The organism is Longispora fulva, from assembly GCF_015751905.1.
Lineage (GTDB): Bacteria > Actinomycetota > Actinomycetes > Mycobacteriales > Micromonosporaceae > Longispora > Longispora fulva.
In genome coordinates, this window is sequence record NZ_JADOUF010000001.1 from 7,170,958 (window position 1) to 7,226,832 (window position 55,875).

The window sequence follows — 55,875 nt, forward strand, 5'->3', positions numbered from 1 at the left end:
AGGGGAATGAAGTCCTCGGGCGTGGTGAGCTGGTCGGCCTGCTCGGCGGCGTCGGTGGTGGTGGCCTGCGAGTGGAGGGTGACCCGGTGCGCCAGGCCGCCCCACGGCCGCATCGTCGCGTCGACGGCCAGGACCGGGCGGGGCGCGGCGGTGGCCAGCAGCCCGCCGAGTGCGGCGGTGAGGGTGGAACGGCCGGTGCCGCCATCGGTGCCCGACACGCAGATCAGCGCGCCGTTGGGCATCAGACCGGCGGCGCGGCCGAAGACGGTGTGCACGCCCGCCATGCGGCGCAGTGCGCGCGGGATCGGCCGGCTGGCCAGCGGCGGGAGAGCGGCGTCGGACCCGTGCTCGGGGGCGAGCACGTCCACCGGCGGGGTCGCCACGTCCCACAGCGGGCTGGCGGGGAGGTTCGCGCCGGCCGGGCCGGGCATCGTCTGAGGGACGCCCGACCCGGCCTTCTGGGTGATCGGTCCCCGGCTCATCGCAACCCACCTGCCACCACGCGGCGGCCCGCGGCCATCACTGGCTGCGGCCAGCCTGCGGCCGGACTCGCCCCCCGGCGTCCGGGCCGGTGGTGAACGAGATGGGTACGGGGTCTGCGCGCCGGATTGATCACCCGGTCGACGCTGCCCGCCCAAGATCGCCGCTGGTAGAGGTCACGGTGGGTCAGGGTGGGGCACGCGCCCCTGTGACCTGCGGATATGCATAGTTCCCGTTGGGGCTGGAGGTGGATACGACTTCGGCCCGCCGGAGGACCGGCGGGCCGAAGTCGAGGGTGTTGCTGCTGTCAGCCGGCGACCGGCACGTCACCAGGCTGCGGGGTTCCGACCGGCGGAGCGGGCGGAGTGGCCCCGGTGGTCGGCGCGGTCGGCGTCGGGCTCGGCGTGCCGGACGGGGCCGGGCTCGCCGTCGGCGAAGGGCTTCCGGTCGGTGACGGGGAGCCAGTGGGCTTGCCGGTCGGGGTCGGGCTGGGGCTGCCGGTCGGGTTCGGCGACGGGCTCCCGGTCGGGGAGCTGGTCGGCGTCGGTCCCGGGGTCGGCGCGGTGCCCGGCGCGCAGGTCGCCGAGGCGAGGCTGATGGTCTGCGCCTCGGTACCGGTCCCGGCCTTGATGGTGATCACCATCGCGGTGACCGTGCTCGACCCGTCCGCGTTCTTGCTGACCACGTTGTAGGCGACCGAGCCCTTCGTGCCCAGCTTCCCGGCCGGGGTACCCGAGACGGTGGAGGTCACCACGCCGTTGTCGCAGGACGCCGACGCCGACGACGCGGTGGCCAGGCCGCCGAGCGCGGAGAAACCGCTCACGGTGGCGCTGGACTTGCCGCCGCCGGCCTTCACCGTCGCCGAGGCGAGGGTGATCGTGCCGTCGGAGGAGCGCGCACCACCCGAGTTCGTCTTGACCGCCCCGTCGGTGCTCGACACCGCAGGCGTCGCCCCGATCGGGGCCGATCCGCTGGCGGAGACGCCGAACGCGGAGTCGTGGTAGCTGCCCGCGGCGGTCGCCGGGCCGCTGGCGAACAGGGCGGCCAGGCCGCCGGTGGCCACTGCGGCGGAGATACCGGCTGCGGCGAGGTTCTTCATGGTCTTGATCTGCACGGAATGTCCTCTGTGTCTAGTCGATGATGACGAGCGTGCCCAAGGGCGCGCTGAGTAGTGCTTTCATGGCGGCGTCGGGGATGCGCACGCAGCCGTGGCTGGCCCGGGTGCCCATCACGGACTCCGTCGGCCAGGTGTGCAGCGCCACGGTTGCGACGCCTCCGGCGAACTCGGTCAGCACGTCGCTGTGCGCGCCGAGCGGGAGGATGACGGGGCTGTAGCTCTGCTTCGGGTCCGTGATCGCCGCGAGCACGAAGGTTCGGCCGCGCGGGGTCGGGGTGGAGTCCTTACCGGGCGAGATCGGCCAGGTGCCGAACGGCTGGCCGTCGCGGATCACCTCGACGGTGAGCGCGTCCAGGTGCACGCGGACGAGGTACGGGGTGCGGGCGACCTGGACATCGGAGGCGGTAACCCAGCCGGTGGAGCCGTTGGGACGGCTGGGCAACAGCACCCGGATCCAGCCGAGTTGTTCGGTCACGATCGGCAGCCAGGTGTCGTTCGCGGCCTGCTTGTCTGGGAGCCGGCCGATGGGCGGCCCGCCCGGGGCGGCGTACACCGGGATCGGTTCCCGGTTGTGCACGACCCCGCCGCCGGTGACCGCCTGGCTGTCGGTGTCCGGCGGAGCGCCCGGCACGGTAGTCCAGGTCGTGATCTCCACCAGGGCCGCCAGCTCCTGTGCGGTGACCGGTCGGGCCGGTATCGGAGCCGGCCCGGACTCCGCCGCTGCCTGCGCGATGGCCGGGGCCGGGGCGACCTTCGCCGGCCGAGCCGGCGGGGTCACCTGGTCGAACACCAGCGCACCGGCGACGAACAGCACCGGGACGAGCCCGCAGGCGACGTACCCGACGATCTCGCGGATCCGGTGCATCTCTGTCTCCTGTGCGCTGGTGTCCACGTCGGCGGCTACTTCGTGATGTCGGTCAGGAACTTCGGGCCCGGGGTGCCGAGCCCGGTCACGTTGTCCCAGCCGGCCGCCGTCTTGAGGGTCTGCCCGCCGTTGTCGGCGTCGAGCAGGTAGTTGCCGGCGGGAACGTCGCTGGAGTACTGCGGCGTCCAGATCCCGGCCCCGACGTGCCCGACGTCGGCCGTCAGGCCCTTGCCGGCTCCGGCGTAGAGCACCGGGGCCAGGAAGCCGACCACGGTGTCCGGCCCGGCCTTGGCCTGGGCCACGGCGACGAGGCTCGCGATGATCGGGCTGGCCAGCGAGGTGCCGCCCATCGAGGTGACGATGTACTGGCCGTTGATGGTGACGCCCATCAGCGGACCGGTGTACGGGTCGGCGAGCGCAGCGATGTCGGGCACCTGCCTCTTGGTGCCGGGGATCGCGTTCTGCCAGGTGGGCTTGTCGAACCTCTGGGAAGAGCCGCCGCCAGCGCCCATCAGGAAGGACGGGCTCATGGGCTTCCACACGCCGCCGGACAGGCCGCGCACGCTGGTCTCCCAGCCGGTCTGGAACACCACCTTGTTGCCCGCGCCGATTCCGGCGGTGGTGCCGCCTACGGCCGTGACCCACGGGGAGCTGGCGGGGTAGGACGCGGTCGGGCCCTTCGTGTTGGGCAGCGCGGTCGTGTCTCCGTCGTCACCGGAGGAGAAGTACTGCCCGATGCCCAGCGCCGCGGAGCGGGCGAGGGTGTTGTTGAACGCGGTGATGAACTGGTCATCGCCCGGCTCGCCGTGCGTGGTCCAGCTGTTGGAGATGAGCGTGGTGGGGATGCTCGGGTCGGCGATGACCTTCGCGACGGTCGACTCCAGCGCGGTGCAGTCCGGTGCCGCCACGGTGACGATCGTGGCGTCCGGGGCGATCATGTGTGCCGACTGGATGTCCAGGGCCTGCTCCATCAGCCAGCCCTCGGGGTCGCAACCCTTGTCGCCCGTGCTGGGCTCGTAGATCTTCGAGACGAGCTGACCCGGCTTGAACGCCGGAGCCCCGGTCAGGGTCGCCGCCCGCTGCGCGTCGGCGACGAAGTTGGGATTGTGGAAGGCGCCGAGCACGACGATCGTCTGGCCCGCGCCCCGGTCGGCGTCGGTCAGGCCGTACAGCGCCCGGGTCTGCGCGTAGCTGTACCCGCAGATCGGGTTGCTCTGCATGCCCGCCGGGTACGCCTGCGGCACAGTGGTGTTGTTCGCCTGCGCCCAGTAGCCCGCGCAGGTCTGACCGGCGGCGGCAGCGGCAGGCAGTACGGCGGGGCGGCGGTTGAGCGGGTAGGACACCTGCTCGGACAGGCCGGTGACAGCCGTGATGTCGCGGGCGACCTGTGCCGGGATCTTCGGGCGGGCCGTCACCGCCCGGACCTGGGTGCCCCGGACCGTGGTCTTGACCACGGCGGTGGAAAACGCCGACCTCGCGGTACGGACGTTGCCGGTCACGGTGAGCCGGGTACCGGAGGCATCCAGCGTGCCGGAGGTGAATCCGTTCTTCGCGGCCCAGTCCTTGACCCGGGTCACGCGGTCGGCCGGCGCGGCGAAGCGCTGCCGGAGCTGGTCGCGGGTGAGGTGCTGGCCGTAGACGGGCGAGCCGGGCGTGGAGACGGCCGTGGCGTAGTCGGTCAGGGCCTGGTCGTCCGCGGAGGCCAGGGTCAGCGTGACCGACATCGGAGTGGAGTCGGCGAGAAGGTTGGTACCGACGGGAATCTTCGGGGTGGCAGCGGCCGGAGCCGCCAGGGCGAGCACCGCGATGGCGGCCAGGCCGCCGGCGAGCGCGGTCCGCTGGAACTTCATGGGCATGGTCGTCCTCGTGTCGAAGGGAAGGAAGGTCAGAACGGGAGCCGGGAACGCCCGGCATACGCACTCGGGCAGCTCGCGATCGGCGAGAGGAGAGTTGGCGTACGGCGTCGCGCGGGAGAGAGAAAGTCGAGTCGGCGCGGACGCCGCTGCCGATCAGCGCAGCGTGTGGTGGCGTGCTCCCCGTTCATCACGCCCACCACGCTGCGGTTTCCGATACCGCAGCCGGTAGAGGTCACAGTGGGTCAGACCGAGTCAGACCTGCCGGTGACCTGCGGGAATACGGCGACCTCGATCAGCTGACTCCGGCCGCCGGGTGCTTCAGGAACGCAGCGGCGCGAACGGCCGGTAGACGTACTCGTAGGCGGGCAGGTGCAGGTCCGCCACGTCGATGCACAGCGTCGCGCACAGCAGTCCGCGATTGAATCCGTCGGGGACGTGCAGGTCACGCTCCCATTTGGACACCATGCCGCGCAGGTTGCCGACCTCCGGGGCCGGGAAGCCGTTGGCCTGGGCCAACCGGGTCATCTCCTTGGCCAGGCGCCACTGGGACCAGCCCAGCCCGAGCCGGGTACGGCGTACCACCGCTCCGCACGTGACGGCGGTGTTGTCCGCCGAGCGGGTGGTCAGCGGTGTGGGGGCGTTCAACGAGTCCTCCTTCGTCGGTGGGGTGTTCGGGTGGGGCTACCGGACCAGGCGCAAGGCGGCAGGAGCCGGGGATCTGTGCCGTGGGCTGGTTGCTGGGAGCGCGCAGTCCGCGCAGTGCCCGGTGCCGTCGGGATCGCGGAATTGGTGCGTCGGGCCCTCGTAGGCCGCGGCGGCGCTGGCCTCGCGGATCCGGTGGCCGAAGCTCGCGACGTCGCCGTTGGCGATGATCGTCCGAACGAAGCCGAGCTCCGAGCGGGGCCGGCACTCCTCCCGGATCAGCTGGAGGACCCGGGAGGCTTCGTCCTCGGCGACGTCGAGGGCTCGGGCGATCAGCCCGACGGCCGTCGTCGGCTGGCTCGGGATCAGAGAGAGATTTTCTCTCTCTCTAAGAACTGGGGCGCGCTGTGCGCCACGAGTGGCGTTCTGTGCACCCTGAACGGTGCTCTGCGCACCGTGATTGGCGTCCTGTGCACCGTGAACAGGGTGCACAGGACCCCGCTCGTGGCGCATGGTGCGCCCCCAGCGGTGTTCTGTGCCCCGCTCGGCCGGGGGTTCCGGTACGTCTTCGCCAGCCCCCGCGCTGTCGAAGCCGGGCACGTCGGTCCCTTCGGGCACCTGCAGCACGTAGGCGATCACCAGGCCGCGCGCACGTGCGGCACGCCGGTCCGGGTGCTGCCGGGTCAGCCAGCCGTCGTCATCGAGGGCGGCCAGGTGCCTGCGGACCGTCGAGCGGTTCAGCCCGGTGTCCTCGGCGAGTTCCGTCACAGACGGGCTGTCCGCGGCGGCGAGCACCAACGTGTCGTCTTCGCAGTACGTCAGCAGGGTCAGCATCAGGTGCCGGGCAACAGCGGGCAGCTCGGAGCCGCGGAGGGCCGCTTTGAGGCGCTGGTGGGTCATGAGCGTGGTGCCTTCCGGGTGCTGTTCATCGAGACGCCGGGGCCATGTCTACGAACCGGGAGAACCCGAGTTGCGCGGCGACCGTGACGACGCCGCAGTTCCCGCCCCGGTGCTTGGCCAATATGAAGTCGGCCTCGCCGGGCCGGTGTGACTCCGGGTCGTAGTAGTCGGGCCGGTGCAGCAGGATCGCCGCGTCGCAGTCCTGCTCCAGGGCACCGCTCTCGCGGAGGTCGCCAAGCTGGGGAACGCGGTCGGTGCGCTGCTCCGGGCCGCGGTTGAGCTGAGCGGCGGCGACCACCGGGCACGCCATCTCCTTGGCCAGGAGCTTCAGCCCCCGGGAGATCTCGGCCACCTCGCGCTCGCGGGATTCCCGGCGAGGACCGGAGGTACCCATCAGCTGCAGATAGTCGATGACGATCAGCGCGAGACCGTGCCGGCGGGCCAGCCGCCTTGCGCGAGTGCGGATGTCCAGCAGCGTCAGGTCCGGGTCATCGATGACGAACATCGGCGCGTCATCCACCCGTCCGCCGACCTGCGTGATCCGGCTCCACTCGCCGTCGGTGAGCTTGCCGGTCAGGAGCCTGTCCGTCGGCACGCCGGACTCGGCCGACAGCAGCCGGGTCATGATCTCCTGCTTCGACATCTCCAGTGAGAAGACCAGCACCGGCTTGCGCTGGTTGATCGCGACCGAACGCGCCAGCGAGACGACCGCCACGCTCTTGCCCATCCCGGGCCTGCCCGCGATCAGCCACACGTGCCCGTCCTGCAGGCCATGAGTGAGACGGTCCAGATCCGCCAGCCCGGTGGACAGGCCGACCAGTCCGGTACGGCGCCCGGCCGCCTCGATCGCGTCGAACGTCGGGCCGATCAGCTCGCTGAGCCGCTGCGCGTCCGTGCTCACCCGCTGATCCACCGCACCGTAAAGTGCTTCGGTGGCCTGGTCAGCGAGCACGTCCGCTTCGACCTGCGGGTTGTAGCCGAGACCGACGATCCGCGTTCCGGCCTCGATGAGCCGACGCCGCTCGGCGAGCTCGGCGACCAGCCGCGCATACCAGGGTGCGTTCGCCGCAGTCGGCACCGACGCCACCAGCGTGTGCAGGTACGGAATCCCGCCGACGCGCTCCAACTCGCCCTGCGCCAGCAGGTGCGCGCCAACCGCGACGGGATCGGTCGGCTCGCCGAGAGCGGACCGGGTCAGGACAGCGGCGAAGATTGTGCTGTGCTTCGGGTTGTAGAAGTCGGCCGCGCTCACGATGTCGGTGACATCCAGAATCGCGTTAGGCGACAACAACAGCGCCCCCAGGACGATCTGCTCGGCGTCCTTGTTGTTCGGCGGCGTGCGGTCGAAGCCGTTGAATTCGTTGAACTCGCTCATCAGCTGATCACCGCCTGAGGGGATCGTGCTGACGAGCAGGTGCGGGGGCGCACGGTTTCCTCCTATATGGATGACGTTCGGGTAGATGGCTTCGCCACGTGTCGGCGGGCCGCCTCAGGCGAGATCCCCAGATGTCGAGTTCTTCGGGCAAACGACCTGGTGAGCGACGTGAACCGCAGTGCCATCCTTGGCTGCAGCGGCCAGGTCGCCGCCGGTCAATGCCCGTGCCCGGGGTACCTGACCAGCACGAGGTGAGATCGTGACGGTGCCCGCTGGATCGGGATTGACCTCCACCGCCAGGAGTTCACCAGCCGTGTTCTCCGCCCAGACAACCGGTGCCCGACAGCGCGGGCAGTATCCAGGCACGATGCCCGTCGCGCTCACGTCGGAACCTCGATCCGATCGGCTGCCTCGGTGCAGATCTTGATCCGCATTCCGAGCAGCCAGCCCTCGAAGTTCCTGTAGATCACACCGTCGGACTCGCCCGTCCACTCCTCGACAGCCACACCTGTGAGAGCGGCTACCAGTGGATGCGTCCTGCGCCGGACAACTCCCTGCATGAGAACCGAGACCGTGCGGTCGTCTCCGAACCGCAGCCGGCCTTGCTCGACCGCCCAGGCCAGGCATCGCAGCCCGGCGACCACGCCGCTCGGATCGCTGTTCACGATGCGTTCTCCGACGGCGCGCTGGCGCGATCGAGCGTGACGGGCACCCCGATGTCGTTCTGGTGACTGCACATCTCGCAGGTCACCTGCCCCTTCGACAGCACCACGGCGTGGGCGTCGCACAGGTCGAAGATCGGGTAGTGGCCGTTCGGGCAGTGTCCGGCGATCGTGGTCGTGGCGCGGACGCCGCAGTCGACGTCGGCGGCGGGGACAAGTTCGGCGCCTTCACATCGCAGGTGGCGAGGCTTGGTCATCAGTAGTTCTCCATCACGAGACAGGATTGAGAGGTTGGGGGCCGCGGACGCGTGGCGTTCCCGCAGGAGGTGAGCTAGGAGTTGCGGAGCAACACGTAGCCCGAGGCCGTGGGCCGGAAGCGCTCCAGTGCAATTCGGGTACGTCGGCCCCGTGAATCGCGTCGGCCCTCGCCGTCGAACTGGGGGTTTGTGGCGTTCGTCAGGACTGTGCAGATCGCCATGCCGTGCATGAGGTGGTCGACGCGGACGGTGCGACCGGCACTGCGCGGATCGTTGTCCGCCCAGACTTGCCCGACCCGCACTTCGATCGTTTCGTGCATCACTACTCCAATGTCGGCCAGAACGAGACCAATGTGGATGAAGCGCCCAAGGCAAGGCAGAAAGCGCCCCTTGAAACGCGGAGAATTGGTGCTGCGCGGTCGGCGGGCGGCATGCCCGCAGCTCGTCACGCGACAGCGCGAGGATCAGGTGCTGGACCGCCGTTGACGCTGAACCCGGGCCTTATCGGCTTCGCGCTTCGCCACTGCGGCCGGCACTACCGTTGAACGTGCCACCAGCGCGCGGGCCTGTTCCAGGGTGAAGCTGCGCTTACCGCCGAGGTGCACGTGCTCGACACGCTCGGCGCGACACTCGTCCGCCAGCCATCGAGCGGATACGCCGAGCTGCTTCGCGATTACCTCGACTGGCCATGTCTTGGGCATCTCGGGCGCGGTCACTGCGGACCTCCGTCGACGTGGAACAGGCTGTCGAAGCTGGCGTCGAGCGAACCGAGGATCGCGCCGATCGATTCGTTGCTGGGGCTCTTGCCCCGAAGGAGCCGGTGCAGGGTGACCCGGGAGACGCCGCACTGCTGCGCCTGCATGGTCACAGTTCGCCATCCGCGCGCCCTGCACGCTCCGCGGAATCGGTCGGAGTTGAGACGTACCCCCATCTAGTACCACCCCCGTGGTGAGCTTCAAGATTCACTCACGACACTAATCGGAGGTCACGACGTGCATCAACAGCAGTTTCAAGGTAGCTTCACCGGTGACACAAGATTGGTGTCGCAGGTGAAACAGTTTATGCACTCGAAACTACATAAAATGCACCACACATCAGTGATGCAGCTCACAAGAAAATGCCATTGACCACAAAGGACTGTGCCTCATGGGTTCGACCGACTCCGCAGAGGAATCTGCATTCTGGGTCTACTTCAGGGCCGAACTGGACAGGCGCAAGATGACGATGACCGAGCTTGCTCGGCTCGCGGGCGTCAAGGTCCAGGCGATATACAAGTGGCGGACAGCTAGACCGACTTCGGAGAGCTGTCGCAAGATAGCCGCAGCCCTCGGCGAGGACCCCGAGCATCTGCTGATGCTCGCGGGGCACCTGGACCAGCGGGACGAGGGCTCCGCTCCGTCTGAGATCGATGTGGAGGCCGCCATCTGGGCGTCGGATAGCTTCACTCGCGCCCAGAAGGAGGTGCTTGTGGCGACGGCCAAGGAATTCAGGCGCGCCAACGGCAGCGGCGCGAACTGATCGAGAAGCCACCCGACCGCTGCCGGCCCGTGTTGGTACACCAGGGCTGAGGCGCGACGGTGAACCCGAGAACTCGGGACGCAGGATCAGAACGTCAGGATCCCCGCGATGGCGGCGAGGCCGCCGCCGAGGATGGTTCCAGCGGCGACCTGCCAGACAGTGTGTTTGCCCAAGCGGACCCGGGACCAGCCGACGATCGGTGCCGCCAGGAGGATCACGGCCAGCCAGGGGCCTAAAGCTATGACGAGGCTGACCGTCACGCTGGCGGCGAGGCTTGTGTGAGACGAGATCGGCCACCACAGGTCGATGATCGCCATCGGCAAGACGGTGAGCGCCAGCGCGGTCTGGAGCACCAGGAGTTCTCTGGGCGCGCCGAGCCCGGCTAGGACAGCGCGGCCTGCGAGAACGGCGACGAACGCGACAAGCAGCGGCACTGCCCGCAGTGCCGCTGCCGGCAAGGGACGCGCGGTGAAGTGCCCGCGCACGAGTGCCAGGGCGAAGGCGGGCGGGCCGAGTGCCCCGAAGCACACCGCGATGACACCCCACAGCAGGCCCTGTCCGACGTCAGGGGCCGCCGCCGCGGCGAGCACGACTTGCCCGGCGGTCAGCACCACCGGCGGGGCGAGCAGCGTGCTGACGCGCGTGGCGGTGGGGTGCGGTGGGGCGGTGGTCGCACCCGTCATCCGAGGGTGCTTTCAAGGTTGGCGCGGACTCCGCCGAGAGTGTTGGACCCGGATCGGTACGCGCGGACAACCGGGTGGCGCCGGAAGTGCCGGGCGATGGCGAGGAGCCATTGGAGTTGTTCGTCGCCGGTCGCGCCGGTCCCGTAGGGGAAGTCGGCGGTCCGCTCCGGCGCGGTCCCGCTTTCGTGGGCGTGGAGTGCGGCAGCGACGCGCATTGCGGTTCCCAGCGCCTGCTGGCCACTGCTGCGGTCGATGCCGTGCAGGGTGCCGATTTCCTCGGCGACGTCGGCGGCGTAGTACGGAGTCAGGCGCTGCATCCCGTCAGGGATCTCGATGACGAGCCGGTCAAGCAGCCGGGCCAGATCGCGAGCGGGCCGGGCCGCGTACGGCGTCTTGGCGAGAAGGATCGAGGGGTTCGCCGCATACAGGTCACGCCACAGCGGATACAACGTCCGGTACTGACGGAAACAACGAATCGCAGGGCCCCAGGCGGGCAGGGTCAACCCGACGATCATGAGAAGCGCGCCGGGCGCGCAGATCGCGGGAGTGATGTATTCGTTGCGCGCGAGTGGTCCGGGCAGACCGTCGCCCATGACCTCGGCGGCGACGTAGGCCACCTTGTACAGGCAGTACGTCAACCCGAGGCAGGCGCCCGCGGCCACCATGCGCAGGCCACGCCGCAGCATCACGTCTTGCACGAAGCCGGCATAGCGGCGGGACTGCCAGGCGATCATGCCCAGTGCCGCAGCGAAGCCCGTGAGGAACGTCATCAGGTACTGCGCAGCCCAGGGTGCCGCAGCGTAGCGCTCGGACCAGTGGGACGTCTCGACGTCGGCGCCGATGAGCGCGTAGAAGACGCCCATCGTGATGAAGAGGACGGTATAGAAGGCGACCACGAGGAGGGCACGCTTGCGGGCAGCGGCACGCTCGTGCGCCCAGTAGGTGAGCATCAGACCGATGGACGCGGCGAACACGATGACGCACATGTGGCTAATCGGGCGCATCAGGTTGGGCACGCCGAGCGCCCTGTTGAGGGGCGTAGCCACCGCCGGGGTTGACGTGGCCAGACCCGCTCCAAGGAAGGCCAGACCAACCGCCAGGGCCTTGGTGGCAGCGGGGTTGGTCGCGGTGCGGACGCCACGGACCGTGTAGATGGCGGCGAACCACGACACGGCCGCGCAGAACAGGAAGAGGACGCTTTTCATCAGAACTGTTGCTTTCGATCGGGGCGGCCGAGTGAGCCGTGTAGGCGAGCGATGATGCCAGCTTGTTCGGGAGTCGTCGCGGGTTTTTCGGACTCAGCCTCTAGCTCCGTGACCAGGTCGCCGAGCACATGCGCCAGTGTCTCGGCCCGGCGCTCGATGGGCACGTCGTATCCGTGGCGGCCCAGGGCGAACTCGATGGTCTCGGGGTCGATGTCAAGAAATGCTTTGACCCATTCGAGAAGGTCCGGTTCGACTGCGGCGTGTTCGGCCTGGTCGAAGTCGAACCACCAGTGCCCGATCTCGTGGAACAGGACGTGGCGGCGCTGGTAGCCGCCTCCGATGTTGCTCGGCAGCAGCAGTCGGTCACCCTGCCCTGTGCCCAGGTACATGCCGCATGGGGCGCCGCCGGTGGGCGTGTAGAAGCCCAAGGTGATAGGCCGACCGCGCAGCCGGGACAGATTGGCGATGAAGGCTTCCTCGTCCCAGGGGACAGGGATGAGGTGCCGGAACTGCTTCGCGGCGTCCTCGCACAGGTCCCGGAATTCCTCGAAGGTCATGTTCTACTCCGGTGGTCGCCGCTCGGCTGCCTTGCCGAGACCGTCGACCACCCTAAGCACCGTCTCGGTGTCGGAGGGGTCGAGCTTGCTCATGCCCTGCAGTACCTTCAGGAACGCTTCGTAGCCCTCGCGGGTCGAGGATGCCCCCCGAGCGCCGATGCGCTCGATGCCCAGCCGCCGCATTTCCAACAGGATCTCCACCTGGACGGCTTGGTCTGGATGGGCTGCGGCGTAGGTGCGCAACGCCGTCTCCTTGTCCGGGGCTTTCGGGTCCAGCGGCGGTAGGTCATACAGCAAGAACCCGCGGGCGACGCCGAAGAAGTCCTCCAGCTGCTCGGCGCTGGCGACGGTCGGCGTTCCGCCCGCGAGGATCGTGGAAATGGTCGTATGGGAAATTTTCCCGCCTTGTCCGCGAATCTGAGTAGCCACGTAGTTCGCGGTCACTCGGGTGCCGTGACGGCGGGCATGCTGATCCATCAGCACCCTCAGCTTCTCGGCCGGCGTGGTCGGGCGAGCGGGGTCCTGCGGCATCTCAGCGGCGGTGCCGTTCGGGCTTGTCATGGAGCGGTCCTTGGCGGGGAGCGGGGACATCGGCCAGGTCGGGATCATCGTACTTGCAAGGGGCTTGGCAAGTTGCGCGGGATGAGTTTAAGCCCCCCTGGCAACTCCTGCAAGATCTCTTTAAGGGTTCTTGCAGGAGTTGAACGCGGCAACGCGAATCGGGGGTCAGGGAGAGGGGTGCGCACCCAGTTGCACCTCTCCCTGGGGGTCGACCGCAGCGCGATGCCGCGGCAGCCGCACGACGCGAATCTGGAACACAGGTGGCCAGATGGGCGCCGTTGCATCCAGGTGCGAGGCAGACGCTGCGCACCGGGCAGCCCTTGTCGGGGCACTCCAGTTCACGGAGCCCCGGTAGTCTGCCCGCACATGCGTACGAACATGGGGGAACTTTGATGGCTAGCGTCTTTCGCCGCCGCGCGCTGATCGCCGGCGGCCTGCTTCTGTGGAGTGCACTGCTCGCCGACTGTGTCTTGTCGATCGAAGGGATCATTCCATCCCTCCCAGTGGGCCTGCTGATCGTCCTGAGCGTGGCCGCAGCGATGATGTGCCTGGTGGGAGTGATCGCGGGCACCGGCATTCCTGCCCAGCACGCCTTCATCCTCGGGATGCGGTTCCGCGCCCAGCAGGACGAGGCCCAGGGGCAGCAGAAGCGAGAAGCTGACCCTCAGCCCTAGACGCCCCTGGATACCTGTGATCAACGGCACGCACTCGGCCGCCCCGCCCGCGAACGCGGGCGGGGCGGTTCTCATTCAGATGGAGCGGGGCTCGGGAGCCACCCTCGACCAGTTACAGAGAGTAGCTATCCCGGGGGTTTCGGCGGCGTTGGTCGAACGCGCAGCTTCTTCCTTGTGCTCGCGTTATGCCGCCCGTCCGAGTTCGCCATTCAAGGTATCCGGGTAAATTCTTGTCACGGACCCCATCGTTTCGTCGCGCGCATTCTTAGCGGCAGTTTTCTGCCGCTCTGCCGCCGCCATCTCGTCAAGCTCATCGAGTTTGTCGGTGTCTCCATCGGGCCTGCGGTGACCGTAGATGTTGAACGTAGTCTGGATCGAAGCATGACCAAGTCGCCGCATGATTGCGAAGAAGTCCCAGGCCGCTTCGATGAGCCATCCGACGTGACTATGCCGCAAGTCATGCGGGCGCGGGCGGCTGTGTAGGCGCGACTCGCACAGGCAAGTCGAAACCGCGAGGATGGGGATGGCTCCAGACTTGTCAGCCTTCGGTGGGTGCGAGGCGCACCGGCTCGCCTTGGCGATGGCGGGCCACCAAATGCGCCGCCGGAAGTTCCTGAGGTCCCACTTGTGTCCTCGCGCGGTCCCGAAAACGTATGCGTCCTTCCGCTTCCCCTTTACTCGTGCCGCCAGAATCTTGGCGAGCTTGCGGGAAATGAAGATCGTACGATCGGCATCGTCGGTCTTGGTGCCGCGGACGTGGATGTAGGGCTTGTTCCGTTCGAGGAACAGGTCCGAGACCTTCAGCTCCAGGATCTCCCCTGGGCGCATGCCCGTGCCGCAGCCCGTGTCCACGAAGTCTTCCCAGCTCGGAGGCATCGAAGCCCTGACCAGGTCGGCCTCAAAGTGGGTGAGGAAGATCGAGTCATACTTCTTGATCTTGGGAAGCTCCGTCTTGCCGCCGACCGGCTTGGCTGCTGGATTCACGGCCATGTACTTCTCTGTGACCGCGAAGCCAAAAAGTACGTGAGCTACCGCATGGGCCTTTCGGATGTAGGCCGGCTTGCAGCCCTTGTCGACCAGCGAGGTGATGAACGTGAGGTACCGGGGCCGGTCCACCTCTGCGCACCGCAAGCCATCGAATGCCGGAGCGATCATGTTCCGCCCCAGCCGGACATACTCTTTCCGAGTGCTGTCGGCGATATCCCGGCCCTTGAAGGCATCAACCACGATGTCCTTCACGAACGGGCTTATGACCCCCACAGTCTCGGGCTCTTCTTCGATGCCGAGGACGACCCGGTAGACCTCGTCCTTGGTGATTAGATGATTGCGCGCTTCGGCCAATTTCTTCGCCGCATCTGCGTCTGTCTCATTGCTGAAGGTGCACGTCTCCCAGTCTGCCTTTCGACTCGGACGCCAGCGCACTTGGAAGGAGTTCCCCCGCGGGGCCATGCTCGCCATGGCTTCGACGCTAGGACCTCCGGGGCTCCGTGTACACATGGGAACACCAACCCCGCACCCAGGCGGAACGACACGTAAAAACCCGCACTCTCACGTAGCCCCTGACCTCCCCATATTGAAGAAACCCCAGGTCGACGGAGAGTAGCTAACTGCACTGGCAGTGTGGGGGTCAGGGGTTCGAGTCCCCTCAGCTCCACCCCTTATTGAAGCTGGGGAAACGTATATCGTTTCCCCAGCTTTTTTGTGTCCGCCTTCGCGCGTGACCCGCTTCCCGCCTTTGTGGATGGTGTGCTCGCCCGCCGCCACGTTCGGCCCGTGTACGCAAGGGCCACGGCGCCACGTCCGTTTAGCCATATCGCGATCGTCTACCAGGCAGTAACGTGACCCCTCGCACATGCATCACGGGGAGTAATGCGCATGTCGGGTCCATGGGTGAACTCTGCCTGGCCATCGATCACTCCCCGTACGCGAAGCACCACGGTGGTGCCAGCGCAACGTGCCGGAACGAGTGAACGGGGATCCCGAATGCGTAGAAAAGTGCCATTAAGGGCTAGCCTGCTGGCGCGCGGACTGCTGACCGCGACCGCCTTGGCGACTGCGGCGTCGATGGCGATGTCGACAGCGGGATACGCCGCGCCGGCGCTGGCGTCAGCGGTGCCTCCTGTCGATCCGAGCCCGTCCGCGGCGCTCGTGCAGAAGGCGCGCTACGAGTTCGGGGCTACCCCGTCCGACGGCAAGCTCATGAACGACCTCGGCCAAACCTACGACGCCACCGTGCGCAACGGCGCGACCACGGACGTCGGCAGCGGTTCGGACAGCTGGGCCTCGCCCGGCGCGCCCTGGTACACCTTGGTCCTCGACGGGACCGACGACCACGTGTCCAGCACCGCGACCGTGGCCACCGACTCCTCGTTCACCGTCGCCGCGTGGGTGAAGGTCACCAAGATCGGCGCGAACTACGCCGTGGTCTCCCAGGACGGCACCCGGGTGTCGGGCTACTACCTCAAGGTGAACGCGTCCGGAAAGTGGCAGTTCAGTATTCCGAGGTCGGACTCCGAGACCGCCGCCTGGGACACCGTGACCGGCCCGGCGGCGGTCGTCAACGAGTGGACCCACCTGACCGGCGTGTACGACGCGGCCGGGCAACTCCGCCTCTACGTTAACGGCTTCCAGGCCGGCACCGCGGCGCACACCGCGACCTGGAAGGCCACCGGTGACACCCAGATCGGGCGCTCGCTCTGGGTCGGGGCTCCCGGCGACTACCTGCCGGGCAATGTGGACGAGGTACGGCTCTGGCAGGGCGTGCTGCCCGACATCGCCATCGCCCAGCTCGTCGTGTCCGCGGATACAGCGCGTGCCGACCGCTGCAAGGTCGGCCACTGGCTGCACGCGGGTGGCCCGCAGGTCAAGGCCGTCGCGGGCGCGGCGCTCGCCGGCACGGACGTCGACACCCGGCGGGTCCTCGCCGGCTTCGGCTGGGGATTCTCCCCGCTGGAGAAGGCCGCTGACGCCGACGACGTCGCGCTCCGTGCGGTCGACACCGCGCAGAACGACAGGTACACGGCGTGGCACAACACGCTGGCTTCGTACAAGCTCCCGGCCGGGTCGGACAGCACCGGGTTCGATGTGGCTCCCCAGTACGGCGCGGAGATGCGCAAGTTCCTCTTCGACCGCCAGGACCGGACCTTCCGCCACTACTTCGACGAGCCGCCGGCGCCGAAGCCGACCCCGGCGGCGCTCGACAGGGCGCTGGCGATCCGTGCGGCGCGCGAGGCGGCCGGCGACCAGACGATCTCGTGGCTGTACCCCGAGTGGCGCGTGCGGGCGTGGTCGGCGAACGACATCGCGAAGTTCATCCAGTTCGGCGGGCTGCCCTCGGTCGCGCCGGCGACGGACTCCGTCGAGTACCGGATGGAGGTCGAGGATCTCAAGATCAAGTGGGCCGGGTGCGACAGCACCGACCCGGCGGACCCCGCGGGCGTCCTCGCCAGCGTCACCGCGACCGGCCACGTCGAGTGGCAGGCCGAGTTGGCCGCCCAGGCCCCGCAGCGCGCGACCATCGTCGCCGCGGAGATCCAGGCCGCGAAGGACACCCGGACCGCCTCGGCCGCCATGGTCGAGGCCCAGGGGCAGGCCTGGATCGCCGGTCAGCTCCTGAAGTGGCAGAAGTACTGGCAGGGCGTATCGCAGACCAGCTTGCTCTACCCGAAGCCGGCGGAGTTCACGAAGGCGAACTCCGACCTGGCCGCGGCGCGCGCAGCCGTCGCCGCTCAGCTCACGATCGCGCAGAACGCCGCGGCGTCCGCGAAGACCCAGGCCGACAAGGTCGCCGCCGCGCAGGCCCAGGCGGCCACCGTGGCCACCACCAACGGCACCCCCGTCGGCCGGGGTCTGACCTACGCTCGGCAGACCGCGCAGGTCACCAAGGCTTCGGCGGCGGCAGCCCTGGCCGGTTCCAAGGCCGTCGAGGCCACCCTCAACGCGGTGAAGGCCACCAACGCCGACAGTGCGGCGTTGCAGGCTCTGGCGCAGACCCAGGCGCACGCGCTCCAGGCGGAGTACCAGCGGGCCGCGGCCGTCGAGGCCGCCAGCCAGGCGCACGCCGCAGCCGTGGCGGCCGCCGGTCAGGCCACCCAGGCAGCGGCGGCCGCGGCGAAGGCCAAGGCGGACCGGGCGACGGCCGAGCAGGCCGAACGTACCGCGACCACCGCTGCGGCCGACGCGAAGGCCAAGCGGGGTGTCGCGGAGGCGGAGCGGGCCACCGCGGCCGCGGCCAGGGCCAAGGCGGAGGCGGAGCGTACGAAGGCCGCCCAGTTCGAGGCCCAGGCGCAGACCCAGCAGGGAATCGCGGCGTCGGCGCGGGGGGCCGCGTCCACCGCCGCCGGGACCGCGGCGCAGAAGCGGAGCGAGGCCGAAGCGGCGGAGACCCGGGCCGGCGCGGCACGGGACGCCGCGGTGACCGCCGAGGAACGCCGGGACGCGCTGGAGTCGCGAGCCAGGGCGTACGAGGCAGCGGCGGCCGCAGCTGAGGGAACCTCCGCCGCCGGGGCCGCCCGGACCGCGGCCACCGAGGCGCGGACCGCCGCCACCGAGGCCGGCACGGCGGCGGACGCCGCGCGCTCCGCGGCGACGGCGGCCGGCAACGCCGCGGTCAGCGCGCGTGCGGCGGCGACCCAGGCGACGGGTGCTTCCGAGCGGGCACGTGCCGCGGCGAACGCGGCCGACGCCGATGCGGCGACCGCCTGGTCGGCGTCCTCCACCGCCCACGCGGCGGCCGCCGACGCGATCGTCGCCGCCGACCAGGCCGCGGCGAACGTCAAGGCGGCGCAGGCCCTGGCCGACGCGGCGCTGACCCAGGCCGCGAAGGCGAAGGCTGACGCGGCGACGGCGAGGGTCGAGGCGGACAAGGCGCTGGTGGACAGCGCCCGCGTGGCCGGCCAGGCGTTCGCGGCGACCCAGTCGGCGATCGCGGCGCGGGACGCCGCGATGCAGGCGACGGCACCGGCCAACGAGGCGATCGCGCTGGGTACCCCGTTCCGGACGGCGGACGCCTCGGCGGGCATGGCCGTGCTGGTCGGGCAGTCGGCGTTGACCGTGGCACAGCAGCAGGCGGCCGTGGGCCAGGTGCGGGCCGACGAGGCCGCACGAGCCGCTGCGGCGGCACAGTTGGCCGCGACCCAGGCGGTCGGCGACGCGAAGGTCGCGGCACAGGCGGCCGCGAGCGCTGCCGCCGACGCGGCCAGCGCGGCGACGTCCGTGGAACAGGCTCGCGGGTCGGCGACCCAGGCGGCGACCGACGCCGCCGCGACCCAGAGGGCTGCCGAGAACACGGCCAACCTGTGGGGCCAGACGCAACTGGACGCCTGGGCGGCCGGCAGCGCGGCGTACGCGGCGGCGAGTGACGCGAGCAGTGCTCGGAGTTCGGCGACGGCAGCCGAGCGGGACGCGGCCGGCGCACGTACGGCGGCGAACACCGCGGAAGGCGACGCGAGCGCGGCCAGGGCGTCGGCGACGGCGGCCGAGACCGACGCGACCGCGGCTGAGGCGGCCGCGGCCAACGCGCAGGCGCTCGCCCAGCAGGCGCAGGAGGCGGCCAGTCGGGCCGAGGCGGCACAGCGGGTGGCCTCGGACACGACGAAGCAGTCGGCGAGCGGCCCGTTGCACATGAAGGACGTGGTCACGGACTACTCGGACGTCCAGCACACGATCACGGGTGACGCGTACATGTGCTCGTTCACCGGGCCGATCGACGACCCCCGGTCGGCGTGTGACGTTCCGATCGTCCACCACTTCCACGGCGTCGCCCACTTCTACCTGATGACGTGCAACCTCAAAATCCCCGACCCCACTCCGCAGAACTGCTACAACCACTACTCCCGCACGTTCATCGCCGACCAGAGGATCGACCAGGACATCGCGGACACGATCCACATCACGGGTCGGGCGATGTTCGACCAGGCGCTGGAGAACGCGAAACAACTGTTCATCGGGGACCTGATCAAGTGCATCGACGGAAAGCTGCTCAACTGCGCGATCTTCGCCGCGCTGCTCGTGGTCCCGCCGGGGCTGAAGGCCGCGGCTGAGGCGCTCGAGGTTTTCCGGCTGGCCACGATCACCGGGGTGGGTCTGGACGACGCGTACGCGGTGCTCAAGCTCTCGCAGCTGTCGCCGGCGGCATTGGCCGAGTTGGACGCGCTCAGAGCCGCGTCCAAGGCTCGGATCATCGCGGCGCTGTTCGCCGAACTGACCGCGAACGGCGTGAAGTTCTCCGCGGAGAACATCGTCGCGATCGGGCGGAACCTCGAAGGGAAGATCGTGTTTCTGGAGACGGGGAGCTCGAGGGCCGGCCTCACGCACATTCTGGAGGAGCACGAGGCGGACTTCGCCCGGGTCGGCATTCCGCGCGACGAGGTCGCGAACTTCGTCCTCCGGGCGTGCACCGAAGGTAAACTCGTCGGATATCAGGACCCGAAGCAAACCCGAGGGATCTACGAGTACATGTACAAGGGACTGACCTACCGGGTCGCGGTCACGGTCGGGGACAACGGCTTCATTGTCGGAGCCAACCCGACGGGTTCCGGGGTATGACAGCCGAGCCGCGCTCCGTCCGCGTGATGGCGGACTACGACTGCGACCCGCTCTGGCTGATCGGCGAGGGTTTTTACGCGAACGTCTCGCCGGCCGATCCGCGCCTGAGTCTGACGGCTGACCTGGCCGAAAGCCTGCGGGTCTGGGCCGAGGAGTACACCGGAACTCTGAACCGGAGCGATCCGATTGCGTCCGGCTTCCCCACGCCGGAGGCCGAGCGCGAGTTCGCGGCCCGGGGCGAGGAACTCGCCCGTCGGGTCCGGGCGGAGCTGTCCGCCGAGTGGACGGTGTTCTACTTCGACGAGTCGGTGCGCGAGCACCGGGAGATCGGGTAGGCGCGTAGTGCCGGCGCGGCCCGACGTGACACTTTCACGTCGGGCCGCGCCGTGGGAGCACCGCCCTGCGGACCGAGGCCAGATCGCCGAGGTCGGGGAGCACCGCGTCCGCGCCCGCCGCCTCCAACAGTTCGACGCTGCTTCTCCCCGTCGCCACCCCCACCGCGCGGACTCCCACCTCCAGCGCCGCCGCCACGTCGTGCGGCGTGTCACCGACCACCACCACCTGTTCGGGCGCGAACTGCCGGCGGTGCTTGCGACCGGCCCGGTCCATGGCCGCGTGGATCAGGGGTGCGCGTTCGTAGCCGTCGGGGCCGTAGCCGCCGATCGTGAGGTCCAGGTCCGTGCCGAGGCCGAACACCTCGAGTTTGGCGCGGGCCATCGCCGGCACGTTGCCGGTGACGACGGACTGCAGGGTGCCGGCCTCGGCGAGTACCCGGAGAGTGTCCGCTGCGCCCGGCAGCGCACGGCCGTGGGCGGCCATCTCGTCCCGGTGGGTCTCCGCGGCCACGCTCAGTGCGGTGAAGAACAGTTCGCAGATTTCCTCGGTACCAGTGAGCCCGTGCATGTCGAGCGTGTCCAGGACGATCCGGCGTTCGGTGCGGCCGGCCATGTCGGCGACCTCGCGGAGGGGCTGGCCGGTGATCCGGAGGAAGACGTCGGCGTAGATGCGGTGGCTGACGCCGGGGATGCTGACGAGGGTGTGGTCGATGTCCCAGAGGACGAGCGTGGGCCCGGGTGCGGTCGTCACCCGGCCATCGTCGCACGGGGATCCTCCCCGGGAAACGGCCCGCGCCCCGGTCGCTCAGCGGATCAGGTGGCGTGGAAACGGGCCGCTCAGCCGGCCGGGAAGGGGCGGCGCGGTCACCCCGCGCACCGAAACGGGGCTGCCGGGAAGGGGTCCTGCTCGCTAGGCTTCCGTGCTGCCGCCCGGACGGGCGAAGAGCCGAACGCCGTCCCGCCATTCCGAACGAAGGTAAGCCCCCATGCAACCCACCCCGAGCGTTGACCCCGACGCGTCCGACCTCCGGCCGCCCGGCCCCGACGAATGCCGGTTCTGCGGGGCGCGGCCCGCGGCGAAGGTCACCTTCCGTGGCCACCAGGGCATGATCCTGATCATGCGGTTCCTGCACACCGACGGGCCGTTCTGTCGGGACTGCGGCCTGGCCGTGTTCCGCAGCATGACCGCCAAGACGTTGTACCAGGGCTGGTGGGGATACGCCTCGTTCCTGATCACCCCGGGGATCGTGCTGCTCAACCTGTTCCGCCGGTCCAGGGTGGCCCGGCTGGAGGAGCCGTACGCGACCCCCGGGCTGATCACACCCCAGTCGCGGCCGCTCGACCCGGGCAAGCCGCTGTACCAGCGGCCCGCGATCCTCGGGCTGCTGCTCCCGGTGGCGCTGGTCGCCGCGTTCGTCGCTGTGGTGGCGTCCGACAGCCAGACCGGGGAGTGCGTCCGGGTGTCCGGCAGCCGGGGGACGGTCGTGTCGTGTTCGCAGTCGCACCAGCAGAAGGTGATCGCGACCGTCGAGCGGGACAGCGACTGTCCGGCCGACGCCGAGGGCTACATGGAGTACAACGGCAAGGTGCTCTGCACCAGGGCGGACTAGAGCTTCCAGTAGCCCATGTCGCGGGCGCCCAGGGCGTCGTGCACGGCGATCCGGGCGCCCTTCGCGTAGCCCTTCGGCACATCGAACACGACAGTGCCGGAGGCCTGTTGCCCGGCCGTCAGGTCGACGGCCTCCAGCGCGGGGGCGAACATCGAGACGGTCGGGGTGCCCTTCGTGCCGTCCTGGGCCACGAACCCGAAGCTGAACGGGTTCGCGTGGTAGGTCCCCGTCGTGCACTCGATCAGGATGTCGGCGACGATGTACTCGCCCTTCGGGTTGTCGTACCCGGTGCTGCCGGTGGTCATGGTCTTCGCCGTGCGGACCGTGACCGTGATCGCCGACCGGTCGCCCAGCAGGGTCGAGTCCAGGGCCAGCGGCTGGGACACCGGCACGGTGGCGGTCTGGTCGGCGGTGGCGCGCGGGACCGGGGTCAACGAGGACCCGCCGGTGCAGGCGGGAGCGGCGAACAGGACGCAGGCGCCGAGCGCGCCGCTGGTGAGATTCCGGATGAGGGGCACACGCCATTGTGGATGAATCGCGTGCCGGAACGGAAATAGTGGATCGCCACTGACGAATTCCTAACGAAAGGGCCGCACATTTCCGCCTCCGAATGGTGTGCCCCTCGAACATGTCGAGGGGCACATTTCCGCCTCAGTTCAACAGGAACACATTGGGGCGCAGGCTCGACAACGGGATATCGGTGTTGCGCGCGATCACCTGGGCCAGACTCACGTGGTAGTCGAGGCCGAACACGTCGTGCAGGAACGGCAGTGACGGGTCGGTGTCGTAGAAGAACCTGTCGCCGTCGCGGAGCGCCGTGAACTGCTTCTTCCAGATCGCCAACTGCAACTCCCCGAATTCGGTGCCGGGGACGTGCGGCTCGGCGACCATGCCCACGAACGCGTCCACGTCGTTCACGCTGGAGTAGGACGCGCGCAGCCGGGCGGCCAGCGGGCAGCGCCGGACGGCGGAGGTCGCGCCGTTCTCCGAGCCCACCGGCACCGGGTTGCCGGCGTTGTCGAACAGTGCCGTGAAGTCCAGGCAGTTCGGGTCGTTGTTCTCGTTGCCGGGGGTCAGCAGCGGGTCGGCCGGGAACTGGTCGGACGCCTCGCCCGTGATGCCGGCGAACGTGGTCCGGGCCGGCAGACCGTAGGCCTTGCGGAGCTGGTTGTAACTCGGCATCCCGTGGTCGCGGCCACGCTCGGCGTCGATCGCGCCGAGGTCGACGACGCCCCGGAAGCACCGCGGCAGCGTCGGCCCGTCGAGGCACCCCTCATTGCCGGGCACGGGGACCTGGAACAGCACGCTGCGGAGCTGGTTGTCGATCTGCTCGTCGTTCTTGTACTCCGACTCCGCCCCGATGCCCTGCAGCAGCGGGCCGAGTTGCAGGGAACGCACCAGGTCGGGGTTGAAGAAGGCCACGTTCAGCGGGATCACGAGCTTGACGTTCGTGCCGTCGGGCTCCACCTCGACGCCCTGGGCCTCCATCGCAGCCAACTGCGCGGCCGTGTACCGGCTGGCCTCCGTGGCGACCTCCACCTCGCCGTGGATCTGGCTGTGCGCGCGGTACCCGACAGTCGCGAACTCGTTGCTCAGGTTGGCGTTCGCGAACGGGTTGTAGCCGTCGTAGGCGGGCAGCGCCACGCCCATGGCCGGCAGGAACTCGTTGTAGGTGATGTACTGCTGCTCGGCGATCACGATCCGCCGGGCGATCTGGAACCGGTCCTCCTGCGACAGGAACGACGGCAGCGAGGCCACGATCCGGTTGTGCTCCCGGGCGAACAGGGTCTGGGTGGCCGTCAGCGCGATGTTCTCGTTGGCCCGCACGTCACCGGCCACCACGGCCCGGTTGGGCTGGCCGAACAGCCGGCCGTCGATCGCCATCGTGGGCGCGGTGTTCGGGTCGCCGCGGCTGTCGCGGGTCGGCAGGAAGCCGCCGGGCAGCATGAGCTGGGCGCTGTTGTTGGTCGGGTTGCCGTCCACGGTGCCGGAGCGCAGCCAGTCGAGGCGGAGCGGGTCGTCGCCGTACACCGCCGAGAGGTCGATGTAGGAGCCGACGGTGTTCACCTGCTGGCGGACGCCGGTGCCGGGGGCGGCCTTCGACCGGGTGAACGGCACGACCCCCAGGTCGTTGGTGAACGACTCCAGCGGGTCGGAGGCGTTGAACAGGATGTTCGCCTGCTCGCCGTTGTCGGCGCGCAGCCCGATGGTGTGGTCGATGAACTGGCCCCAGACGAAGCCCCACTGGCTGACGCCGCGCTCGGAGAACACGTTCTGGTGCACGTCGTTGAAGACCCGGTTGCTCAGGTACCGGGTGTTCGGGCCGCTGACGGGCACGCCCTTGCCGTCGGCGTACCGGGCCGGGGCGACCCGGGAGTAGTTCGTGCCGGCCTTGCCCCAGGTGGGGAAGAACGGGTTGTTGCCCGAGCCGTCGAGGCTCTGCACCTCGAACAGGCCGAGGAAGGTGGGGGGCGAGGCGGCGGCCGGGGTCGCCGTCAGGCAGAGAACGATGGTGAGAACGGCGGCTGTGGCCGTACCGAATAGTGCTTTCCGGGGTTTCATCAATTTTCTCCCCTGGATTCGGGCGCAAGGGGTCCCCACAGAGGACCGCCATTTGATAGCGCACCGTGAATAAGTGATCACATGCTGTCACTGGCATTTATGGCTGTCAATAGGAAGTCATCAATGTCTGAATTACTGGTATGGCCTGGCGCTCCATGTGCTGAAAGAGCTTTTCCCCTGTGTTTGGGTTTGGCTCGGATCCATGCGAATTCTGCGAAAAAAGACTGTGCGGCGTGGCCTCGGCCTTGTCGTACCCGTTCACTAGGCTCGGCCCGGTGAACACGCTGTCCGCGCGCGCCCTCAACCGGGCACTCCTCACCCGCCAGCACCTCGTCGAGCGGGTCGCCATGCCGGTCGCGGACATGGTCGAGCACCTCGTCGGGCTCCAGGCACAGGCCCCGCTGCCGCCGTACTTCGGCCTGTGGTCCCGGCTGCAGGACTTCCGGCCGGCCGAGCTGTCCGACGGGATCGCCGACCGCAGCCTGGTCCGGGGCACCCTGATGCGCGGCACCCTGCACCTGGCGACCGCGCGCGACTACCTGGCCCTGCGGCCCGCCATGCAGGGCATGCTGGACAAGGCGCTGCTCGGCAACTTCGCCAAGCGGCTCGTCGGCCGCACCCGCGACGAGATCGTCGCCGCCGGGCGGGAGGCGGTCACCGGCCGGGCCGCCACCCCCGCGGAGATCGGCGAGGCGCTCCTCGACCGGTGGCCCGACGGGGACGCGCCGGCCCTGTCGACCGCGGCCCGGATGTACGTGCCGATGGTCCAGGTCCCGCCGCGCGGCCTGTGGGGCGCGTCCGGTCAGCCCCGGTTCAGCACGGTCGAGGACTGGCTGGGCCGGTCCGTCGACCCCGACCCGGCCCCGGACGAGTTCGTGCTCCGCTACCTCGCGGCGTTCGGCCCCGCGACCAGCAGGGACATCCAGACCTGGTCGTGGCTGACCGGCGTCAGGGCGATCGTGGACCGGGTGCGGCCCCGGCTGCGCACGTTCCGTTCGGAGTCCGGGGCCGAGTTGCTCGACGTGCTCGACGCGCCGCTGCCGGACGCGGACCTGCCGGTGCCTCCCCGGCTCGTCGCGGCCTTCGACAACCTGATCCTGTCGCACGCCGACCGGTCCCGGATCCTGCCCGACGCCCACCGCAAGCGGATCTTCTCCGTGAACGGTCAGATCCCCGCGACCGTCCTGATCGACGGGTTCGTCGCCGGCACCTGGAAGATCACGGACACCGCGCTGCTGATCGAGACCTTCGAGGAGCTGCGGCCGGCCGACAGGGAGGCGCTGGCGGAGGAGGGCGCGGGGCTGCTCGGGTTCGCGGAGGCCGGTACCACCAAGGTGGAATTTTCCCACAGTGCGTAGTCCCGTTCTCCTCTAAGATCGGACCAACGCACCATAAGGTGCGAATGACTCGATGGAAATGAGAATCACGGGGGAAGACATGAGACCTGTCGTGCTCACCGCGCTCGCCACCACCCTGGTCGGCGTCCTGCTGACCGGGTCCCCGGCGGGCGCGGCCGAGTCGCCCGGCGGGGCCGCGCGCGTCGGCGCCGCGTCCGTCGCCCGCGACGAGCCCTGCGACCTGAGCCTGGTCCGCAAGGAGACCCAGAAGCCGACGCCCGTCCCCGGCCACCCGAACCAGCGGGAGGCCAAGCACACGCTCACCGTCACCAACAACAGCCCCGACGAGTGCGTCTACACCGTGGGCGACACGCTGCAGATCCCGCCGACGGTGACCCTGGTGTTCGCCGGCGTGGTCGGCGACGGCGGCCGGGTGCAGAGCCCCGGCGGCTGGAACGGCACCACCCAGACCACGATCGCCCAGGACCAGCCGATCGACGCCGGAGCGAGCCACGTCTGGACGGTCACCTACCGCTACCAGCTCGCGAGGTAGCCGCCCTCAGCGCAGGATGTTGACCGCCCGCGCCACCACCAGCGCCGCCGTGATCAGGGAGACGGCCGACTGCCCCATCATCAGGAACTTGGCCCACCGGGACAGGGGCATCGTGTCCGTCGGACTGAACGCGGCGGCGTTGGTGAACGACACGTACAGGTAGTCGAGGAACTGCGGGTGCCAGCCCTTGCGGGCCACGTTCGGCGTGGCCATCTGCGGGAACAGGAAATCCGGGTCCGGGCACCTCGCCTTCGACCGCGCGGCCGGCCCGCCCCGGTCGAGCTCCCAGAACCACAGCGCGAACACCACCACGTTCGTCACCCACACGCCGGCGCCGTTCAGCAGCAGCACCGGCGGGTCGGCCGGCGCGTGCCCGGTCGCGATCATCCAGACCAGCCGGCCCGCCGCCCACGCCGTGATCAGGCTCGCCACCCCGATCAGCCCCAGGCTCGCCGTCCGGATCATCTTCGACTCGCGGGTGAACCGGGTCGGGTTCGCCGCGAACAACGCGACGAGCAGCACGCACTCCACCCCAGGCAGCAGCCACCACGGCTGGAACGTCAGCTCCTCGCTCAGCGCCACCTGCGCCGCGATCATCACGGCGACCGCCGCGCTCGCCGCCAACCGGTTCTCGCCCGGATGCGGGTCGGCGGTCCAGGTCGTCATGGGCTCCATTGTCACCCCGGATCCGTGGTCGTGTCGGTCCCCGCTGCTAATGTCCGCAGATCAGGAGGGACACGGACGTGACGGAGCTCGCCGAACGGCTGCGCTGGCTGCGGGGCGGGGCCGCGCCGGTGCGGTACACCGCACGGACCATCGCGGCGCTGACCGCCAATCCCGGCTGTGCGCGGCGCGGTCTGCTCGACGCCGCCGGGGTCGACAAGTCCGCCCTGGCGGCCCGGCTCGGGCACCCGGCGCGGTTCGGCCAGTCCCGGTTCGCCATCACCCGCACGCTCGGCTTCGAAAACCGACTGAAAGCAGACGGGTACGCGGAGCTGCTCGCCGCCGTCGGCCTCGCCGGAGCCGAGGTCGTGACCGTCGAGCTGACCCTCGACATCGCCGGCCTGCCCGCGGCCCTCGAACCCGACCTGGTCATCCTCCGCGCCGGGGGCCGGCTGCACGTCGTGCAGATCAAGTCGTTCGCCGTCATCGACGGGCAGGCGCCCGGCGACAAGGTGGCCGCCGCCGCCCGGCAGGCCGCGGTGCACGTCCTGGCCCTGCGCCGCCTCGGCCACGACACCGACCACGAGGTGTCCCTGGTCTGCCCGGAGAACTTCTCCAACGCCCCCGTCGCCCACCGGGTCGACGTGCGGCGCGAGCTGGGCGTCCTCGAACGCCAGCTCGCCCGGCTGGTGGGCGTCGCGGACATCGCTGCCGGACTGCCTGACGGGGCCACGGCCGACGACGCGGTGGCCACCGTCCCCGCGCGGTACGCGCCGGAGTGCCTCGCGGCCTGCGAGCTCGCCTTCTACTGCCGGCAGGAGGCCCGGTGCGCGGGGGAGACCGACACCCTGGGCCGGGCGGTCCGCGACGCGCTCGGCGGGATCGCCTCCGTGGGCGAGGTGACGGCGATCGCCGGCGGCGCTCCGTCGACCGAGCATCCGGAGATCGCGGAGCTGCTGGTGGCGGCCCGGGAGCTTCGCGCGGGTGCTCCGGTCGGTCAGCCGGAGGGTGACCGGTGAGCCTGTTCCAGGCGCTCGCCAAGGTGGACGCGCTGGCCGCCGGGCGGGCCCAGCCGATCGCCTGCGTCCGGCACGTGCACCTCGACGACCGGCCGCTCGTGCTCGTCCCGGTGGCACTGGCGGGGGAGGCCGCGGCGCCGCTGGCGATGATGCTCGGCACGGACCGGGCGGAGCCGGTGCTGCTCGTCGTGCCCCAGCCGAGGGACCGCGCGCTGCGGGCCGAGTTCTTCGAGCGGCTGACCCAGGTGGTGACCGGCTTCGTCGGAGATCTGGGCGGCCACGTGGCCGACGATGCCCCGACCGACGGTGCGGAGAGTGTCTCCGAGCTTGCCGGTGGCCTGCCCGACGTGCAGGTCGTCGTGCCCAACCGGGCCGGGGTCGACTTCCTCCGGCTGCTCGGCCGGGCCACCCGGTTCCGGGACGGCGACCGGATCGGCCGGTGGCTGACGTTCCTCGCCGACCGGGCCGAACACCCGGACTCCTGCCTGCTCGTGGCGGCCACCGAGGCGCTCACCGACCACTGGGCCACCGGCCAGAGTTCCGTCGAGGACGCCCACCTGGCCGGCGTCCTGGGCTGGATCGACGGCCGGCCCGGCGACGAGGACCTCACGGCCGGGCCGACGACGGACCCCGACTTCGACAACCACACCCTTGCCCCGCTGGTCGACGCGTACGACGGGGGCGATCCCGGGGCCGTGGCGCAGATCGAGAAGGCCCTGCACGGGCTGCTCGAACCGGTCTGGGCCCAGGTCTGGCACGCGATCGACCTGCTCCGCGCGCTCCCCGAGGCCCGTAGTGTCCCGGAGCGCTGGCTGTGGGACGTGTCGGAGTACGCGGGCTTCCTCGCCCAGCACGCGCCCCAACCGATCCGGGACTCCCCGGTGGCCGCCGCCGCGCGCCTGGACCGCCTCGAACGGACCCAGGCCCGGGTCGAGGCCCAGCGCGCGTTCGACGACCCGCTCGTGATGGCCGGATACCAGCTGACCGGCGCGGCGTTCCGGGGCACGGTGGTGGCCACGGAGCCGGAGCGCAAGGAGGGCCGGAAGCTGCGGCCCCGGATCACGGTGGCCACGGACCGGCCGGTCCACCTGAGCGGGACCGTGACCAGTCCGACCCGCCGGGCGCAGGCTGCGGAGATCACGGAGATCGACGGCCTGAATGTGGTGTTGACGCTGACCAGCGGCATGGGGCGCGGGGCGGTCCCGGCGGCCGGTAGCGTGCCGGAGGTGGGCGAGGAGCTGGTGTACACGTCGCTGAGCGAGGCGTTCCAGCGTTCAGCGGCGTTCCCCGACGAGACGCCGTGGACGCACGGTGGTTGAGGCGATTCTGGCTGATCTGGACTCGACGGCGCACCGGGGCGTCGTGGTCGACTCCCCGCCGGGGGCCGGCAAGTCCACCCTCGTGGTGCGCGCCGCCCTGCACCTGCGGGGCGACCTGATGATCGTGGCGCAGACCAACGAGCAGGTCGACGACCTGATCGACCGGCTCGCGACGAAGGATCCGCTGGTGTCGATCGGCAGGCTGTCCTCGTCGGCGTACCGGCCGTCGGCCCGGGTGACCAGGGACAACGTCACCATCGGCCAGAAGGTCGCCCAGCTCGACGGCTCGCGGATCACGATCGCGACGGCCGCGAAGTGGGGCACGTTGACCGAGGGTTCGTGGCCGTGGGCGATCGTGGACGAGGCGTACCAGATGAGGTCTGACGCCCTGTTGCGGATCGCGCCCCGGTTCGAGCGGGCGCTGTTCGTGGGCGACCCGGGGCAGCTCGACCCGTTCTCCACCGTGGAGGCGGAGCGCTGGGCGGGGCTGTCGTGGGATCCGTTGCAGAGCGCGGTGTCGGTGCTGCTGCGGCACAACCCCGAGCTGCCGGTGCACCGGTTGCCCGTATCCTGGCGGCTGCCGACCTCGGCGGCCCCGGTCGTCGCGGAGGCGTTCTACCCGTTCACGGGGTTCACCTCCGGCACCGGCCCCGACGACCGGCGCCTGGACCTCGGCCCCGGCTCAGGCTCCGCCCTCGACCGCGCGCTCGACCTGGCCGCCGACACCGGCTGGGCGCTGTACGAACTCCCGGCCCGGCACACCGTCCGCACCGACACCGAGGCGGTGGACGCCGTCGCCGACCTCGCGGCCCGTCTGCTGGCCCGCGGCGCCGTCGGGCACTCCGAGCAGGGTGCGTATCCCCTCACACCGGAGCGGCTCGCGATCGGGGCCGCGCACCGCGACCAGGTGGCGGCGATCCGCGCGGCCCTCGCCGACCGGGGAGTGGCCGTCACGGTGGACACGGCCAACCGGCTCCAGGGTCGCGAGTACGACGTGACGATCGTCCTGCACCCGCTGTCGGGGCGGCGGGACGCGACGGCGTTTCACCTGGAGTCCGGCCGGCTGTGCGTGCTGACGTCCCGGCACCGGCACGCGTGCCTGGTCGTGGCGCGGGCCGGGATCGCGGAGCTGCTCGACGCGCATCCGGCGGCGGGGCCGGTGGCGCTGAACGTGCCGGTGAAGTTCCCGGACGGCTGGGCGGCGAACCAGACGATGATGGCGCACCTGGAATCCCACCGCGTCCCGGCGACCTGACCTGGTCCTTCGCCGGGCCGGCCGGGCCGGCGCGGCCGTGGACCGGTCAGGCCCGGAAGCTGACCTCGGTGCCGTCCGCCCGCCGCAGCTCCCCGCGCCGCACATAGTCCCCGAGGGCCCGCTCCAGCTGCGGGTCCTCCCAGTCGGCCAGCAGCCACAGCCTCCCGGTCCGCGCCGCCTCCGTGACCAGGGTCAACAGCCCTGCCGCCGTGTGCGGCTGGCCGGTGAGCTCGGCCCGGCGCATCAGCCGCTCGAAGAGCTGTTCGCACCGGCGCAGCTGGGCGAGGCTGAGCTGTCGGCGTTGGATCGGGTCCGGGTACTCCACGAACTGGTACAGCGACAGGCTCGCCCGGGTGTGGTGGAACAGGTCCTCGCCCCGGCCCCGGGTGGCCTCGATCTCCTGGAACAGCCGGTTCTCCCGGACGGCGAACCGGATGTCGTCGCCGGGCTGGGCGGCCTGCCGGGCGGCGGCGACGGCCAGGACGCCGATCCCGGCGAGCGGGGCGAGGAGGCACAGCAGGGTGTCGTCGCCGGTGGAGCTCGCGTAGAACACGGTGACGAAGGCGAGCAGGCAGGCGGTCACCGCGGTGGTCCGCGCCGCCGTCCGCATCAGGCCTCCCGGTCATCGAGTCCTGTCCACATTAGGAGGCGCGGACGATTCGGGCCACCCGGTTGACGCGGCCGTGCCCATCCCGCAACCGACCAGGCCCGCATCCTGGGACGGTGCGCGTCTTCCGGGACGCGCTACCGGCCGGCGTTGTGCCTGCTCACCTGTCGCCCCGAGATCCGCGTCGCGAGCCCCGGCGCCAGGCGGGCTCCCCACCACGCCACCCGCCCCGACCACGGTGCCACGATCAGCGCCTTGTTGCGGGCCACACCTCGGAGGATGTCGCGGGCGAGTTTCTCCGCGGAGTACAACGGAACGGGGATCTTGGCTCTGACCTCGCGGCCGATGCTGGTGCCGGGCATGCCGGGGTTGACGTTGTCGAGCAGCGGGGTGTCGACGAAGCTGGGGCACACGGCGCTGACCCTGATCCCCCGGGGTGCGGCTTCGGCCCGCAGCGCCAGGCTGAGGCCGACTACGGCGTGTTTGGTGGTCGTGTAGGGGGCCATCAGGGGCGCGGGGGTGAGCCCGGCCAGGGAGGCGGTGTTGACGATGTGCCCGTGCCCCTGCGCGAGCATCAGCGGGTACGCCGCGTGCACCCCGTGGATCACGCCGCGCAGGTTGACGTCGATGGTGCGGTTCCAGTGTTCGAGGGTGAGTTCCTCGGCGACGCCGCCGGTGGCGATGCCGGCGTTGTTGAAGACGACGTCGATCCGGCCGTGCCGGTCCCAGGCGTCGGCGTAGGCGGTCTGGACGGCTGCGGCGTCGGTGACGTCGAGTTCGACGGAGTCGCAGCCCAACGCGGAGGCGACGACGTGGGTGGCGGGGGAGATGTCGGCGATGACGACCCGGGCGCCACGCGCGACGAGTTCGGTCGCGAGGGCCAGGCCGATGCCGGACGCGCCGCCGGTGATCAGGCAGATCATGGTTTCACCTCGTAGTGGGCGCGGTTGAGTCGGCGGGTGGCGGTGCGGTAGCTCCAGGCGAAGCCGGGCCAGATGCTGCGGTTGACCCCGTGTTCGTCGAGGTACCAGCTCCGACAGCCGCCGGAACTCCACACGGCGGACCGCAGCTTGGTCTGGATCTCGTCGTTGAAGGCGCGCTGGGCCGGCAGTCGGACCTCGACGGTGGCGGCGTTGTCGAGGAGCGCGAGGGCCTGCATCACGTACCGGACCTGTTGTTCGATCATGAATACGACGGAGTTGTGCCCGAGGCCGGTGTTCGGCCCGAGGAGCACGAACGCGTTGGGGAAGCCGTGGATGGCGATCCCGAGGTACGTCTCGATGCCGTCCCGCCACGCGTCGACCAGGTCGAGCCCGTCCCTGCCGGTGATCCGCTGGCCGTTGAGGGCGTCGGTGACGTGGAAGCCGGTGCCGTAGACGATGACGTCGACCTCGCGGTGTTCGCCGTCCTCGGTGACGATGCCGGTCGGGGTGACGTGCGAGATGCCGTCGGTGATCAGGTCGACGTGCGGCCGGTTGAGGGCCGGGTAGTAGTCGTTGGAGATCAGGATCCGCTTGCAGCCGATGGTGTAGTCGGGGGTCAACCGGGCCCGCAGGTCGGCGGACGGCACCTGTCGGCGCAGGTGGGCCCGTGCGACCATCGCGGCGACGCCCATCAGTCTGGGGTGCACGAAGCCGAGCGCCCTGCTCTCCAGCCGCCAGAAGATGGTGCCGCGGTAGAGCTTCTGGACGGCGGGCAGCGCCCGGTAGAGCGCCTGTTCCCAGCGGCCGATCCTGCGGTCGGCCTTGGGGATGATCCACGGGGGTGTGCGCTGGTAGACGTCGACCTTCGCCGCCGTGGCCGCGAGCCGGGGCACGAACTGGACGGCGCTGGCCCCGGTGCCGATCACGGCGACCCGTTTGCCCTTCAGGTCCACCCCGTGGTCCCACTCGGCCGAGTGGAAGGCGCGGCCGTCGAAGGTCTCCAGACCCTTGATCTTCGGGTACGACGGCAGGTGCAGCGCCCCGATCCCCAGCACCACGGCCCGGGCCTTCACGGTCTTCCCGTCGGCGAGGGTGACCGTCCAGTGGTCGTCGGCGAACGTCGCCCCGGTGACCTCGGCCCCGTACCGGATGTGCCGGGTCACGCCGTACTTGTCGGAGGTGGCGCGCAGGTAGTCCCAGATCTCCTCCTGCCGGGGGAAGGCCCTGGTCCAGGCGGGGTTCTGCTCGAAGGAGAAGGAGTACATGTGTGACTGCACGTCGCAGGCGCAGCCGGGGTAGGTGTTGTCCCGCCAGGTCCCGCCCAGGTCGGTGGCCTTCTCGAGGATCACGAAGTTGTCCCGGCCGGCCTTCTTCAGGGCGATGGCCATGCCGAGCCCGGAGAAGCCGGTCCCGACGATGATCACGTCATACATCCATCCTCCTCTACTTGTCGGTAACATACCCTCCTTACCTACTCATGGGTAGGGTGTGACTTGGAGTAGCCGCACGATCTCTCGGCGCGTTTTTGCCACCCGTTGGGGTGGGAGTCGCCCTGAAGGACTATTCTGCGTCCGGGATACGGCCAGGCTATTTCTGGCCTGCCAGTACATCAGCAGCGATGGAGGACAGATCGTGACTGCTGTCGAGCCGAAGCCGATAGTGACCCGCCCCTGGCCAGTGCACCAGGGCGTGAAGGGTTCGGCGTTCGCCCGGCTGCTCCGGACCACGGACGCGAAGCAGATCGGGATCATGTACATGGTCACGGCCTTCGCGTTCTTCATCATCGGCGGCTTCCTGGCCCTGTTGATGCGCGCGGAGCTTGCCCAACCCGGTGGCCAGTTCCTGTCGGCGGAGCAGTACAACCAGGCGTTCACGATGCACGGCACGATCATGCTGTTGCTGTTCGCGACGCCGATCGTGTTCGCCTTCGGCAACTACATCGTGCCGTTGCAGATCGGCGCGCCCGACGTGTCGTTCCCCCGGCTGAACGCGTTCGCCTACTGGCTCTACCTGTTCGGCGGCACGATCGTCGTCGCGGGTTTCGCCACCCCGAACGGCGCGGCCGACTTCGGGTGGTTCGCCTACTCCCCGCTGACCGACGTCGCGCACTCCCCGGGTGCCGGCGCGGACATGTGGATCGTCGGCCTGATCATCTCCGGTCTGGGCACGATCCTCGGCGCGGTCAACATGGTCACGACCATCCTGACCCTGCGCGCCCCGGGCATGACGATGTTCCGGATGCCGATCTTCACGTGGAACCTGCTGGTCACCAGCCTCCTCGTGCTGATGGTCTTCCCGATCCTGGCCGCGGCCCTGTCGGGGCTTGCCGCCGACCGCATCCTCGGCGCGCACGTGTTCGACTCCGAGACCGGTGGGGCCATGCTCTGGCAGCACCTGTTCTGGTTCTTCGGGCACCCCGAGGTGTACATCGTGGCGCTGCCGTTCTTCGGCATCGTCTCCGAGATCTTCCCGGTCTTCTCCCGCAAGCCGATCTTCGGCTACAAGGGCCTGGTCGGCGCGACGCTGGGCATCGCGGCCTTGTCGATGACGGTGTGGGCGCACCACATGTTCGTCACCGGCCAGGTGCTGCTGCCGTTCTTCAGCCTGCTGAGCTTCCTGATCGCGGTCCCGACCGGTATCAAGTTCTTCAACTGGATCGGCACCATGTGGCGCGGCCAGCTGACCTTCGAGACGCCGATGCTGTTCTCGCTGGGCTTCCTGGTCACGTTCCTCTTCGGTGGTCTGTCCGGCGTGCTGCTCGCGGCCCCGCCGATCGACTTCCACGTGTCCGACACGTACTTCGTGGTGGCCCACTTCCACTACGTGCTCTTCGGCACGATCGTGTACGCGGTGTACGCCGGCATCTACTTCTGGTTCCCGAAGATGTTCGGCCGGATGCTCGACGAGCGCCTCGGCAAGGTGCACTTCTGGCTGACGACGATCGGCTTCCACACCACGTTCCTCGTGCAGCACTGGCTGGGCACGGAGGGCATGCCGCGTCGGTACTTCGACTACCAGGAGCGCGACGGCTTCACCACGCTGAACCAGATCTCCACGATCGGCGCGTTCATCACCGGCATCTCGACCCTGCCGTTCCTGTGGAACGTGTGGAAGTCCTACAAGGCCGGCCGGACCGTCACCGAGAACGACCCGTGGGGCTACGGCGCCTCGCTGGAGTGGTCGACGACCTGCCCGCCGCCGCTGCGTAACTTCGACTCGATGCCCCGGATCCGCTCCGAGCGCCCCGCGTTCGACGAGAAGTTCCCGGAGCTGGTGCCCGGTTACAAGCCGCCGGCTGTGGCCGGTTCCAGTACGGAGTAGGTAACGATCGTGATGCGGGCCCTTCCCCAGTCGGGGGAGGGCCCGCATTCTGTTCCAGTGTTGATCAACAAGAACTACACCCGCCTATGGATCGGGCAGGTCGTGTCGCTGGTCGGGGACATGGTCTTCGACACCACTCTGCTGCTGTGGGTGGCCACCGTGCTGCTGGCCGGCAAGTCCTACGCCCCGGCCGTGTCCACCGCCGTGCTGGTGGTCGCCTCGGCGGTCACGTTCATGGTCGGCCCGCTCGCCGGGGTGTTCGTCGACCGGTGGGACAAGAAGCGCACGATGCTCGCCGCCGACCTGACCCGCGCGGGGCTGGTGGCGGTGCTGGCCGGGGTGGCGTTCCTGCCGAAGGGCACGGTGCCGGTACCCGTCATCCTGGTTCTGACCGGGGTGATCGTCGCGCTGACCACCGCGGTGTCGATGTTCTTCGGCCCGGCCCGGTTCGTCATGATCAACGATGTGGTGCCGGCGGACCGGCGGGGCAAGGCGTCCAGCTACGGCCAGACCACCGAGGCCCTGGCCACCATCATCGGCCCGCCGCTGGCCGCCCCGCTGCTGATCGGCTTCGGCCCGCAGTGGGCGCTGGCCCTCAACGCCGTGTCGTTCCTCGTGTCGTTCGTGGCGATCCGCGCGATCCAGGCCCCGCCGGCCCCGCCCGTCGCGAAGACCGAGAAGCAGGGGGTACGCGGTGAGCTGTTCGCCGGCCTGCGCCTCTTCGGCACGAACACGTTCCTCCGCGCGCTCCTGATCATGATCCTGCTGCTCCAGCTCGGGGCGGGCGCGCTCAGTGCCCTGGCCGTCTACTACGTACCGGAGAACCTGCACGCCGATCCGAAGTGGTACGGCTTCCTCGGCGGCACGTTCGGGGCCGGCATCCTGGTCGGCGCGTTCCTCGGTGGCATGGTGGGCGACAAGGTCGGCCACGCGCGGATGATCCGCGGCGGGATGCTGGTGTTCGCCGGGGCGTTCGCGCTGTACTCGCAGGCCACCAGCCTGTGGCTCGCCCTCGTCGCGTACGTGCTCCTCGGGCTCGGGATCGGCTCCACCAACTCCAATATCGGCCCGCTGCTGATGGCGATCGTGCCGCGGGAGTTCATGGGCCGGGTGTCGGCCGTGATGGGCCCGGCGAACCGGGTGGTCGCGATCGTGTCCATGGTCGCCGCCGGGCTGGTCGCGAGCTGGCTGGGCGCGGGGTTCCACCTGACGGTCGCGGGGGTCGCGTTCGGTCGGCTGGACGCCGTCTTCACCGTGGCTTCGGCGTTCGTGCTGGCCGGCGCGGTGTACGCGTTCTTCGCCCTACGTGGTGCGGATCACCCCGCGGCGGCCGAGCCGGTGGCGGCCGACGCCTAAGCTGATCAACGTGACGGCCTCTTTCTTCACCGACCAGTACGAGCTCACGATGGTGTCCGCCGCCCTCCGCGACGGCACCGCCGACCGGCCTTGCGTGTTCGAGGCGTTCGGTCGGCGGCTGCCCAACGGCCGGCGGTACGGCGTCGTGGCCGGCACCGGCCGGTTCGTCGAGCAGCTGCGGGACTTCCGGTTCGACCACGCGGAGCTGGAGTTCCTCGCCGCCCGGCGGATCGTCGACGACCGGATGGCCGAGTGGCTGGCCGACTACCGGTTCACGGGCGACATCGACGGCTACGTCGAGGGCGAGCTGTGGTTCCCGGGTTCGCCGCTGCTGACCGTCACGGGCACGTTCGCCGAGTGCGTCGTGCTGGAGACCCTGCTGCTGTCGATCCTCAACCACGACTGCGCGATCGCGGCGGCGGCGGCCCGGATGGTCACCGCCGCGCGGGGCCGGCCGATCATCGAGATGGGCTCGCGGCGCACCCACGAGGCGGCGGCGGTGGCCTGCGCGCGGGCGGCGTACATCGCCGGGTTCGCGTCCACGTCCAACCTCGCGGCCGGCCAGCGCTACGGCGTGCCGACCGCCGGCACCGCCGCGCACGCCTTCACCCTGCTGCACGACGACGAGAAGGCAGCCTTCACCTCGCAGGTCGCGACGCTCGGCGAGGGCACCACCCTGCTCGTGGACACCTACGACATCCGGCAGGGCATCCGCAACGCCGTCGAGGTGGCCGGCCCCCGGCTGGGCGCGATCCGGATCGACTCGGGCGACCTGTCGGTGATGGCCCAGCAGTCCCGCGACCTGCTCGACGAGCTGGGCGCCCCGGACACGAAGATCGTCGTGTCCGGCGACCTGGACGAGTACGCGATCGCGGCGCTGGCCGCCGAGCCCGTCGACGCGTACGGCGCGGGCACCGCCGTGGTGGTCGGCTCCGGCGCGCCCACGGCCGGCCTGGTCTACAAGCTGGTCGAGGTGGACGGCCGCCCGGTCGTGAAGCGCAGCGAGAACAAGCCGAGCATCGGGGGCCGCAAGACGGCGGTCCGCCGGCACAAGCCGACCGGTACGGCCACGGAGGAGGTCATCGTCTCCCAGGGCGCGCCGGACCCGATGGCGGGCGACCGGGTGCTCCAGCGCCCGTACGTCCGGGGTGGCGTCGTCGTGGGCGCGCTGCCTACGCTGCAGGAGAGCCGGGCGCACCTGCGCGACTGCCTGATCTCCATCCCCTGGGAGGGGCTCAAGCTGTCGCCGGGCGATCCGGCCATCCCCGTCACCGTGACCGGAGGCCACTAGCGATGCGCGCACTGATCATCGTCGACGTGCAGAACGACTTCTGCGAGGGCGGTTCCCTGGCCGTGGCCGGCGGCGCCGCCGTCGCCGCCGGGGTCACCGACGCTCTGCGGTCCGGTGGGGCCGACCCGATCGAGCTGCGGCCCGGGCGCTGGGACCACGTCGTCGCCACCCAGGACCACCACATCGACCCGGGGTCCCACTTCAGCGACACCCCCGACTACGTCGACTCCTGGCCGGTGCACTGCGTCGTCGGTACCCAGGGCCAGGAGTTCCACCCCGCGCTGGACACCGACCGGATCGAGGCGGTGTTCCACAAGGGCGAGTACGCGGCGGCGTACTCCGGCTTCGAGGGCTCCGCCGAGGGCGTCACCCTGACGCGGTGGCTCCGTGAACGCGGTGTCACGGAGGTCGACGTCGTGGGCATCGCCACCGACTACTGCGTGCGCGCGACCGCCCTGGACGCGGCCAGGGAGGGCTTCGCGACGACCGTCCTGACGGCCCTGACGGCAGGCGTGGCCCCGGAGTCGACGGACCGGGCCCTGGCCGACCTGCGCGCCGCGGGCGTGACGATCGCCTGAGAGCATGAGCGCTGTCATCGGGTACCCGGATTGGCAGCGCTCTTTGGCTCGCCCCGGACGATCCCCAGGACGGTGACGACAGGTGGGGTAGCGTGGTGGGGTGAATCCAGAGCGTGCCGGCTGGCTGGAGCCGGCTGAGTGGTACGCGAGCCTGCCGAGTTTCCTGGCGTCGGCCACGGCGGTGATCACCGATCCGCAGAGCCGGGTGCTGCTGGTCAAGCCGAACTACCGTGAGCACTGGAATCTGCCGGGCGGAGTGTTGCAGGGCGATGAGCCGCCGAATCTGGCGTGTGCCCGGGAGGTCCGTGAGGAACTGGGTGTCGAGCCGGTGCTGGGTGCGTTGCTGGTCGTGGACTGGGTGGCGCCCACCGATATCCGCCGGGCCTGGTTCGGATTCGTCTTCGACGCCGGCACAGTCGTCTCGCCGGACGACATCGCGTTGCAGAACGACGAGCTGGACGGGTTCGAGTTCGTCGAACCCGCTGAGGCGTACTCCAGACTGACGAGAAACACCGCGGACCGGCTGCGCAGCGCGCTCGGCGCGAAGGCCACCGGGCGGACGGTCAACCTGGTGAACGGGACAGTGGTGTCCGCGTCGGCCTGATCAGCGCCAGCCAGTCGATGACCGCCGCGACCTTTGCGTACGGGGTCAGGGCCTTGGTGTATTCGGTGAACCGCTCGCCGAGCCGCCGCGACCGCAACTGCGCGGACATTCCGTGTGCTCGTGTGGCGGTGGCGCAGGACTCCTCGACCCGGCCGAGGCCAAGCAGTACCCGGGCATGCAGGATCAGGTGCAGTGCGCGGGCTCGGGAGCTGTCGGCGGGCAGGTCCAGGGCCTGCTCGGCATAGCTGTTCGCGGCGGTGTGGTCGCCGAGGTCGTGCAGGCTGTGCATGATCGCTCCGTGCCGGTGCGCCGGGCTGGCGGCACCCAGCCAGGCCGGGTTTACCTCGGGTCTGGCGCGCTCCAAGGCACGCTCCGCCATATGGAGCGCGGCCCGGCAGGCGTGTGGCTCGCGTGCAAGGGCGTGTCCTCGCGCTTCGGTGGTGTGCAGTTGAGCGATCAATGCGGCAGGTGCCCGGCCGTGGGCAGCGGTTGCTCCGGCACGGGCGAGTTGGGCTGCGGTCGCGCCGTCGCCGAGGTAGACGTGCTGGTTGGCCAGGTTGGACATGATATATGCGCCGAGTGCCAAGTTTCCGGCGTGATGCGCTAGACCGAGGGCTTGGATGGTGTAGCGCTGGCCGAGGCCGTGGTCTGCCGAGTCGAACACCATATAGCCGAGAATGTGGGTCAGGTCGGCCGCGGCGGCGAACAGCGCGCGGCCGGTTGCATCGTCGTAGCGGCCGTGCAGCATGGGTGCTACCTGCTGGTCGAGGTAGTCGGCCAGCCAGCTGCGGGCGTGACCACCGCCGAAGCGGCGGTCGAGTTCGGCGAATGTCTCCCTGTCAGCGGCCAGCCGTTCCAGGTCCGCCTGACCGATCCGAGAGCGTCGTGCCCCGCCCGTGATGGTGCCGGGCGGGGAGAAGACCCACCACCAACCGGCTTGTGCGCTCGCGGCCGTTGAGAAGGAGTAGGCGAGAAAGTCACGGCGCTGCACCGTTCGCCTCCACAGGGCGGTAGCGGTCTCTACCGTCTGGCTGGGGCTGGACGGCACGGTGAGGAAGTCCCCGTCAGCGAACAACGATCCGGCAGGCACCTGTCGATGCAGTCGGGTGGTGAGCACCCCAGCGATGATCTCCGGGATCGGCGGTGCCGGTACCGCACCGCGCAGCCATCGGTTCACAGAGCTGGAGTCGTACCGCAGTTCCAGCCCGTAGGTGCTGCGGCCGGTGAGGTTGATGTGCCGGGCGAGCGCGGCGTTGCTCAACCCGCTTTCGATGATGAGCCTTTCCAATTCGGTGTTGCTGATCTGTTTGGACTCGACGGCCACACCGCACCCCCTCGGAACCGACCCGATCCGTAGCGGCTCCGGGACACCAGGCAGTGCAAACGGTACCGACCTTGTTGGCACCCGTCGAGAGGTGCACAACCCCGCACAAGGCCACGCATGTTGGCACCCTGCGGCGCTATGGCGTACACCTCCCGGAACCGTCAGCCCCCAGCTCAGACTGGCCCTGGCCGCGGAGCATTCGGTCCGCACAGGACTCCGGGAAGGAGTGAGCAATGAGCGTCTACTTCGACGGCGAGAAGCCGGATGACAACGAGGACCAGGAGCAGGGCGAGGAGTAGTCAGCAGGCAGGGAAGCCGGGACAGCTTCGTAGGGCTGTGCCCGGCTTCCCCCAACCCCGAAGGGCTAGGACCCATGTTCAAGGCAACCCCTGAGCAGCTCAAGGCGCTGGGCGAGAAGATCACCGGCTTTCTGTACAGCTACGGCCCGAACGAGGTTGACGCCGTGCTGTTCATGGACGCTGACGGGAAGTTCGGCCATTGCGAGGGGCCGGAGGCTGCGGCGGGCTGTGAGTGGCTGGTCAACCGGGCCGGTGTGGACCGGCTGATGGTCCTGCACAGCTATACCCTGTTGGACCTCAGTCGGGCTGACGGACTGGACGCGTTCGCGGAGCTGGTGGCCGAAAGCGTGTGGTTGCCGTGAGTGGCCCGACGCGAGAGCTTCCGATCATCGACCGGCACCCGACGCGCCGTGTCTACCAGGCGTCCGTGAGTCGGCGCGATCGGATGGTCGCCGTGACGGAGGGCGCTTGCCTACCGGTCGTGGTGGTCTTCGGGTGCCTCTTGCTCGCGTACGGGATCGCTGCGGCGTTCCGCTTGCTGCCGTAGCCATGGCCGACCACAGAGAACCCCGACACCCCGCACTGCTCGCCCTGGCGCTCCTCGGTGTGGTGCTGGCCGTCTGCACCCTCGTCGGCATCGCACGGGCCCTGTACGGGTGACCCCCGAAACCGTCTCACCCACCTACAGCGATCCGGATCGAACCCCGCACACCCCACGGAGGAAACATGGCCGAATTCGGTGACGTGTACCAGAAGATCGAGAACACGAAGGGAGAGGTCGAGCTGGTCGTCGACAGCGTGGGCACGATCGCGGAACTCCTCGAGGAGCTGGCCTTCTCCGTCGCCTCGCTGGGTTTTGACACCCGTGCTGCGGCGTGCCGTGCCGCCGCTGAGTTGGCCCGTGAGGGCATGTCGATGGCGGAGAACGTCACCGCGAAGCTGGAGGAGGTGCACTCCGGAACGGTCGTCGCGCAAGAGTCGGCTTGAGGAGCGGCGCCGGCCGCTGACGCGTCATCGGCGCGAGCGGGGCCGGTAGAGAGCAAGCCACCTCGGCGGGGACCCGAACCTGATCCACGACCAAGACCCGCGCCGACCGGACCCCAACCAAAGCCACCGCCTGAAGCTCCACCATCGTCGCCGAAGCGGGTTCCTCCCCCCGACGAGGAGAGACCCCGGCCTGTGTTGCGGGTCGGCCCTGAGATCAAGCAGGACATGCTGAGGGTGGCAGATCAGGATGTCGCAGCCGGAAGGCTGTTCGGACCCGACGGAAGAGACCTGACGGGGATGTTCGGGCCCGGCGACTACGGGCCGGCCCAGGGAGGCCACGGGCTCAAGGAGCCCTGGAAGGGCTTGGATTCCATGACCCGGCACGTGGAAGGTCATGCTGCGGCGTTGATGCGTCGTGATGGGATCTGAGATGCGACGTTGTACCAGAACATGAAGCCTTGCCAGAAACCGAACGGCTGTGAGCATAGGCTTCGGGATGTCCTCCCCAAGGGGGTGCGATTGACGATCTTCAAGATCTACAAGAACGGCGGCATCTGGCGTCAGGTGTACGAGGGCAACGGCAGTGGTCTGGAGGGCAGCGAGTGAAAGACGAGTACGGCTATCCCGTCCAGGGCGACCCGGAGAAGGTGCGGCTTCTTCAGGAGTACCTGGAGGAGGGAAAGGCGGGGGCGGAGGACTACGCGGCCAGTCTCGGCCTGGTCCCGCCGGAAGGGGCTGTGAACGTGCTCGGACTCGTCTTTGATCCAGACGACAACGAGCTGGGCCCGTACTGGAGTGACGATCAGGACGAGTCCCCCGAGCGGGTGGGCTGACCCAGCCTGATCCCTTCCGAACCACAAACTGCCAGGTCAAGAGCGCCATCATCCGGTACCCGGTGATGGCGCTCTTGATCCGGCTCTTGATCTAAACGTCTTGGTCCGCTGAGGGCGGGGAGGCGAAGGCGCAGAGGTTCCGGCATACCGGTGTTGTATGCCGGGTTCTCTGCAACGCGCGCATCGTCGTCCTCAGCGGGCCCCCACCATCAGGAGTGCTCCGTCGTCGATGCGGGTCACCCGGTCGACCAGGTCCAGGGACCGCTCGTCGTGGGTGGCGATCAGCACCGCAGCGCCCTCCTCGTGCGCCTGCCGGCGGAGTAACTCCATCACGGCCCGGCCCCGGTCCCGGTCCAGCGCCGAGGTGGGCTCGTCGGCGAGCAGCACCGGGGCTCCGGTGAACAATGCCTGTGCGACGCAGGTGCGCTGTTTCTCCCCGCCGGACAGCTGCGCCGGGTGCCGGTTGGCGAGTTTGCCCAGGTCGACGGCCTCCAGGATCTCCGCGGCGCGGGCCTTGTCCGCAGCGGTGATCCGGGCGCCGGCCACCACCCGCCGGACGAGCAGGTTCTCGACGACGGTCAGGTAGGGGATCAGGGCCCCGCCCTGGAGCACGAACGCGGGCCGGCCGGTGGTCGACACCTCCCCGGAGGTGGGGGACAGTAGGCCGCCGGCGATCGCGAGCAGGGTCGTCTTGCCGGAGCCGGACGGCCCGAGGAGGGCCACCAGTTCCCCGCCGGAGACGGTCAGGTCGACGCCGTGCAGGACCTCGACGTCGCCGTAGGCGTGCGTGATCGCGGTCAGGGTGAGCATCAGGCGCTCCTTCCGAGGCTGAGCAGCGGGTCGACGGTGAGCAGCCGGCGCATCGACACCAGCGAGCCGGCGAGGGCGAGGACGGTGAGCAGTCCGGCGGCGGTCAGCGTGTCGCCGACCGTGAGCAGGAACACCCCGGCGGGAAGCAGGGCCGCGCTGCCGAACGCGAGCGCCCCGCTGACCGCGACGCCGGCGCCGAGGGTGGCGAGCACCTCCATCAGGTACGAGCCGAGCAACAGGCCCCTGCGCGCGCCCGTGGCCCGCAGCACCGCGAGGGACCCCTCCTTCTGCAGGGTGAGGATCCAGAAGACGGTGCCGATCAGGAGCGCGGCGCCCGCGTACAGGAAGGACCGGATCAGGCCGACGGTGCCGGTCTCGGCGACGTAGCTGGGTACCGACGTGATCGCCGTCTCCTTGTCGACGGCCTCGGTGCCGGGGACGGCCCCGACGTGGCCCTCGACGAGGTACGCGCTGACCCGGTCGGGGGTGCGGCGGATCTGCTGCCAGGTGCTCAGCGGCACGTACGCCATCGGGGTGTGGGAGTAGGTGCCCAGGTCGGCGAACCCGGTGACGGTCAGCTCGACGCCGCCGGGCTGGACCCGGACGGTCTGGCCGAGTTTCAGGCCCTTGTCGGCCGCCGATCGGTCGAGGAGGAGGCCGGTGCCGTCCCAGCCGGGGGCGGCCTTCGAGGCCTGGTGGCCGCCGCCGCCGGGCGTCGACCCGGTCATCGGCCCGGTCGTCGGCCAGCCGAGGAGGCCGACGGAGACGACGTCGTCGCCTGCCGCGAGGTTGGCCATCGAGAACCCGACCGGGGTCGCCGACCGGGCCCCGGCCGCCGTGAGCCGGCCCCCGAGGTCGGCGGGCAGGTCGCTGCGGTCGAGGGAGCGCTGGACGTTGTTGGCGAAGACGAGCTGGTCGGCGGGGAGGTGCCGGAGTCCGGACACCGAGGCCTCCCCGAGGCCGACGGCGAGGCCGGTCATGACGAACACGAGGTACGCGACGAGGGCGACCAGGGTGGCCAGCAGGCCGAACCGGACGCGGCTGTGTCGGATCTCGCGCCAGGCGAGGAACCACATGGGGACAACCTTTCCTACAAGTTGTCGGCAAACATACCTACGCAGTGTCGGAAACGCAAGGCCCGTTATGATCCCCCTATGCCCCGGATCACCGCACCCACCGTCGCCGAGCACCGATCCCGGCGGCTGGCGACGCTGCTGGAGACCGGCCGGGACCTGGTCACGGAGGGTGGCCCCGAGGCGCTGACCCTGGCGAACCTCGCCAAGCGGGTCGGCCTGAGCCGCCCGAGCCTGTACGAGTACTTCAAGTCCCGCGAGGACCTGGCCGCCGCGATCATCGAGGACGAGCTGCCGCGCTGGACGGAGCTGGTCGCCGACTCGCTCGCCGGGGACGCCCCGCTCGGCGACAAGATCGAGTCGTACGTCCGGATGCAGCTGGAGCTGATGCGCGACGGTCGGCACGCCGCGGCTGTGGCGCTGTCCGCGCACGCGCTGCCCGACGACGCGCGGCAGCGGATCCGCGACGGACACCTGCGCCTGCTGGAGCCGCTGGTCGAGGTGCTCACCGGGGCCGGCGTGGCGGAGCCCCGGCTGCGGGCGATGCTCGTCCAGGCGATTGTGGAATCCGCCAACCGACTGCCGGTCGCCGATTCCGAGGCGCTCATCACGGTGACCGTCAGCCAGATTCTGCACGGAGTTTCCGGGAACTAGCCCTCATAGATGGGCATATCGGTACCGTCACCCTTGGTAGCGTGAACGGGGTGACGATGGCCAATCCGCTGAACTGGTCCCTGGTCCGAGGCCCACTGCCGATCGTGGTCACCGTTCTCGGTCTGTGCTGCCTAGCCCTGCTGCTCGCCCGCCGGGGCCGGACGTGGTGGACCTGGGTCGTGCCCATCGCCGCCGTGGCGGCCGGCGGCCTGGCCTACGGGGTCAAGTACGCGTCCGACAACTGGGTGAAGCCCTTCCCCGACGCGCTCCCCGACAGCCTGATCGCGTGGGGCGGCGCGACCCTGCTCGCCGCCGGGCTCGCCGGGGCGGCGTTCCCCCGGCTGCGCTGGCGGGGCCGGGTCGCCGTGTTGCTCGCCGTCCTGCCGGTGCTCGCGATGTCCGCGCTGCAGATCAACAAGGTGTACGCGTTCTACCCGACTCTGCGCGCCGCCCTCGGGATGGCCGTGAAGACCACGGAGTTCCGCCCCGGCGACCGCACCCTGATCACCGCCCCGGCAGGCAAGGCGCTCAGCGACGTGTGGAGGCCCCCGGCCGGGATGCCCACCCAGGGCACGGTGTCCGAGGTCGAGATCCCGGGCACGGTCTCCGGCTGGAAACCCAGGACCGCGCGCGTGTACCTGCCACCGGCGTACCAGAGCACCCCGCGCGCCCAGCTCCCAGTGCTCGTCCTGCTCGCAGGCCAGCCCGGGAGCACCGCCGACTGGTTCACGTTCGGGCTGAAGGAGCGGCTCGACCGGTACGCCAACACCCACGACGGGCTCGCCCCGGTGGTGGTGTTCCCCGACGATCTGGGCACCGTCCCGCAGAATCCACTGTGCATGGACTCGAAACTGGGCAATGTCGAGACGTACCTGAAGACGGACGTGCCCGCCTGGGTCCGGGCGAACCTGCAGGTCAACCCCAACGCCCGGTCCTGGGTGATCGGCGGCTACTCGCACGGCGGCACCTGCGCCCTGCAACTCGGCGTGCGGGCCCCGGAGGTCTACCCGTCGTTCATCGACATCTCCGGGCAGCGCGAGCCGACGGTCGGCAACCACCGGGACACTGTGGACGCCGTGTTCGACGGGGACGCCGCGAAGTTCGCGGAGTACAACCCATTGGACATTCTGCGCACCCGGCGGTTCCCGGACAGCGCGGCGGTGATCGCGGTCGGCCTGAAGGACAGGGTGTATCTTCCCGAACAACGCGAGGTGGCCGCCGCGTGCCAGAAAGCCGGCATCGCGGTGAAGTTCATCGAGCGGCCCGGTGGGCACGACGCGATCGTCTGGCTGGACAGCCTCGACCAGTCGCTGCCCTGGCTGGCCCAACGAACGGGGATGACGCACTGATGGCCGAGACCGTCGAGATCCCGAGCAGCCCGGTCGCGCCGTCGAAACTGCGCAGCGTCGCGACGGCGGTGTGGGCGGCGATCACGCACGCCCCGGTCACCCTGGGCCTGGTGGCCGCGCTGTGGATCGTCGGCGTCGTGCAGGGCACCATCGCGCACGGCCCCACCGAGGGCGCGGTCGAGAAGTGGGGCGTGGGCCTGCAGGCGTTCCGCGACGGACACTGGTGGAGTCCGGTCACCTCGGCGATGTACTGCGGCGGCGTCGCCAACTACGTCAACACCACCCTCCTGGTCCTCGTGGTCGGGGTCTCCGTCGAGCGCCGGATCGGCGTGTGGCGGATGCTCGGCCTGATGCTGGTCAGTCAGGTCGGCGGCGCCCTGCTGGCCGTCGCGACCATCTGGATCGGCGCGCGGGCGGAGGAGGGCTGGCTCTTCTCGATCAGCAACTACAACGAGATGGGCGCGTCCCCGGCCGCCGCCGGCCTCGCGCTGGCCGCGACGTTCGGGCTGTCGGCCCTGTGGCGCCGCCGGGTGCGCCTGCTCCTGATCGCCGGCCTGCTCACCTGGGCGCTGTACGTCGGACACATCATCGACCTGCAGCGCTTCTGCGGCGGGGCGGTCGGCCTGCTCGCCGGGGTGCTCGTGTTCGGCCGGGCCGTGAAGGGCCGGATCGGCGCACCCTCGCACGCCGAGACCCGGGTGCTCGTCGCCCTGGTGGTGGCGGTCGGCGCGCTCGGCGCGATGCTCACCGTGGTGGTGGACTACGCGATCGGGCCGCTGTCGACGTACCGCGACCTGCTCGTCTTCCCGGCTTGGACCGAGGAGGAGGTCCGCAACACGTGCGCGGACCCGGAGTTCGCGCTGGACTGCCGGCGGGCCCTGGCCGGCGACGCGCTGCGCGGGCTCCCCGGCCTGCTGCTCGGCCTCGCCCCGGCGCTGCTGCTGCTGGTGATCGCCGAGGGGCTGCGCCGGGGCCGCCGGTTGGCCTGGTGGCTCGGCCTGGTGATGAACCTGTTCATGATCGGGCTGGTGGCGTGGGCGGCGTACCAGTACTTCCGGCACCCGGTGCCCAACGACTACCCCGGCAGCAAGCCCGACGCCGGCTGGATCCTGTTCAGCTACCTCGAACCGGTGCTGCTGTGCGTGGTGACCGTCGTGATCCTGCTCGCCACCCGGCGGCACTTCGAGGTCCGGGTGCCCCGCACCAACCTGGTCGGCTTCGGGCTCTACGTGCTGGGCACCCTGGCCGTGGTCGGCTTCGGCTACCTGTGGATCGGGCAACTGGTGTCCGACCAGTTCGACCCGCAGCCGTCGGCCGCCGACCTGCTGCTGGACCTGCCGGTGCGGCTGCTGCCCACCGGGTACGCGGACTTCTTCGGGGTGCGGCTGCTGCCGACCGGGCACATCGCGAAGCTGCTGTTCGGGTACACCGGACTGGTCTTCTGGGTCGTGATCCTCGTCGGCCTGCTCGCGCTGTTCCTGCGCAGCCGGACGACGAGCGAGCCGGGTGCCGCCGACCGGGCCCGCGCGCTCCTCGCCAGGGGCGGCTCGAACCTGTCCTACATGACGACCTGGGGCGGCAACGACTACTGGTTCGCCGCCACCGACGACGCGGCCGTCGCCTACCGGGTGATCGGCGGCGTTGCGGTCACGACCGGGGACCCGTTCGGCGAGCCGGCCGCCCGGCGGTCGGCCGTGGCGGGGTTCGCCGACTTCTGCCAGGACAACGGCTGGACCCCCTGCTTCTACAGCGTCACCGAGGACGTCCGGGTCGCCGCCGAGAAGCTCGGCTGGAGCGCAGTGCAGGTCGCCGAGGACACCGTGCTGCCGCTGCCGGAGCTGAAGTTCTCCGGCAAGAAGTGGCAGGACGTGCGCACCGCGCTGAACAACGCCGGCAAGGCCGGCATCACGGCCCAGTGGTGGCGGTTCCCGGAGGCTCCGCTGTCGATCAGCGAGCAGATCCGGGAGATCTCCGAGGACTGGGTCGCCGACAAGGGCCTGCCGGAGATGGGCTTCACCCTCGGCAGCCTGACCGAACTGAACGATCCCCAGGTCAGGTGCCTGGTCGCGGTCGACGCGGACGGCAGGGTGCACGGCGTCACGAGCTGGCTTCCGGTGTACCGGGACGGCGGGCCGGTCGGCTGGACCCTGGACTTCATGCGCCGGGGTTCGACCGACTTCCGGGGCGTGATGGAGTTCCTGATCGCGTCGGCGGCGCTCGGCTTCAAGGAGGAGGGCGCGGAGTTCCTCTCCCTGTCCGGGGCCCCGCTGGCCCGCCTCGACCGGGGCGACGAGCCGGGCGTGCTGCAGAAGCTGCTCGACTTCACCGGCCGCACCCTGGAACCGGTGTACGGATTCCGGTCACTCTTCGCGTTCAAGGCGAAGTTCCAGCCGGTGTACCAGCCGATGTTCATGGCGTACCCCGACCCGGCGGCGCTGCCGACCATAGCCAGCGCGATCGGCCGGGCGTACCTGCCGCACCTCACCCCGGCTCAGGGGCTACGACTGGTCCGCAAAGTGGTCGGCTAGCCCCCAAATAGGGGCATGACAAGGTACGGTTTGTTCATGTTCGCCCGCCTTGTTCTAGCGGCGGCGGTGGCGTTCGCCGCCCCCGTGCCGGCCTGGAGCGCGCCACCGCCGGCCACCGCGCACTGCCCGGACGCGCCCTCGTCGACCCCGGACCCCCAGGTCGTGGAGGTCACGTTCTGCGTGCTCGACGTGTGGGACACCGGCTTCGACGGCCGGCTGACGTTCGTCAACCACGGCACGGCCCCGGTGGCGAACTGGGAGCTGACGATGACCGTCCAGCCGGCGATCGCGGTCAGCGAGGCATGGGGGATGGAGTTCCGTCAGGCCGACACCAAGGTCGATTTCTGGCAGTCACCGGGCGGGGATCCGGTGCCGGTGGGCGGACAGGTCACCTACCGGTTCCTGGCGCGCCGGCCGGCGGGGGAGTCGATCGGGAGTCCGGTGACGGCGTGTTCGCTGGCCGGTCGGCCCTGTCATGTTCTGACGCACGCGGACGTGCCGCCGGCTCCGGGGCCGGCGTCGGCCGGTAGTCCCCGGCCGGCGCTGGGGATGATCCGGGGCTAGGAGAGCTTCTCCCAGAAGGCGCGCTCGTCCTCGGCCAGCGGGCGCGACGCCTTGTCGGCGTGCGAATACGCGACCAGGACGCACTCGCTGCGCACCACCGGGGTGTCGCCGTCGAACAGCTCCTGGCTGAGCGTCCACGAGGACGTGCCCAGTCGGCTCACCCACGTCTCGACCCGCAGGGTCAGCCCCGGCCGGTACACCACCGGGAACAGGTAGTCGACCGCCACCCGCGCCGCGACGTACCCCCGGTCGTCCGGGCCGCCGGCCGTCCCCGAGGGGGAGGTGCCGATCAGTTCCATCCGGGCGTCCTCGAAGTAGGACAGGTAGCGGGCGTGGTTGATGTGTCCCAACTGGTCGGGATCGGACCAGCGGACCTGGGCGTGGTGGATCGCGCGCGACATCCCGCGACCCTACCCGGACGGGGCGGTCGACCGGGGGCCCGGGCCGGTCAGGTGTCGAACAGGTGTACCGGCGGGGCCGGCTCCAGATCGATCGGGTTGTCGGGCGGGGGCGCGGCCGTGCCGGACCGCCAACCCCGGCGTCGACCGCGCGGGATCACCACCGCCGCACCCGCCGTGACCAGCACCCCGACCAGCGCCACCCCGGCGAGGATCATCGCGATCCGGGTACTGCGCGCCCACGCCGCCTCGTGCGCAGCCTGGCCGGCCGGCACGGGTGGCACGGTGAGCGCGGGCATCGCGACCGGGGCGGGCACCGGGGTGCTCAGTTGCTCGGTGACGGCCGCATACGGGTTCACCACGCCGTAGCCGTACTCCAGGCTGGGCGCCGTGCCCGGGGCCGGACTGGCGGTGGCCTCCAATCGGCGGATGACCTCAGGGCCGGTCAGGTGGGGCCACCGGGCGATCACCAGCGCCGCGGCACCGCTGACGAAGGCCGCGGCGATGCTGGTCCCGTCGACGGTCACGAGTCCGCTGCCGCGCTGGGTGGCGGGCACCGCGCCGCCGGGGGCGACGAGCCCGACGTACGTGCCGTGCTGCGAGTTCGCCCAACGGTTGCCGGCCTGGTCGATCGCGCCGACGCCGAGCACGCCGGGATAGGCGGCGGGATAGGGCGTCGGGTTCGGGTCGTTCGGGCCGCCGTGGTTGCCGGCGGCGGCCACCACCACGATGTTCTGGGCGACGGCGGCGCTGATCGCGGCGCGCACGGCCGCGTCGTCCGTGTACAGCACGCCGGAGATGTCGATCACCCGGGCGTGGGCGCTCACCGCCGTGGTGATCGCGCTGGCGAACTGCGCCGGGGTCGCCGAACGGTTGCTCGCGCCGATCGTGTCCGGGTCCTCGCTGACCCGGATGGGCAGGATCGACACGTCGGGGGCCACGCCGTGGAAGGCGAGGTCAGGGGTCGGCTGCCCGGCGATGATGCCCGCGACCTGGGTGCCGTGCCCGACACAGTCGACGCTGCCCTTGGGATCCTTGCCGGCGAGCACGTTGCCACCCGCCTGGACCCGGCCGTTCAGCAGCGGCTGGGTGGCGTCGACGCCGGAGTCCAGCACGGCGACCGTCACCCCCGTGCCCCGGCTGAACTGCCACGCGCGCTCCGGTGCGAGGAGCTGCTGCGACCACGGCACCTGGCGGATCTGCTCACCCGGGCCCGCGCAGTCGTCCGCCGCCGCAGGCCCCGCGAGCGGCAACGGACCGAGCGCGACGGCCGTGACCACCGACGTCAGGAACCAGGCCAGCCGGCGCTGTAACTGCATGGCCTGCTCTCACCTCCGGGTCGATGCGGGCTGCGTCAGTGTAGTGCGCGCGCCCGTATGCTGGAGCCCGCGGTGCACCGGAGGTGACTCATGGATCGAAGCGGGGCGTTCCCGGGTGAAAGATACGCGATGCAGATCATTCACCCTGGCTCACCGGTGCTCCGGATCCGGTACCGGCAGGGCGTGTTCGTGGCCCCCACCGGCCTCCCGGACTGGCTGCTCTACGCGCGGGTGATCGTCGAGCTGCCGGCCACCCCGGACGACCTGACCCGCGACGAGCTACGGGTGCTCCGGGTGCTCGCGGCCAACGAGGCGATGGTCGCCGCCGGTGACCCGCTGTGGGAGTTCACCCGGGCCGACTACGCCGCGCGGACCCCGCCGGGCTGGACCTGGGCGCACCTGCGGGGCGGGCAGCTCGCGCTCGTGCCCGCCGACCTGCACGGTTCCTACCGGCACATCGGCGGGATGAACCTGACCCGGGGCACGGCACCCGGCCGTGGCCTGCTGGGCGAGGCGGTCGAACAGCGCGTGCCGACCCGCGTCGCGGAGCGCGTCTCGGAGGCCGCGATGACCAGCGTCGAGGATCATCTGGGGTACCAGCTGCCGCCGCGCTACCGCGCCTTCCTGCTCGACACCAACGGCGCGGGCCCGACCGAGCCCGCGGTGCACGCCGAGCACGGCTTCGTCCTCGACCAGCCGCTGTTCGGGCTGGCCCGGCCGGACCGGCAGCAGGACCTGGTATACGCGAACGCCTGGCTGGCCGACCGGTTCACCCCGGACTTCCTGGCCATCGGGTACGTCCAGGGCGGCATGCTGGCGGTGCGGGCGCGCGGCGAGGACGCCGACTCGATCTGGTACTTCGACGACGACGATCCGCGCGACGACCAGGCGTTCACGGCCGCCGAGGTCAGCGCCTCGCTGCTCTCCCGGATCGCCGACAGCGTCGACGACCTGTGGACCGAGCTGACCCTGCCTCCGACGGACCTCGTGGACGCGGTCGACGAGTGGACCCGCGCCGGCCTGGTACGCGAGGTCCGCCAGCCCGCGCAGGGCGGCTGGTTGCCGGCGAGCATGCGTGCCCCGTGGCAGACCGACGGCACGGTCGGGGAGGGCGCGGACCTGCTCGCCCTGTTCGACGCGGGAGTGGTGTAGCCGGTCAGCGGCCGGTCACGTGCTCGTAGGTGAGGTCGCCGTCCTCGTCCCACCGCTCGACCTTGGCGACGTAGCCGGCCGGCTCGTAGGTGATCTGCTCGCGGAGCTGGCCGTTCTCGTAGAACGTCCGGCTGGCGCCGCTCTCCTGCCCCTCGTCGTAGGTGCTCTCGGAGTACAGGGAGCCGTCCGGGTAGTACCCCCTGCTCGGGCCGTGCCTGAGCCCGTCCTGATAGGAGGCGGTCTCCATGAGCACGCCGGCCCGGGACCGGGTCACGGACTCCCCGGTGAACAGGTAGTCGTGGTGGAACGTCAGGTAGGTCCCGGGGTCGAAGTCCAGCTCGCGGAAGTCGACCGGCTCGGGCTCTGGCGTCAGCCGCTCGCGGAGCTGGCCGTTCTCGTGGAACATCCGCTCGGCGCCCACCTGTTCGCCGTGCTCGTAGGCGGACTCGGAGTGCACGGACCCGTCCGGGAAGTAGCCCCGGCTCGTGCCGTGCTTGCGTCCTTCCAGGTAGGCGGTGATCTCCATGAGCACCCCGGCCCGGGACCTCGCGACCGACTCCCCGGTGAACAGCACTCCCTTGTGGTAGGTGAGGTAGGTTCCCGGATCGAAGTCCAGATGGAAGAAATCGACCTCCTCGGGCACGGGCGTCAGCCGCCGGTCACGTGCTCGTAGGTGAGGTCGCCGTCCTCGTCCCACCGCTCGACCTTGGCGACCCGGCCGGGCGGCGAGTAGGTGACCTGCTCGCGGAGCTGGCCGTTGTCGTACCAGGTCCGGTCGACGCCCACCTCCAGGCCCCGCTCGTACGTGCCCTCGGAGTGCACGGAACCGTCGGGGAAGTAGGTCCGACTCACGCCGTGCTTGCGGCCGCCCTCGTAGGGGGTGACCTCCATCAGCACGCCGGCGCCCGACCGGGTCTCGGACACCCCGGTGAACAACACGCCATTGTGGAAGGTGTGGTAGCTGCCGGAATCGAAGTACAGATCATCGAAGTCGACCGGCTCGGGCGCGGGCGTCTGCTGCCCGGGGGTGTGCTCGTAGCTGAGCTCACCGTCCTCGCTCCAGCGTCGGACCCTGACGGTCTCGCCCGGCGGGGAATAGGTGATCTCCTCGCTGAGCTGGCCGTTCTCGTACCAGGTACGGTCGGCCCCACTCTTGAGCCCCCGGTCGTAGGTGACCTCGGAGTGCACCGTGCCGTCGGGGTAGAAGGTCCTGGTCACCCCGTGCTGCCGGCCCTCCTCGAACGCGGCGAGCGCCAGCAGCGAGCCGTCAGCGGTGCGCTCGGCCGCCACCCCGGTGAACAACGCGCCATCACGGAACGTGAAGTAGGTGTCAGGGTCGAAGTACAGATCGTCCTCGTCGACCGGCTCGGGGGTGGTCATCGGGTCGCCACCAGCAGGTCGTCGAGCACCAGGGTCCGCAGGTCGTCCCGGGTGGGCATCGAGCCGAGGCCCCGCAGCCGGCCCGACTGCGCCTTGCGCATGCTCTCCAGCAGCTTGCGCGCCTCGCGGGCGTTGCCGAAGTTCTGACCGCGCTGGATCTGGCCGAACCACTCCCGCAGCGCGTCGTCCAGCCCGCTGGCCAGCAGGTAGTCGTCGTTGCGCGCGATCCGGTTCACGATCAGGACGAGCTCGTTCGGCGAGTAGTTCTCGAACTCGAGGGTCTTGGCGAACCGGGAGGCCAGACCGGAGTTGGCGTCCAGGAACGTCTGCATCTCCACGGTGTAGCCGGCAACGATGACCGCGACCTGGTCGCGGTGGTCCTCCATCAACTTGACCAGGGTGTCGATGGCCTCCTGGCCGAAGTCGGCGCTGCTGCCGCCCGAGCGGGACAGCGTGTAGGCCTCGTCGATGAACAGCACGCCGCCGAGCGCCTCCTGGAAGACCGAGGTGGCCTTCTCCGCGGTGTGCCCGATGTACTGTCCGACCAGGTCCCGCCGCGCGACCTCCTTGAACTGCCCGTTGGGCAGCACGCCGAGCGCCTGCAGCAGCTGGCCGTAGATCCGGGCCACCGTCGTCTTACCGGTACCCGGGGCGCCGGTGAAGATCAGGTGGTGGCTCGCCCCGCCCACGGCCAGACCGGCCTGGCGTCGCCACTCGTTGACCTGGATCTCGTCGATCAGGGCCCGGACCTCGTCCTTCACGCCGGCCAGGCCGATCATGGAGTCCAGCTCGGCGAGCAGCTTGTCGACCTTGGCGGTGTCCTGGACCGCCGCGCTCTCGACGGCCGCGGCCCCGACCTTGGGCTGGTGGTCCTCCGAGGCCTCCCGGATGACCGGCTGCGCGCCCTCGTCGACGTGGATGCCGGGCTGGGCGGTGTTCTCGATCCGGCACTCCTCGACCAGCCCGCCGGTGCCGCGACCGAACATGACTCCCACGCCCTGGGTGTCGTGCACCCAGCAGCCGGTGATGGTCGCGCTACTCTGCGACGCGACGGAGATGCCGACGTCGCCGGCCCCCGAGATGTCGCAGCGCTCGATGGTCGGCCGGCCGCCCTGGTAGACGTACACCCCGCGGAAGCCGCACCCGGCGATCGTCGAGTTCCGGATGACCGGGTCGGCGCCGAGCCGGACGATCACCGCGTCGTCGGTGATGTTGGAGACCTCGCACTTGTCGATCGTGCCGGTGGCGTCCTCGATGACGAACCCGAACTGCCCGCCGGTCACCTTCACCTCGAAGGCGGTCAGCTCCGTGCCCCCGGTGACCGCGACGGCGGCGCCGTATCCGGAGTCCGCCGTGCACTGCCGCACGCTGAGTCGGCTGCCGTGCGCGCTGAGCGCCGCGGTGTCGCCCGCGCGCAGCGTCAGTCCCTCGAGCCCGACCTGTCCGCCGCTGACCGACACAGCCGGCTGGCCGAAGCCCCGGGCGTCGATGGTGACCGAGCCGGGGTCTCCCGCGGCGACCAGCTTGAGCCGGCGTCCGCCTACGTGCAGGGCCTCCAGGTACTCACCCGGTGCGATCGAGATCACGGAGTCGTCCGCGGCGACCTCGAGTGCGTCGCGAATTGTCGGGTAGGCCCCAGGCTGGGTGGGAGAAACGGTGTATGTGCGTGCCATGGCTCCGCCCGGGTCGAAGGGTGGCTTTGTTCAGGCCGACCCTAGCGCACGCGCACCACATGTCCCTTGCTGGCGGCCGGTATGGTCGTGCCGATGGACGCGGCGAGCTGGGAACCAGCCAACGACGTCGAACACGCCCTGCGCCGGGTGCTGCTCGACGGTGATCAGCGTGCCTATCTGGACATCCTGGGCACCGCGCCGCTGTACGTGCCGACCGAGGCCAGCGCGTATCAGGAGGGCAGGGCGGCCCTCTTCGTCTGGGACATCGACGGCATGCGGTTCGCCCCGGTCTTCACCTCGC

56 protein-coding genes and 1 pseudogene (2 of these 57 cut by a window edge) are annotated in these 55,875 nt (G+C 70.1%); 25 read left to right on the top strand and 32 right to left on the bottom strand.

Annotation, left to right across the window (positions count from 1 at the left end; genetic code table 11):
* The 12 genes from IW245_RS33125 to IW245_RS33180 all read right to left on the bottom strand — a co-directional run.
* Positions 1-482, bottom strand: the beginning of a protein-coding gene (locus IW245_RS33125; RefSeq protein WP_197007047.1) for a CpaE/TadZ family protein. The gene continues 568 nt to the left of window position 1, outside the view; the window shows 482 of its 1,050 coding nt (coding positions 1-482); it begins with the start codon at positions 480-482; its stop codon lies off the left edge, out of view.
* A gap of 305 nt (positions 483-787) precedes the next feature.
* Positions 788-1,594 carry a hypothetical protein gene (locus IW245_RS33130; protein WP_197007048.1) on the bottom strand — a complete coding sequence of 269 codons (807 nt, stop codon included), beginning with the start codon at positions 1,592-1,594 and terminating at the stop codon, positions 788-790.
* A gap of 16 nt (positions 1,595-1,610) precedes the next feature.
* On the bottom strand, positions 1,611-2,489 hold the full coding sequence (locus tag IW245_RS33135; protein WP_197007049.1) for a L,D-transpeptidase: 879 nt from the start codon (positions 2,487-2,489) through the stop codon (positions 1,611-1,613).
* Positions 2,490-2,497: 8 nt separating this feature from the next.
* Complete coding sequence (locus IW245_RS33140; protein WP_197007050.1) at positions 2,498-4,318, bottom strand: S53 family peptidase; 1,821 nt, start codon at positions 4,316-4,318, stop codon at positions 2,498-2,500.
* Between the two features lie 318 nt (positions 4,319-4,636).
* A complete protein-coding gene (locus IW245_RS33145) occupies positions 4,637-4,963 on the bottom strand; it encodes a helix-turn-helix domain-containing protein (protein ID WP_197007051.1) in 327 nt (108 codons plus the stop codon).
* Positions 4,964-4,999: 36 nt separating this feature from the next.
* The gene (locus tag IW245_RS33150) at positions 5,000-5,860 is read right to left on the bottom strand and encodes a helix-turn-helix domain-containing protein (protein ID WP_197007052.1); all 861 of its coding nucleotides are present in this window, start codon (positions 5,858-5,860) and stop codon (positions 5,000-5,002) included.
* A gap of 25 nt (positions 5,861-5,885) precedes the next feature.
* On the bottom strand, positions 5,886-7,235 hold the full coding sequence (gene dnaB, locus IW245_RS33155) for a replicative DNA helicase (protein ID WP_197007053.1): 1,350 nt from the start codon (positions 7,233-7,235) through the stop codon (positions 5,886-5,888).
* Between the two features lie 380 nt (positions 7,236-7,615).
* On the bottom strand, positions 7,616-7,900 hold the full coding sequence (locus IW245_RS33160; protein WP_197007054.1) for a hypothetical protein: 285 nt from the start codon (positions 7,898-7,900) through the stop codon (positions 7,616-7,618).
* Positions 7,897-8,154 carry a hypothetical protein gene (locus IW245_RS33165; protein ID WP_197007055.1) on the bottom strand — a complete coding sequence of 86 codons (258 nt, stop codon included), beginning with the start codon at positions 8,152-8,154 and terminating at the stop codon, positions 7,897-7,899. The genes IW245_RS33160 and IW245_RS33165 overlap by 4 nt, the downstream gene beginning before the upstream one ends.
* A gap of 74 nt (positions 8,155-8,228) precedes the next feature.
* Positions 8,229-8,474: a hypothetical protein gene (locus tag IW245_RS33170; RefSeq protein WP_197007056.1), complete on the bottom strand. Its 246-nt coding sequence runs from the start codon at positions 8,472-8,474 to the stop codon at positions 8,229-8,231.
* Positions 8,475-8,618: 144 nt separating this feature from the next.
* Entirely contained in the window at positions 8,619-8,870 is a 252-nt protein-coding gene (locus tag IW245_RS33175; RefSeq protein WP_197007057.1) for a hypothetical protein, read from the bottom strand.
* Positions 8,867-9,022 carry a helix-turn-helix domain-containing protein gene (locus IW245_RS33180; protein ID WP_197007058.1) on the bottom strand — a complete coding sequence of 52 codons (156 nt, stop codon included), beginning with the start codon at positions 9,020-9,022 and terminating at the stop codon, positions 8,867-8,869. The genes IW245_RS33175 and IW245_RS33180 overlap by 4 nt, the downstream gene beginning before the upstream one ends.
* Before the next feature lie 278 nt (positions 9,023-9,300).
* Between IW245_RS33180 and IW245_RS33185 the strand changes: the two genes are divergently transcribed.
* The gene (locus IW245_RS33185) at positions 9,301-9,672 is read left to right on the top strand and encodes a helix-turn-helix domain-containing protein (RefSeq protein WP_197007059.1); all 372 of its coding nucleotides are present in this window, start codon (positions 9,301-9,303) and stop codon (positions 9,670-9,672) included.
* Between the two features lie 86 nt (positions 9,673-9,758).
* Here the strand turns inward: IW245_RS33185 and IW245_RS33190 are convergent, their stop codons facing one another.
* Genes IW245_RS33190 through IW245_RS33205 form a run of 4 tightly spaced genes read right to left on the bottom strand, consistent with a single transcriptional unit; the run spans position 9,759 to position 12,678 of the window.
* Positions 9,759-10,355 (bottom strand): phosphatase PAP2 family protein, encoded by a 597-nt coding sequence (locus IW245_RS33190; RefSeq protein ID WP_197007060.1) that lies wholly within the window; start codon positions 10,353-10,355, stop codon positions 9,759-9,761.
* Complete coding sequence (locus tag IW245_RS33195; RefSeq protein WP_197007061.1) at positions 10,352-11,560, bottom strand: MAB_1171c family putative transporter; 1,209 nt, start codon at positions 11,558-11,560, stop codon at positions 10,352-10,354. Before IW245_RS33195 ends, IW245_RS33190 begins: the two co-directional genes overlap by 4 nt.
* Positions 11,560-12,117 (bottom strand): hypothetical protein, encoded by a 558-nt coding sequence (locus IW245_RS33200; RefSeq protein WP_197007062.1) that lies wholly within the window; start codon positions 12,115-12,117, stop codon positions 11,560-11,562. The genes IW245_RS33195 and IW245_RS33200 overlap by 1 nt, the downstream gene beginning before the upstream one ends.
* A gap of 3 nt (positions 12,118-12,120) precedes the next feature.
* Positions 12,121-12,678 (bottom strand): hypothetical protein, encoded by a 558-nt coding sequence (locus IW245_RS33205; protein ID WP_197007063.1) that lies wholly within the window; start codon positions 12,676-12,678, stop codon positions 12,121-12,123.
* Positions 12,679-13,070: 392 nt separating this feature from the next.
* Here IW245_RS33205 and IW245_RS33210 point away from each other — a divergent pair, with 392 nt between their 5' ends.
* The gene (locus IW245_RS33210) at positions 13,071-13,352 is read left to right on the top strand and encodes a hypothetical protein (RefSeq protein ID WP_197007064.1); all 282 of its coding nucleotides are present in this window, start codon (positions 13,071-13,073) and stop codon (positions 13,350-13,352) included.
* Positions 13,353-13,535: 183 nt separating this feature from the next.
* Here IW245_RS33210 and IW245_RS33215 read toward each other — a convergent pair whose 3' ends face one another.
* On the bottom strand, positions 13,536-14,810 hold the full coding sequence (locus tag IW245_RS33215) for a tyrosine-type recombinase/integrase (RefSeq protein ID WP_197007065.1): 1,275 nt from the start codon (positions 14,808-14,810) through the stop codon (positions 13,536-13,538).
* A 612-nt stretch (positions 14,811-15,422) separates the two neighbouring features.
* On the opposite strand from IW245_RS33215, the gene IW245_RS33220 reads away from it, so the two are divergent.
* Together IW245_RS33220 and IW245_RS33225 are read left to right on the top strand one after the other, a co-directional pair.
* Complete coding sequence (locus IW245_RS33220) at positions 15,423-19,898, top strand: LamG domain-containing protein (RefSeq protein ID WP_197007066.1); 4,476 nt, start codon at positions 15,423-15,425, stop codon at positions 19,896-19,898.
* Positions 19,895-20,233 (top strand): immunity protein CdiI family protein, encoded by a 339-nt coding sequence (locus IW245_RS33225; protein WP_197007067.1) that lies wholly within the window; start codon positions 19,895-19,897, stop codon positions 20,231-20,233. Before IW245_RS33220 ends, IW245_RS33225 begins: the two co-directional genes overlap by 4 nt.
* 34 nt (positions 20,234-20,267) lie before the next feature.
* Here the strand turns inward: IW245_RS33225 and IW245_RS33230 are convergent, their stop codons facing one another.
* Positions 20,268-20,984: an HAD family hydrolase gene (locus tag IW245_RS33230; RefSeq protein ID WP_197007068.1), complete on the bottom strand. Its 717-nt coding sequence runs from the start codon at positions 20,982-20,984 to the stop codon at positions 20,268-20,270.
* Positions 20,985-21,219: 235 nt separating this feature from the next.
* Here IW245_RS33230 and IW245_RS33235 point away from each other — a divergent pair, with 235 nt between their 5' ends.
* Positions 21,220-21,843 carry a hypothetical protein gene (locus IW245_RS33235; RefSeq protein ID WP_197007069.1) on the top strand — a complete coding sequence of 208 codons (624 nt, stop codon included), beginning with the start codon at positions 21,220-21,222 and terminating at the stop codon, positions 21,841-21,843.
* Here the strand turns inward: IW245_RS33235 and IW245_RS41175 are convergent.
* Positions 21,840-22,361 carry a DUF4352 domain-containing protein gene (locus IW245_RS41175; RefSeq protein WP_197007070.1) on the bottom strand — a complete coding sequence of 174 codons (522 nt, stop codon included), beginning with the start codon at positions 22,359-22,361 and terminating at the stop codon, positions 21,840-21,842. The two genes, IW245_RS33235 and IW245_RS41175, sit on opposite strands and share 4 nt — an antisense overlap.
* A gap of 133 nt (positions 22,362-22,494) precedes the next feature.
* On the bottom strand, positions 22,495-24,405 hold the full coding sequence (locus IW245_RS33245) for a peroxidase family protein (RefSeq protein WP_197007071.1): 1,911 nt from the start codon (positions 24,403-24,405) through the stop codon (positions 22,495-22,497).
* 275 nt (positions 24,406-24,680) lie between these two features.
* On the opposite strand from IW245_RS33245, the gene IW245_RS33250 reads away from it, so the two are divergent.
* Both IW245_RS33250 and IW245_RS33255 read left to right on the top strand, forming a co-directional pair.
* Positions 24,681-25,763, top strand: a complete 1,083-nt coding sequence (locus IW245_RS33250; RefSeq protein WP_233472680.1) for a winged helix DNA-binding domain-containing protein — start codon at positions 24,681-24,683, stop codon at positions 25,761-25,763.
* 79 nt (positions 25,764-25,842) lie between these two features.
* Complete coding sequence (locus IW245_RS33255) at positions 25,843-26,295, top strand: hypothetical protein (RefSeq protein WP_197007072.1); 453 nt, start codon at positions 25,843-25,845, stop codon at positions 26,293-26,295.
* A gap of 6 nt (positions 26,296-26,301) precedes the next feature.
* On the opposite strand, the gene IW245_RS33260 is transcribed toward IW245_RS33255, so the two are convergent.
* Positions 26,302-26,961 (bottom strand): hypothetical protein, encoded by a 660-nt coding sequence (locus tag IW245_RS33260; protein WP_231399018.1) that lies wholly within the window; start codon positions 26,959-26,961, stop codon positions 26,302-26,304.
* A 77-nt stretch (positions 26,962-27,038) separates the two neighbouring features.
* Between IW245_RS33260 and IW245_RS33265 the strand changes: the two genes are divergently transcribed.
* From IW245_RS33265 to IW245_RS33275, 3 genes are read left to right on the top strand one after another with little or no spacing between them, the layout of a single operon-like run.
* Complete coding sequence (locus IW245_RS33265; protein WP_197007073.1) at positions 27,039-27,977, top strand: hypothetical protein; 939 nt, start codon at positions 27,039-27,041, stop codon at positions 27,975-27,977.
* Positions 27,974-29,296, top strand: coding sequence for a hypothetical protein (locus IW245_RS33270; protein WP_197007074.1), 1,323 nt, complete (start codon positions 27,974-27,976; stop codon positions 29,294-29,296). Before IW245_RS33265 ends, IW245_RS33270 begins: the two co-directional genes overlap by 4 nt.
* Positions 29,289-30,551: an AAA domain-containing protein gene (locus IW245_RS33275; protein WP_197007075.1), complete on the top strand. Its 1,263-nt coding sequence runs from the start codon at positions 29,289-29,291 to the stop codon at positions 30,549-30,551. Before IW245_RS33270 ends, IW245_RS33275 begins: the two co-directional genes overlap by 8 nt.
* Before the next feature lie 46 nt (positions 30,552-30,597).
* Here the strand turns inward: IW245_RS33275 and IW245_RS33280 are convergent, their stop codons facing one another.
* The 3 genes from IW245_RS33280 to IW245_RS33290 form a co-directional block, all read right to left on the bottom strand.
* Positions 30,598-31,161, bottom strand: a complete 564-nt coding sequence (locus IW245_RS33280; RefSeq protein ID WP_197007076.1) for a hypothetical protein — start codon at positions 31,159-31,161, stop codon at positions 30,598-30,600.
* A 134-nt stretch (positions 31,162-31,295) separates the two neighbouring features.
* Positions 31,296-32,081, bottom strand: a complete 786-nt coding sequence (locus tag IW245_RS33285) for an SDR family NAD(P)-dependent oxidoreductase (RefSeq protein ID WP_197007077.1) — start codon at positions 32,079-32,081, stop codon at positions 31,296-31,298.
* Positions 32,078-33,514: a flavin-containing monooxygenase gene (locus IW245_RS33290; protein WP_197007078.1), complete on the bottom strand. Its 1,437-nt coding sequence runs from the start codon at positions 33,512-33,514 to the stop codon at positions 32,078-32,080. The genes IW245_RS33285 and IW245_RS33290 overlap by 4 nt, the downstream gene beginning before the upstream one ends.
* Positions 33,515-33,713: 199 nt before the next feature.
* On the opposite strand from IW245_RS33290, the gene ctaD reads away from it, so the two are divergent.
* The 5 genes from ctaD (at position 33,714) to IW245_RS33315 (ending at position 39,231) form a co-directional block, all read left to right on the top strand.
* The gene (gene ctaD / locus IW245_RS33295; protein WP_197007079.1) at positions 33,714-35,402 is read left to right on the top strand and encodes an aa3-type cytochrome oxidase subunit I; all 1,689 of its coding nucleotides are present in this window, start codon (positions 33,714-33,716) and stop codon (positions 35,400-35,402) included.
* 57 nt (positions 35,403-35,459) lie between these two features.
* On the top strand, positions 35,460-36,758 hold the full coding sequence (locus IW245_RS33300; RefSeq protein WP_197007080.1) for an MFS transporter: 1,299 nt from the start codon (positions 35,460-35,462) through the stop codon (positions 36,756-36,758).
* A 10-nt stretch (positions 36,759-36,768) separates the two neighbouring features.
* Positions 36,769-38,049: a nicotinate phosphoribosyltransferase gene (locus IW245_RS33305; protein ID WP_267919943.1), complete on the top strand. Its 1,281-nt coding sequence runs from the start codon at positions 36,769-36,771 to the stop codon at positions 38,047-38,049.
* 2 nt (positions 38,050-38,051) lie between these two features.
* Entirely contained in the window at positions 38,052-38,627 is a 576-nt protein-coding gene (locus IW245_RS33310; RefSeq protein WP_197007081.1) for an isochorismatase family protein, read from the top strand.
* Between the two features lie 100 nt (positions 38,628-38,727).
* Positions 38,728-39,231, top strand: a complete 504-nt coding sequence (locus IW245_RS33315) for an NUDIX domain-containing protein (RefSeq protein ID WP_233472678.1) — start codon at positions 38,728-38,730, stop codon at positions 39,229-39,231.
* Here the strand turns inward: IW245_RS33315 and IW245_RS33320 are convergent.
* The gene (locus IW245_RS33320; RefSeq protein ID WP_197007082.1) at positions 39,191-40,555 is read right to left on the bottom strand and encodes an NsdA family TPR-like regulatory protein; all 1,365 of its coding nucleotides are present in this window, start codon (positions 40,553-40,555) and stop codon (positions 39,191-39,193) included. The two genes, IW245_RS33315 and IW245_RS33320, sit on opposite strands and share 41 nt — an antisense overlap.
* Before the next feature lie 373 nt (positions 40,556-40,928).
* On the opposite strand from IW245_RS33320, the gene IW245_RS33325 reads away from it, so the two are divergent.
* The 4 genes and pseudogenes from IW245_RS33325 (at position 40,929) to IW245_RS33345 (ending at position 42,674) form a co-directional block, all read left to right on the top strand.
* Entirely contained in the window at positions 40,929-41,216 is a 288-nt protein-coding gene (locus tag IW245_RS33325) for a hypothetical protein (protein ID WP_197007083.1), read from the top strand.
* A 364-nt stretch (positions 41,217-41,580) separates the two neighbouring features.
* Positions 41,581-41,841 (top strand): hypothetical protein, encoded by a 261-nt coding sequence (locus tag IW245_RS33330; RefSeq protein ID WP_197007084.1) that lies wholly within the window; start codon positions 41,581-41,583, stop codon positions 41,839-41,841.
* Positions 41,842-42,066: 225 nt separating this feature from the next.
* Positions 42,067-42,447: pseudogene (locus tag IW245_RS33335) on the top strand (DddA-like double-stranded DNA deaminase toxin).
* On the top strand, positions 42,444-42,674 hold the full coding sequence (locus tag IW245_RS33345) for a hypothetical protein (RefSeq protein ID WP_197007087.1): 231 nt from the start codon (positions 42,444-42,446) through the stop codon (positions 42,672-42,674). The pseudogene IW245_RS33335 and the gene IW245_RS33345 overlap by 4 nt, the downstream one beginning before the upstream one ends.
* Before the next feature lie 192 nt (positions 42,675-42,866).
* Here IW245_RS33345 and IW245_RS33350 read toward each other — a convergent pair whose 3' ends face one another.
* Together IW245_RS33350 and IW245_RS33355 are read right to left on the bottom strand one after the other, a co-directional pair.
* On the bottom strand, positions 42,867-43,484 hold the full coding sequence (locus IW245_RS33350; RefSeq protein ID WP_197007088.1) for an ABC transporter ATP-binding protein: 618 nt from the start codon (positions 43,482-43,484) through the stop codon (positions 42,867-42,869).
* Positions 43,484-44,560 (bottom strand): ABC transporter permease, encoded by a 1,077-nt coding sequence (locus IW245_RS33355; protein ID WP_197007089.1) that lies wholly within the window; start codon positions 44,558-44,560, stop codon positions 43,484-43,486. Before IW245_RS33355 ends, IW245_RS33350 begins: the two co-directional genes overlap by 1 nt.
* 78 nt (positions 44,561-44,638) lie before the next feature.
* Here IW245_RS33355 and IW245_RS33360 point away from each other — a divergent pair, with 78 nt between their 5' ends.
* Genes IW245_RS33360 through IW245_RS33375 form a run of 4 tightly spaced genes read left to right on the top strand, consistent with a single transcriptional unit; the run spans position 44,639 to position 49,652 of the window.
* A complete protein-coding gene (locus IW245_RS33360; RefSeq protein WP_197007090.1) occupies positions 44,639-45,211 on the top strand; it encodes a TetR/AcrR family transcriptional regulator in 573 nt (190 codons plus the stop codon).
* 41 nt (positions 45,212-45,252) lie between these two features.
* Entirely contained in the window at positions 45,253-46,560 is a 1,308-nt protein-coding gene (locus IW245_RS42465; protein WP_197007091.1) for an alpha/beta hydrolase, read from the top strand.
* Complete coding sequence (locus IW245_RS33370; RefSeq protein WP_197007092.1) at positions 46,560-49,088, top strand: bifunctional lysylphosphatidylglycerol flippase/synthetase MprF; 2,529 nt, start codon at positions 46,560-46,562, stop codon at positions 49,086-49,088. The genes IW245_RS42465 and IW245_RS33370 overlap by 1 nt, the downstream gene beginning before the upstream one ends.
* A 36-nt stretch (positions 49,089-49,124) precedes the next feature.
* Positions 49,125-49,652, top strand: a complete 528-nt coding sequence (locus IW245_RS33375; protein ID WP_197007093.1) for a cellulose binding domain-containing protein — start codon at positions 49,125-49,127, stop codon at positions 49,650-49,652.
* Here the strand turns inward: IW245_RS33375 and IW245_RS33380 are convergent.
* Positions 49,649-50,053: an acyl-CoA thioesterase gene (locus IW245_RS33380; protein ID WP_197007094.1), complete on the bottom strand. Its 405-nt coding sequence runs from the start codon at positions 50,051-50,053 to the stop codon at positions 49,649-49,651. The genes IW245_RS33375 and IW245_RS33380 overlap by 4 nt on opposite strands.
* A 47-nt stretch (positions 50,054-50,100) precedes the next feature.
* Complete coding sequence (mycP, locus tag IW245_RS33385; protein WP_197007095.1) at positions 50,101-51,369, bottom strand: type VII secretion-associated serine protease mycosin; 1,269 nt, start codon at positions 51,367-51,369, stop codon at positions 50,101-50,103.
* A gap of 129 nt (positions 51,370-51,498) precedes the next feature.
* On the opposite strand from mycP, the gene IW245_RS33390 reads away from it, so the two are divergent.
* Positions 51,499-52,521: an SMI1/KNR4 family protein gene (locus tag IW245_RS33390; protein ID WP_197007096.1), complete on the top strand. Its 1,023-nt coding sequence runs from the start codon at positions 51,499-51,501 to the stop codon at positions 52,519-52,521.
* Positions 52,522-52,525: 4 nt separating this feature from the next.
* Here the strand turns inward: IW245_RS33390 and IW245_RS33395 are convergent, their stop codons facing one another.
* The 3 genes from IW245_RS33395 to IW245_RS33405 are packed head-to-tail and all read right to left on the bottom strand — an operon-like array spanning position 52,526 to position 55,574.
* Entirely contained in the window at positions 52,526-53,164 is a 639-nt protein-coding gene (locus IW245_RS33395; RefSeq protein WP_197007097.1) for a toxin-antitoxin system YwqK family antitoxin, read from the bottom strand.
* A 5-nt stretch (positions 53,165-53,169) separates the two neighbouring features.
* A complete protein-coding gene (locus IW245_RS33400; protein WP_197007098.1) occupies positions 53,170-53,901 on the bottom strand; it encodes a toxin-antitoxin system YwqK family antitoxin in 732 nt (243 codons plus the stop codon).
* Positions 53,898-55,574 carry a right-handed parallel beta-helix repeat-containing protein gene (locus IW245_RS33405; protein ID WP_197007099.1) on the bottom strand — a complete coding sequence of 559 codons (1,677 nt, stop codon included), beginning with the start codon at positions 55,572-55,574 and terminating at the stop codon, positions 53,898-53,900. The genes IW245_RS33400 and IW245_RS33405 overlap by 4 nt, the downstream gene beginning before the upstream one ends.
* A 93-nt stretch (positions 55,575-55,667) precedes the next feature.
* On the opposite strand from IW245_RS33405, the gene IW245_RS33410 reads away from it, so the two are divergent.
* On the top strand, positions 55,668-55,875 hold the 5' portion of the coding sequence (locus IW245_RS33410; protein WP_197007100.1) for an SseB family protein. It continues 1,145 nt past the right edge of the window; only the first 208 of its 1,353 coding nucleotides appear in the window; it begins with the start codon at positions 55,668-55,670; the stop codon falls past the right edge of the window.

Excerpts from the sequence above, each read along its gene's own strand:
- IW245_RS33140 (WP_197007050.1), bottom strand. The coding sequence starts at position 4,318 with ATGCCCATGAAGTTCCAGCGGACCGCGCTCGCCGGCGGCCTGGCCGCC.
- IW245_RS33150 (WP_197007052.1), bottom strand. The coding sequence starts at position 5,860 with ATGACCCACCAGCGCCTCAAAGCGGCCCTCCGCGGCTCCGAGCTGCCC.
- dnaB (WP_197007053.1), bottom strand. The coding sequence starts at position 7,235 with ATGAGCGAGTTCAACGAATTCAACGGCTTCGACCGCACGCCGCCGAAC.
- IW245_RS33165 (WP_197007055.1), bottom strand. The coding sequence starts at position 8,154 with ATGACCAAGCCTCGCCACCTGCGATGTGAAGGCGCCGAACTTGTCCCC.
- IW245_RS33170 (WP_197007056.1), bottom strand. The coding sequence starts at position 8,474 with ATGCACGAAACGATCGAAGTGCGGGTCGGGCAAGTCTGGGCGGACAAC.
- IW245_RS33185 (WP_197007059.1), top strand. The coding sequence starts at position 9,301 with ATGGGTTCGACCGACTCCGCAGAGGAATCTGCATTCTGGGTCTACTTC.
- IW245_RS33190 (WP_197007060.1), bottom strand. The coding sequence starts at position 10,355 with ATGACGGGTGCGACCACCGCCCCACCGCACCCCACCGCCACGCGCGTC.
- IW245_RS33195 (WP_197007061.1), bottom strand. The coding sequence starts at position 11,560 with ATGAAAAGCGTCCTCTTCCTGTTCTGCGCGGCCGTGTCGTGGTTCGCC.
- IW245_RS33200 (WP_197007062.1), bottom strand. The coding sequence starts at position 12,117 with ATGACCTTCGAGGAATTCCGGGACCTGTGCGAGGACGCCGCGAAGCAG.
- IW245_RS33205 (WP_197007063.1), bottom strand. The coding sequence starts at position 12,678 with ATGACAAGCCCGAACGGCACCGCCGCTGAGATGCCGCAGGACCCCGCT.
- IW245_RS33210 (WP_197007064.1), top strand. The coding sequence starts at position 13,071 with ATGGCTAGCGTCTTTCGCCGCCGCGCGCTGATCGCCGGCGGCCTGCTT.
- IW245_RS33215 (WP_197007065.1), bottom strand. The coding sequence starts at position 14,810 with ATGGCGAGCATGGCCCCGCGGGGGAACTCCTTCCAAGTGCGCTGGCGT.
- IW245_RS33220 (WP_197007066.1), top strand. The coding sequence starts at position 15,423 with ATGTCGACAGCGGGATACGCCGCGCCGGCGCTGGCGTCAGCGGTGCCT.
- IW245_RS33225 (WP_197007067.1), top strand. The coding sequence starts at position 19,895 with ATGACAGCCGAGCCGCGCTCCGTCCGCGTGATGGCGGACTACGACTGC.
- IW245_RS33235 (WP_197007069.1), top strand. The coding sequence starts at position 21,220 with ATGCAACCCACCCCGAGCGTTGACCCCGACGCGTCCGACCTCCGGCCG.
- IW245_RS33245 (WP_197007071.1), bottom strand. The coding sequence starts at position 24,405 with ATGAAACCCCGGAAAGCACTATTCGGTACGGCCACAGCCGCCGTTCTC.
- IW245_RS33255 (WP_197007072.1), top strand. The coding sequence starts at position 25,843 with ATGAGACCTGTCGTGCTCACCGCGCTCGCCACCACCCTGGTCGGCGTC.
- IW245_RS33260 (WP_231399018.1), bottom strand. The coding sequence starts at position 26,961 with ATGACGACCTGGACCGCCGACCCGCATCCGGGCGAGAACCGGTTGGCG.
- IW245_RS33280 (WP_197007076.1), bottom strand. The coding sequence starts at position 31,161 with ATGCGGACGGCGGCGCGGACCACCGCGGTGACCGCCTGCCTGCTCGCC.
- IW245_RS33285 (WP_197007077.1), bottom strand. The coding sequence starts at position 32,081 with ATGATCTGCCTGATCACCGGCGGCGCGTCCGGCATCGGCCTGGCCCTC.
- IW245_RS33290 (WP_197007078.1), bottom strand. The coding sequence starts at position 33,514 with ATGTATGACGTGATCATCGTCGGGACCGGCTTCTCCGGGCTCGGCATG.
- IW245_RS33310 (WP_197007081.1), top strand. The coding sequence starts at position 38,052 with ATGCGCGCACTGATCATCGTCGACGTGCAGAACGACTTCTGCGAGGGC.
- IW245_RS33325 (WP_197007083.1), top strand. The coding sequence starts at position 40,929 with ATGTTCAAGGCAACCCCTGAGCAGCTCAAGGCGCTGGGCGAGAAGATC.
- IW245_RS33330 (WP_197007084.1), top strand. The coding sequence starts at position 41,581 with ATGGCCGAATTCGGTGACGTGTACCAGAAGATCGAGAACACGAAGGGA.
- IW245_RS33350 (WP_197007088.1), bottom strand. The coding sequence starts at position 43,484 with ATGCTCACCCTGACCGCGATCACGCACGCCTACGGCGACGTCGAGGTC.
- IW245_RS33355 (WP_197007089.1), bottom strand. The coding sequence starts at position 44,560 with ATGTGGTTCCTCGCCTGGCGCGAGATCCGACACAGCCGCGTCCGGTTC.
- IW245_RS33360 (WP_197007090.1), top strand. The coding sequence starts at position 44,639 with ATGCCCCGGATCACCGCACCCACCGTCGCCGAGCACCGATCCCGGCGG.
- IW245_RS33370 (WP_197007092.1), top strand. The coding sequence starts at position 46,560 with ATGGCCGAGACCGTCGAGATCCCGAGCAGCCCGGTCGCGCCGTCGAAA.
- IW245_RS33375 (WP_197007093.1), top strand. The coding sequence starts at position 49,125 with ATGTTCGCCCGCCTTGTTCTAGCGGCGGCGGTGGCGTTCGCCGCCCCC.
- IW245_RS33380 (WP_197007094.1), bottom strand. The coding sequence starts at position 50,053 with ATGTCGCGCGCGATCCACCACGCCCAGGTCCGCTGGTCCGATCCCGAC.
- mycP (WP_197007095.1), bottom strand. The coding sequence starts at position 51,369 with ATGCAGTTACAGCGCCGGCTGGCCTGGTTCCTGACGTCGGTGGTCACG.
- IW245_RS33390 (WP_197007096.1), top strand. The coding sequence starts at position 51,499 with ATGCAGATCATTCACCCTGGCTCACCGGTGCTCCGGATCCGGTACCGG.
- IW245_RS33400 (WP_197007098.1), bottom strand. The coding sequence starts at position 53,901 with ATGACCACCCCCGAGCCGGTCGACGAGGACGATCTGTACTTCGACCCT.
- IW245_RS33405 (WP_197007099.1), bottom strand. The coding sequence starts at position 55,574 with ATGGCACGCACATACACCGTTTCTCCCACCCAGCCTGGGGCCTACCCG.